We start from the raw sequence: 54148 nt of genomic DNA on the forward strand, positions 1-54148 counted from the left end.
GGTGTGCGAATGTGGTCAAAAAAGCGACCTGCGCCTTCATGGGCGCTCCTGCCGCACGCCGAAGGATTAACTTTCCTACAGGCCGGAGGGCGCCACGCTAGACTCGAGGCACCCGCCCGGGCGACCTGCCCGATTCGAACGGACTCCATCACATGCGTCTTCTCTGGGTCGCGGTACTGCTCCTCGCCTCCACCCCTGCTGCCGTCCGAGCGGGCGAGCGCTTCGACGCCGTCGCGACGAGCGCGGAGCGCCTCGACGCGCTCGAGCCCTTCCTCGCGCGCTACGTCGGCCACTGCACCGACATCTACACGCGCGCGGCCTGCGAGGCGAATGTGCTCGCGGCGCGCCGGTCCGTCGCCGGCAAGACGTTCACCGTTCGTGTCACCGACGCGGCGACGCTGGTCCGCGCCGAGCTGCAGGGCGACGGCTTCGTGCTGCTCGTGACGCCCTTCGTGGACGGCGGCGGGCTCGCCCTCACCCACGGCGCGCCGGCGCGGCAGGACGCCTCCGGCCACCCCCTCGTGAACCTCATCCCCATCCGCGGAAAGCTCCCGCCGGGCGTGATGGACATGGAGTTCCAGGGGCCGTTCCGCACCGGCGCCATCGAGCTCGAGATCGTCTTCAAGCCCGAGCGGACCTGGAAGCTGCCGCGGCGCGGCGAGGGCGGGCAGATGGAGGGCGTCGCCGCCCGCTTCGTGGCCATCCGCGTCATGGACGCGCGCACCGGCAACGAGATCGCCTCGCGCGTGCTGTAGCCGCCGCGCGAAAGCTGCTGCAGAGGGCCGCCCCGCCGACCGGGACGGCCCTCTGCTCTTCTGCGAGGCCCAGGCTACTGCCGTCCGCCGACCGGGACGGCCACGTAGACGAGGTCCTGGCCGCGGCGCACGCGCAGGAGCGCGACCTCGCCGTCCTTCATCCTGGCGATCGCCTGCGCGACGTCCTGGACCGTCTTCACCGGCTTCCGGTTCAGCTCGACGATGATCATGCCGGGTTCGATGCCGGCGCGCGCGGCCGGACCGCTCGCCACCACGTCGCGGACCAGCACGCCGTCGCCCGGCTCGACCCCGACCTGGCGCGCGATCTGCGGCGTCAGATCGCCGAGCGTCACGCCGAGCTTCGGGCTCTTGTCGCCCTTCGGCTCCTCCTCGCCCGTGTCGCCGCGCGCGATCGCCTCCTCGTCGTCCGGACGCTGCGCGACGGCGAAGCTCACCTGCTTCTTCTGCCCGCCGCGGAGCACCGTGAGGTCCACCTTGCTGCCCGGCGCGACCAGGGCGACGGTGCGCGTGAGATCGCTGCCCGAGGCCACCGGCTTCCCGTTCACCGCGACGATGACGTCGCCCGGCTGGACGCCGGCCTTGGCGGCGGGGCCGCGCGGCACGACGGCCTGCACGAGCGCGCCCTTCTGATCGGGCGGCAGCCCGAAGCCCTGCGCGAGGTCGCGGCTCAGGTCCGTGATCGACACGCCCGCGTAGCCGCGCGTCACCTTCCCCTTCTCGCGGAGCTGCGGGAGGATCGACTTCGCGAGGTTGATCGGGACCGCGAAGCCGACGCCCGAGCCGAGCTGCGGCGACACGATGGCCGTGTTGATGCCGACCACCTCGCCCTTGAGGTTGAAGAGCGGGCCGCCCGAGTTGCCGGAGTTGATGGCGGCGTCGGTCTGGAGGAAGTCGTCGTACGTGCCGGTGGGGTTCACCTCGCGGCCGCGGTGCTTCGCCGAGATGATGCCGAGCGTGGCGGTGTTGCGCAGGCCGAAGGGGCTGCCGAGCGCGAGCACGAAGTCGCCCTGCCGGATCGCGTCGGAGTCGCCGAGCACGACCGTGGGGAGGTTCTTCGGCGGGTTCACGAGCTTGATGAGCGCCACGTCGGTGGCCGGGTCCCGCCCGACCGTCTCGGCCTTGAACTCGCCGCCGTCGGTCAGCCGGACGAGGATGTCCGTGGCGTCCTGGACGACGTGGTTGTTCGTGAGGATGAAGCCCTCCGGGCTGATGAGGAAGCCCGAGCCGAGCGACGAGCCGCGGAACTCCTCGGGCATCTGCGGCGCGGGGCGGCCGCCGAAGAACCGGTCGAAGAAGTCCTGGAACTCCTGGTCGTCGCCGCCGCCCTGCCCGGGCGCGCCGCCGCGGCCGCCCGGGGCCTGCCCGCGGCCGTGCGGCGACTGAGGCATCCCGCGGACGGGCGGGTGCTTCATGACGGTGGTGGTCGAGATGTTCACGACCGCGCCCTGCACCTTCTCGATGAGCGGCGCCACCGAGCCCTGAGAAGGAACGGCGATCTGCGCCTGCTGCTGCGCGGACTGCTGTGGGGACTGCTGCGCGGCGTCGACGTACAGCGGCGCCCCCCCACCGGCCGGTGCCGCTGCGGAACGCTGGGGCTCGGTCGCGGCGCGGCCATCCTGCGAGCACGCGAGCAGGGCCGCGATGAACGTGACGCTGAGGCTTCGACGGAAGATGCGGCGCATGCTGCACTCCTGGGAAAGTTGATCCGGCCGAAAGACGCCCGGCGTGGAGATCTATTCCCGCCACGCCGCGGCCGGAGCGGAACCGCGCGAGATGCTACGCCTGCGCGAGACGCCCCACCCGCACCCGCGCGGGGCGAAGGACGCGGTCGCCGATGCGATACCCCGGCCGGATCTCGTGCAGCACGACGCCGTCCTGCGCCGCGTCCGCCACGGGGATGACGTCGATGGCCTCGGCGACGTGGGGATCGAAGGGCTGGCCTTGCACGGGGATCTTCTGCGCGCCGAGCTCGGCGATCCGCTTGTGCAGCGAGACCAGCGAGATGCGCACGCCCTCCGCGAGGTTCCGCAGGGCGTCCCCCTGCACCTCGCCGGCGCTCACCGCCGCCAGCGCTCGCTCGAGATCGTCGGCCGCCTCGAGGAGCGCCTGCACCACGTTGGCGCGCTCGGCCTCCAGGAGGCGCGTGCGCTCGCGCTCGAGGCGCTGCCGGAAGGCCTTGTTGTCCTCGACGAGCGACGCGTACGCGCGCGACAGCTCGTCGATCCGGGTCTGCTGGGCGGCGAGCTGCGCGTCGCGCGGGTCCGCGCCGGCCTCCGCCTCCGGAGCCGCCTGCGCGCCCCCGGTCCCCTCGGACCCGCCCTCCTCCACCGGCGCGCCGTCGCTGCGGAACCGCCGCCTGTCGACGACCTTCACCTGCGGCTCGCCACCCTCCGCGCCGGGCGCACCGCGACGTTCATCGGACATGCCTTGTCGTTACCTCCGGCCGCGAACGTAACCACACGTCCAGGGCTGTCAAACGCGTAGAGCCCCGCCTGCGCGCGGACGCGCCGGGGGCTCATTCGATCGGGACGGCGCGCCGTTCGGCGCGGGCTCAGGGCGGCGGCGGGTCTCCGGGCAGCTCGTCGAGGGCCTCGCCACGCGCGTCGCGGATCTCCACGCCCGCGGCGCGCAGGCTGTAGAACAGCAACCAGCGCTCCGCCGGGGACAGGCTGCCGTGGGGGAGCGCCCGATCGATCTCCTGGAGCGACAGGTGTCCCCGCCGGATGCCGGTCTGGAAGAGGACCTTGCGCGCCTCGTGGCTCTCGGACGCGTGCTTCACTCTCCGTCCCCGGGTGCCGTGCGAGCCACCGCCTGCGGCCCCTGCCAGGAGTCGCGGTGCTCCTCCGCCATCGCCACCGGCCGCGAGGGGTTCTCGGGCGGCGCCTCCGCGTGGCCGGGGCCGTGGATGGTGCCGGGCCGGGAGACCTTCGGGCCCCACAGCCGCGTCATCTCCTCCTCCTCGACCACCTCCGCCGTGAGGAGCCGCGCGGCCATGGCGTCGAGCTTCTCGCGGTGGTGGCGGATCGCCTCCTGCGCGCGCCCGTGCGCCTCCACGACGAGGGACTGCACCTCGCGGTCCACCTCGAGCGCCGTCTGCTCCGAGTACGTACGCGGCTCGAACCCCTTGCCGAGGAAGGACGGCGCGCGCTCCTCGTTGAGCGCGATCGGCCCGAGCGCTGGGCTCATGCCGTAGTCCTTGACCATCATGCGGGCGAGCCCGGTCGCCTGCTGGAGGTCGTTGGAGGCGCCGGTGGACGGCTCGCCGAACACCTCCTCCTCCGCGACGCGGCCGCCCATGAGCCCCGCCATGCGGTCTCGCAGCTCGGATAGCGTGAGGAGGTAGCGATCCTCGATGGGCAGCTGGAGCGTGTACCCGAGCGCGCCGAGGCCGCGCGGGATGATGGAGACCTTCGTCACCCGGTCCGCGTAGGGCAGCATCCAGGAGACGAGCGCGTGCCCGGCCTCGTGGAACGCGACGATCTCCTTCTCGCGCTCGTTGATGCGCCGGCTCTTCTTCTCGAGCCCGGCGACGACGCGCTCGATCGCCTCCTCGAACTCCGAGCGCGTGACCGCGCTCTTGTTGCGCCGCGCGGCGAGGAGCGCCGCCTCGTTCACGACGTTCGCGAGGTCGGCGCCCGCGAAGCCCGGCGTCCGCGCCGCGACCGAGCGGAGGTCCACGTCGGCGCCGAGCTTCACGTTCTTCGCGTGGATCTGGAGGATCTTCTCGCGGCCGCGCTTGTCCGGGCGGTCCACGAGGACCTGCCGGTCGAAGCGGCCCGGCCGCATCAGCGCCGGGTCGAGGATCTCGGGCCGGTTCGTCGCGCCCATGATGATGAGCCCGGCGCGGGCGTCGAACCCGTCCATCTCCGCGAGGAGCTGGTTCAGCGTCTGCTCGCGCTCGTCGTGGCCGCCGACGACGCCCGAGTTGCGCGACTTGCCGAGCGCGTCGAGCTCGTCGATGAACACGATGCAAGGCGCCTTCTGCGTCGCCTGCGCGAAGAGGTCGCGCACGCGGGCGGCGCCGACGCCCACGAACATCTCGACGAACTCGGAGCCCGAGAGCGAGAAGAACGGCACGCCCGCCTCGCCCGCGGTGGCGCGCGCGAGGAGCGTCTTGCCGGTCCCCGGGGGTCCGACGAGCAGCACGCCCTTCGGGATCCGGCCGCCGAGCCGCCGGTACTTCTCCGGCGTCTTCAGGAACTCGACGATCTCCTGGAGCTCCTCGACCGCCTCGTCGATGCCGGCCACGTCCTGGAAGGTGATGCCGGTGTCCGGCTCCATGTGGACGCGCGCGCGCGTCTTGCCGAACGCCATGACGCCCGGCGGCCCCTGGCCCATCTGTCCGGACATGCGCCGCATGATCCACGCCCAGAACAGGAGCCCGAGCGCGATGGGCGCGACCCAGACCCAGAACAGGTCGCCCATGCCGCCGCCGGCGACCGCGTCGTACGGCACGCCGGCCTTCTCGATGGCCGGGACGAGCTCGTCGTCGCCGCCGGGGATGCGCGTCGCGACGTACGGGAGCGCCTGACCACCCTTGTCGCTCTTGTCGCCGTCGGCGGCGCCGCCCTCCACCGGCTTCGGGATGCCGCGCACCCAGTCCGGCCCGATCACGACGCGCTCGAAGCTGCTCTGGCGCACCATGTCCTTGAACTGCGAGTACGGGATGCGCCGCACGCCGACGTCCTGGAACGCGCGGAAGAGGAACACCGCCAGCGCGATGAGCACGAGCCACGCCGCCGGCGAGGCGAGCGGCACGCGTGTCTGCGGTCCCTGGCGCGAGCCTCGCTCGCCCCGCTGTCCGTGTGGCTTCTTGTCGTCCGCTGGCACTGGGCCTCCCGCCCCCTTCGCAGGGAATCTGTGCATGTCGGGGGAGCGGGCAATCCGCCGCCTCACGATGGAGCGCACCGAACCGAGGTCGGGCGAGGGCAGCAGACCGGCAGGGTCTTGCCAGGCGGGCGCGTGGCCGAAAGACGGGCGCTTCCGCGGCGCGGGCTGGCGCGCCGCGCTACGATCCGGTGGACGCCCCTGGCGTCACAGCCCGAGCAGCTTCGCGATGGTCTTCTCGTCCGCCGCGGGGAACTCGTACTGATCGAGCTCGTCGGGGCGCACCCACCGGTGGGCGTGGACGCGCAGGTTCTGGATGGGCCCGCTCACGAGCCGGCAGCGGTAGACGCAGAAGTCGATGTCGTAGCTCTCGTACGCGTGCTCGACGTGGATCACGCGATCGCCGACCTCGACGCCGATCGCCATCTCCTCGCGCAGCTCGCGCGCGAGCGCCGCGGGGTCCGTCTCCCCCGCCTCGACGCGTCCGCCGGGAAACTCCCACAGGAGCGGCAACGACGCGCGGGGCGGGCGCTGGGTGATGAGGTACTTCCCGTCCTGCTCGATCATCGCCCCGACGACCCGGATCTTCCGGCGCATCGCTTGTGTCCCCGTTCGCCTCGAGGCCGTCGGACGGCGCTCGCCTGAACTCGTCGGAACGACGCGGCGGGCGCGACCGCCCGCTCCGGCAGGCGGCGCACCTCGCCGACCCTCATGAATTGTAGAATCGGCACACCATGGCGTCCATCCGGTTCCTCGGCGCGGCGGGTACGGTGACCGGCTCGCGCTTCCTCGTCGAGTCCGGCTCGGCGCGGGTCCTCGTCGACGCGGGCCTGTTCCAGGGGCAGAAGGAGCTGCGGCTCAGGAACCGCGCGCCCTGGCCGGTGCCGCCGGGCTCGATCGACGCGGTGGTCCTCACCCACGCGCACCTCGACCACACCGGGGCCTTGCCGCAGCTCGTCCGCGACGGCTTCCGCGGCCTCGCGCATTGCACGCCCGCGACGCGCGACCTCGCAGGCCTCCTGCTGCCCGACTCGGGCCGGCTGCAGGAGGAGGAGGCGCGCTACGCGAACCGAAAGGGTTACTCGAAGCACGCCCCGAATGCGGCGCCGCTCTACTCGGAGGCCGACGCGCTGGCCGCGCTCCCCGTCCTCTCGCCCCTCCGCTACGGAGAGCTGCGCGAGGTCGTCCCGGGCGTTCGCCTCCGCTTCCGCCGCGCGGGCCACATCCTCGGCAGCGCCCTCGCGGAGCTCGTCCTGGATGGCCCCCGGCCCCTGAGGCTCCTCTTCAGCGGCGATCTCGGCCGCTACGGCGCGCCGATCCTGCCCGACCCGGAGCCGGGCGCCGCCGCCGCCGCGCTCGTCCTCGAGAGCACCTACGGCGGCAAGCGCCACCCGGAGGTCCCCGCCGCGGCGGCCCTGGCGGAGGAGATCCGGCGCTCCGTGCACGCGGGCGGGGCCATCGTGATTCCGGCCTTCGCGATCGGCCGCACCCAGGAGGTGCTGTTCACGCTCCGCGCGCTCGAGAAGCGCGGCGAGATCCCGGCCCTCCCCGTCTTCGTGGACTCGCCGATGGCGCTCGACGCGACGCCGTTCTTCCTCGCGCACCGCGACGAGCACGACGACGAGATGACGAGGCTCATGGCGGCCGGCGAGGAGCCGCTCCGGCCGGCGAAGCTCACCTTCTGCCGGAGCCCCGATCAGTCGAAGGCGCTGAACGACGTGCAGGGCCCGTGCATCATCCTGTCCGCCTCGGGCATGGCGACCGGCGGGCGCGTGCTCCACCACCTCGCGCACCGGCTGCCCGATCCGCGGACCACCGTCCTGCTCGTCGGCTTCCAGGCGGCCGGGACGCGCGGCGCCACGCTCCAGAGCGGCGCGCAGACCGTCCGGATCCACGGCGAGGACGTGCCGGTGAGGGCGCGGGTGGCCACGATCAGCGGCTTCTCGGCGCACGCCGACGAGGCGGAGCTCTCGCGCTGGCTCGCGACGTTCCCCTCGAAGCCGCGGCGGACCTTCCTCGTGCACGGGGAGGCCGCCGCGCTCGCCGCCTCGAAGGCGCGGATGGACGCGCTCGGCTGGCCGGCGCACGTGCCGCGCCACCTCGAGGAGGTCGCGCTGTGATCCCCGTCCCACCCCGGGGGACGCGCTGATGCTCGGCCCGCGGCTGCTCCTCGACGGTGCCCTGGGGACGGCGCTCATCGCGCGCGGGCTCCCTCCGGAGGCGCTCCCGGAGGAGTGGCTCCTCGCGCGTCCCGGGGTCGTCCGCGACGTCCACGCGGAGCACGCCGCGGCCGGGGCCGGTCTCCTCCTCACCTGCACCTTCAACCTGGCGGCGCCGAGGCTCGCCGCGCGCCTCGATCCCGTCCGCGTCGAGGCGCTCGCCGCGGCGGCGGTGCGGGTCGCGCGCGAGGCGGCTCCGCACGCGCGGGTCGCCGGCGCGCTCGGCCCGACGGGCCTCGCCGGCCCGGGACGATCCGCGCCGGTCCGCGCCCTCGCCGCGGGCTACGGGCGCGCAGCCCGGGCGCTCTGCGCCGCGGGCGCGGACCTCCTCTGGCTCGAGACGCAGCACGATCGGGCCGAGGCGCGCCTCGCCCTGGTCGCGGCGCGAGCCACCGGCCTCGAGGCGGTGGTCACCTTCACCCCCTCCGGCGGGCCGCCGTGGACGCTCACGGACGGCACGCCCGTCGAGGAGGCGCTCCTCGCGATGGCGTCGCTCGGCGCGAGCGCCGCGGGCGTGAACTGCGTCGCCCCCGGGGCGGCGCTCGCGGAGCTCGCGGCGTGGGCGCGGGGTGCCCTCCCCGTCCCCTTCGTGGCGAAGCCGAGCGCGGGGCTGCCGGGCGCGGTGCGAGCGCCGGAAGCCTTCGCGGCGGACCTCTCGCCCGCGCTCCGCGCTGGGGCGGCGCTCGCGGGCGGCTGCTGCGGCGCGACGGGCGATCACCTCCGCGCGGTCGCGGCGAGCTGGCGCGCGATCGCGTAGGCGAACGGGCTACGGGGTCCCGCCGCGCGGGTACGACCCGAGGAGCCAGAGCCGGTGCACGCGCGCGCGGACCCCGGCGAGCGCCTCCGCGCCCGCGGCGTCGAGCCGGTGCGCCTCGAAGTCCAGGAAGAAGACGTAGTGCCCGAGGGCCTGCTTCATCGGGCGGCTCTCGACCTTGGAGAGGTTGATCCCGCGGCTCGCGAGCTCGCCGAGGACCTCGTACAGCCCGCCCGGCCGATCCCGGTCGAGCGTGAAGGCGATGCTGGTGCGGTCGGCGCCGGTCGGCGCCTCGTCGGCCTGCGCGAGCAGGACGAACCGGGTGAAGTTCTCGTCCACGTCCTGGATCGACTCGGCGAGCAGCTCGAGCCCGTAGCGAGCGGCGGCCGCGCGCGAGCCGATGGCGGCCGCGCCCGCGCCCGCCTCTCCCGCCCCGACCTTTCGCGCCGCCTCCGCGGTGGAGTGGGTCGGCTCGAGCGTCACGCCCGGGAGCCGCTCGCCGAGGAAGCGGCTGCACTGCCCGAACGGCTGGGGGTGCGAGAGCACGCGGCGGACCTCCTCGAGCCGCGTGCCGGGGCGCGCGAGGAGGTGCTGGCGGACGGGCAGGAGCAGCTCGCGGCGGATGAGCGGCCCGGGCTCGTGCACGAGGAGATCCAGCGTCGCGCCGACGCTCCCCTCGATCGAGTTCTCGATGGGGAGGAGCGCGCCGTCGACCTCGCCCCGGCGGAGCGCGTGGTAGGCGTCGGCGAAGGTGGGCCGAGGGATCGCCTCGCCGCCGCGGACGAGGTCGCAGCGCGAGACGGCCTCCTCGCTGAACGTGCCGGGAGGGCCGAGGTAGGCGATGCGCATCCTCGACTCTTACCACGGCGCAGAGGCCTCGCCGCGCTCTCGCGCGCCGGCTTCGTTCAGACCTCGGAGGTGCAGGCGCGGCACCGGCGCGCGGCGGCGGGGATCGTCTCGAGGCACTGCGGGCAGGCCTTCGTCGGCGACGGCGCGGCGGGCGGTGGCGCGCGGACGAACGCCTTCAGGACGAGGAACACGACGAGCGCGATGACGCCGAACTCGAGCAGCCTGCCGAGCACCTCGCCGTAGCCGATCGCGTTCCCGCGACCGAGCTCGAGCTTCATCTGCCGCCACTCGTTCTGCCCCGGCAGCAGGAGCCCGACGATCGGCATCACCACGAGCTCGACGATCCCGGAGACGACCTTCCCGATCGCCGCGCCGATCACCACGCCCGCGGCCAGGGCGACCACGTTCTGCTTGAGCAGGAACTCCCGGAACTCCTTCGCGAAGCCGGTCCGGCGCGTCGCCTCGGTAGCGTCCACCATCGTGTCCTCCGTCCAGCGGAGCCGCGCGCGCGTTCGTGCCGCGGGACGGCCGCCCCGCGGGAGCGTAGCCCGGCGTGCGCGCGGGTGGGTGAGGAGCTGCTGCGCCCGGTGGGGTGCGAGCCGTCGCTCCCGGCGACGGCTAATGGCCGGCCGCCGCGGCGAGGGCCGGCAGCGGGGCGAGATCCTCGAGCAGCGCCAGGGCACCCGCGGCGAGGAGCCGCGGGCCATCGCACGCACCGTGGAGGACCCCGTAAGCCCTCACCCCCGCGGCGCGCGCCGCGACGATGTCATGTGGCGAGTCCCCGACGAGGATCGCCTGCGTCGGGGACCGCTCGAGCCGCGCGAGCGCGACGTGCACCGGCTCGGGATCCGGCTTGCACCGCGCGCAGGTGTCGGCGCCCACGATCGCCTGCATGTACCGCAGGAGGCCGGTGTGGCGGAGGGTCCTCAGCGCACCCTCCTCGGTCTTGGCCGTCACCACGCCGATCGGGTGCCCGCTCGCCGCGAGCGACTCGACCACCTGGAGCGCCCCGGGGAAGGCACGCGTCATCCGGTCGTGATTCTCGACCCAGAACTCGCGGTAGCGCGCCACCAGGGGGTCCACGTCCTCCGGGCGGCGCACGAACGAGGCGACCTGCGCCCTGAGCGGGGTGCCGATTCCTGCGATCCACTGGGCGTCGGTCGGGCAGAGGCCGTAGCCCTCGAACGCATGCCGGACCGAGGCGAGGATGAAGGGGACGGTGTCGACGAGCGTGCCGTCGAGGTCGAAGAGGATGGCGATGGGGTCGCGTGCCGACAAGGGACGCGGAGCATAGTGCAAATTCTCCCCTTGCGCCGCGCAGCGAGTGCCTAACGTTCCTTCGAGATGACGGGCGCAGCGATCGTTCGATGGCAGGCGGGGGACGCGGTCGTGCTGGCGGTCCACGGCGCGTTCGACGGCGCGTCGGCCTGGGCGCTGCGCCTCGCCATGGAGGAGTCGGAGGCCACGCGCTTCGTGGTCGACCTCACGCACGCCGAGGAGGCGTTCGAGTTCGCCGCGAGCATCCTCGCGACGTTCAGCCGGCAGTGCTGGCGAACGAAGCAGATCGCCTTCCTGCCGGGCAGCTCAGATCACGCCCGCCTGCTCTCCGGCTTCGGGCTCGAGGTGCTCGAGGACGAGGTCGCCGCCGGGCTCCCCCTCGCGCTGGCGTGGTCGGCCGAGGACCTTGAGCCGGGCGCGACCGCCTGACGATTCACCCTCAGTCCAACGCGGCCTCGCGCCGCGGACGGGCCGTCGCAGGGCCAGGGGCGCGAGATCACGAGAAGAACACCGCCCCACACAGCGGCCTACGACCGGGATCGTGGGACTCCCGGGTCGGAGGTTCTGCGCGAATACTCGCAAGCGTTGGTTCCGCGACCCGGTCCGCCGTAACCCGATTCCGGAGGAACCATGGACCGCATCCACTTCGTTGCGAAGAACGCGGCGCTGTGCGGAGCAGTCGAGGCACGCTGGTGCACGATCCTCCAGGAGACGGTCACCTGCGCCGAGTGCCGGCGCCGGCTGCGCGAGCGAGAAAGGTCCCAGGACTCGCGCTGCGAGCTCCCGGCGCTCACGCCGAACACCTGAGCGGGCGGGGAGCGCCAGGCGGCGGGGCCGGTGCGCGGGCCCTGACGCAGCTGCTCCCTCCGCGAGCTCGTGCGGCGCGGGCTTGCGTCCTCGCCCGAGCGTGCGCGTTGTTTCCCCCAGAGCCTGGGAGGTGGTCATGGAGGGAGCGCACGCGGCCGAGCCGCCGCTGACCGGTCGCGGCGAATACGCCGCAGCGGAGGCGCCGCGCCTCGTGACCGTCGAGCCGGCGCGGTACCTCGCCAAGGTCGGGCGGGGCGAGCCCGGAGGCGGCGCCTTCCAGGCGGACGTGGCCGCGTTGTTCGCGGTGGCCGGCGAGCTGGCGCGCCGCGGTGTCCCGACCGAGCCCGGGTTCCTCGAGGCGCTCTGGTGGACCCCCGACGTCACGCGGGGGACGTTCACGTGGGAGCTGCTCCTGCGCCTCGCCGACGCCGCGCCCGGACGCGTCGCGCTGGCCGAGGCCGCTGCCGCCGTCGCCGAGGCGTCGCCGCTCGCGCGCGACGTCCGCATCCAGGAGCTCTCCGAGGGTGAGTGCCTGCAGACGCTCCACCGCGGGCGCTACGACGCCGTGGGCCCGGCCGTCGCGCGCCTCGAGGCCGCGGCGCAGGAGGAGGGGCGCCGCCTCGCCCCTCCGATCCACGAGATCTACCTGAACGGTCCGCCCACGCCGCCGGACGCGCTGCTCACCATCGTGCGCCACCCGCTCGCGCCGTTCGAGCACTGAGGACCGAGGGCGCGCTGCTCGGCACGCCGTGCGCGATCGCGGTGGCGCGCCGACGCGCCCGGCCGCGCGCGAGGCGAGCGGGACTCGAGCCGCGCTACACTCGCGCCATGGACCTCGGCCTCAGCGGGAAGATCGCGATCGTGACCGGCGGTAGCCGCGGGATCGGGCGCGCCATCGCCGTCGAGCTCGCACGCGAGGGAGCGCGCGTCGCGATCGGCGCGCGGGGGGAGGCCGCGCTCGGCGAGACGCTGCGCGCGCTCGAGGCCGAGGGACCCGGGCCGCACCTCGCCCTCCCCTGCGATCTGACCACGGCGGAGGGGGTCGACGCCCTCGTCCGGGCGGCGGCGGAGCGCCTGGGGGGCGTGGATCTGCTCGTGAACAACGTGGGCGGCTCGGGCGCGCGCCGCCTGGCCGAGGCGGACGAGGCGGACTTCCGCGCGGTGCTCGACCGGAACCTCTTCCCCGCGCTGCGCGCGAGCCTGCGGGTCATCCCCGAGCTGCGGCGCCGCGGCGGCGGCGCGATCGTGATGATCGCGTCGATCTGGGGACGCGAGGCCGGGGGCGGGCCTTCCTACAACATCGCGAAGGCCGCGGAGCTGAGCCTCGCGAAGGCCCTCGCCGGAGAGGTCGCCGCGGACGGGATCCGCGTGAACGCGGTCGCGCCCGGCTCGATCGAGTTCCCCGGCGGCGGCTGGGAGCGCCGCCGGCTGGCCGACCCGGAGGGCATCGCCGAGTTCGTGCGCCGCGAGATCCCGGGCGGGCGCTTCGGGCGTCCCGAGGAGGTCGCCGCGGTCGTGGCCTTCCTCTTGTCGCAGCGCGCGAGCTGGGTGAACGGTGCGTGCTGGGTGGTGGACGGCGGTCAGAGCCGGACGTTCTGAGCCGAGGCGGCCGCGATCGAGGACGGCGGTCAGGCCGCGCCGCGCGAGCCGCCCGCCTCGCAGCGGTGCACCTCGACGGTGACGTGCGCGAGATCCGGGAAGCGCGCGAGCCGCTGCTTGTAGGCGGCCGGGGGGCGCGGGTCCTCGGTCACGACCGAGACGATCGCCCCGAGGTGGCGCGGGCCGACGCGCCAGACATGCAGATCCGCGAGCCGATCGCCGCCCTCCTCGAGCGCCGAACGGATCTCCTCGCGACGTCCGGGCGCCACCTCCGCGTCGAGCAGCACGGCGGAGGTGTCCCGCAGGAGCCCCACGGACCAGCGGGCGATGACCAGCGCACCGACGATGCCCATCACCGGATCCATCCAGGTCCAGCCGAGCGTCTTGCCCGCGAGGAGCGCCACGATCGCGAACACGGAGGTGAGCGCGTCGGCGAGCACGTGGAGGTAGGCAGCGCGGAGGTTGTGGTCTCGGTGGCCGTGGCGGGACGCGTGGGCGTGCCCCGCGCCGGGATCCCCGGGGCCGGGGTGGTCGTGCGCGGGGTCCTCCTCGTGATCCTGATCGTGGTCGTGATCGTGGGCATGGCCGTGGTCGTGCCCGTGGTCCTCGCGCAGGAGGAACGCACAGAAGAGGTTCACGGCGAGGCCGATGCAGGCGACCAGGATCGCCTGATCGAAGCGGATCGAGACCGGCGAGGCGAGCCGGACGGAGCTCTCGGCGAGCACGAGGAACGCGATGACCGCGAGCCCCACCGCGCTCGCGAACCCGCCCAGGGCGCCGACCTTGCCGGTGCCGAAGGTGTAACGCGGGTCGGCGGCGTGCCTTCGTGCGTAGGCGTAGGCGAACGCGGCGACCGAGAGGGCCGCCGCGTGCGTTCCCATGTGCCAGCCGTCCGCGAGGAGCGCCATCGACCGGAACAGCATCCCGGCGGCGATCTCCGCGACCATCATCGCGAGCGTGAGCCCGACCACCCAGCGGGTGCGCCGCTCGGCGCGCGCCGGCTCCTGCCCGACGAAGGCGTGCTCGTGCCGCCAGCTCTCGACGCTCTCCGCGTGCATGTCGCCCTCCGCCCGGGCCTGAGCCCCGAGCGGGCGCACCATAACGCAGCCGTGACCCGCGCGCGCGCTCCGCGTGCGAGCGGCTGCTCCCCTGGTGTCAGCCCGGCGTGGCGGCCTCAAGAAAGCAGGCTTGCGGTCACCTCCCCGCCGTGGCCGTGCAGGGGGTCGTCACAGCGGGTGCGACCGGGTTTCACGCACAGTCGTTATCACGGGTTGTGCGGACCATCCCGGAATCTCCGCTGCATTCGACACGTTGCACGCGCCGTAGGGGTCGTCACCTACGGTGGAACCCGTCGCCTGGTCCATGGACGGCGGGATACCGGGCGATGGCTCGCCTGCCTAACTCCCCCCCTGCGCGCCATCAAGGCCGCCTCTTCCAGGACAGGGGAATCAGATGAAGCTCCTCAGCAAGCTGCTCGTGGCGTTCGTCGTGCTCTCCGGAACTGCGTATGCGCAGTCCGCCAAGGTCGACATGGGGATGGGAGTGCTGAAGGCGCTGCCGAAGGCGGCGGCCGCCGGCGCCGGTGAGTGGCAGACCCTCATGACGGGCAGCATCCACACGTCGTCCCAGAAGGACCTCATGTTCGGCGTGTCGCTCGTCACCTCGCTGTTCACCGACACCACGGTGGCGAGCAGCCAGTACCGCAAGAGCGAGGCCGAGGCCGAGGCGAAGATCGAGGTCCGCGTGCTGGTCGACGGCAACGAGGCGGCGCCCAACGAGGTGACGTTCGATCGCCGGCGCCAGTACCTGATGGCGCAGTTCGACGGCTTCAGCTGCCAGATCCTCGCCGACGGCACCGTCGCGCTCGACGGCTGCGCGTATCAGGACGAGATCCTCCAGCTCGTGCTCGACACCGAGGCGGCCCACGCGTTCTTCTTCGGCGCCGCGAACGTGGACGTCGGCTACCACACCATCACGGTCCAGGCCCGCACGACGACCTCCACGACCGGCCTCGCGAACGCCCAGGCGCTCATCGGGAAGGCCGCGTTCACGGTCGAGGAAGTGCGGCTCGTGAACGGCGCCACCATCGAGCTCAAGTAGCCTGCTCGAAAAGCCCCGCGGTGAGGGCGCCTCGCACGAACGGGGGCGCCCTTTGCTCGTCCGTCGCATTCGAATGCCGTCCGAGCGATCCGGGCCGTCCCGCATGGGCCGCGAGGAGCGCGCTATAGTGCACCTCGACCTGCGGTCGGAGGCGCGATGAGCCGCTCGGGCACGACGGGGCCGCGCCTGGTCGCCATCTTCCTGATGGGCGGCGCGCTGCTGAACTACCCGATCCTCTTCCTCTTCGCGCGTCCCGGCGAGCTCGCCGGGATCCCCCTGCTCTACGCCTACGTGTTCGCGGTGTGGATCCTGATCATCCTCCTCATGGCGCTCGTCATCGAGCGGGCGCGGGTCTAGGAGCGGGGCCCATGCTCCAGCGCTGGGTGATCGGCGTCGCCTCGTTCGCCTACCTCGGCGTGCTGTTCGCGATCGCGTACTACGGCGACCGGCGCGCCGCCGCCGGCCGGTCGCTCATCGCGAACCCGTACATCTACGCCCTGTCGCTCGCGGTGTACTGCACCACCTGGACGTTCTACGGCAGCGTGGGCCGCGCGGCGTCGAGCGGCGTCGGCTTCCTCCCCGTCTACCTCGGGCCGACGCTCATGGTGCCGCTGTGGTGGTACGTGATGCGGAAGATCCTCCGCATCAGCAAGGCCTACCGCATCACCTCGATCGCCGACTTCGTCGCCTCGCGCTACGGCAAGAGCCAGCTGCTCGGCGGGCTCGTGACGATCATCGCCGTGCTCGGCGTCATCCCCTACATCTCGCTCCAGCTCAAGGCGATCTCCGGCAGCTTCACGATCCTCCTGCACTATCCGGGCATCGTCATGCCGGGCAAGGCGCAGGCGCAGCCGTTCCTGCAGGACAGCGCCCTCTACATCGCGCTCATGCTGGCCGCCTTCACGATCCTGTTCGGCACCCGCCACCTCGACGCCACCGAGCGCCACGAGGGGCTCGTGGCGGCCATCGCCTTCGAGTCGGTCGTGAAGCTGCTCGCGTTCCTGGTCGTCGGGGCGTTCGTGACGTTCGGCATGTACCGCGGCTTCGGCGAGGTCTTCCGGCTCGCCGAGCGCACGCCGGAGCTGCGCGGGCTCCTCACCGTGCCGAGCACGAGCGGCAGCTACGTGACCTGGGCGTTCCTGACGCTCCTGTCGATGCTGTCGATCATGTTCCTGCCGCGGCAGTTCCAGATCACCGTCGTCGAGAACGTGGACGAGGACCACCTCGGCAAGGCGATCTGGCTCTTCCCGCTGTACCTCCTGCTCATCAACGTCTTCGTCCTGCCGGTCGCCATCGGCGGGCTCTCCCTCCTCGCTGAGGCGGGCGTGGACGCGGACACCTTCGTGCTCACCCTGCCGATCTCCCAGCAGAAGGAGGCGCTGACGCTCTTCGTGTTCATCGGCGGTCTCTCCGCCGGCACCGGGATGGTGATCGTGGAGACGATCGCGCTCTCCACCATGGTCTGCAACGACCTCGTCATGCCGGTGCTGCTGCGGCTGAAGTCCCTGCGCCTCAACGCGTGGCGCGACGTCTCGGGCCTCTTGCTCTCGATCCGCCGGCTGGCGATCGGGGCGATCCTCCTCCTCGGCTACGTCTACTTCCGCGTCGCGGGCGACGCGTACGCCCTCGTCGCGATCGGCCTCATCTCCTTCGCGGCGGTCGCCCAGTTCGCGCCGGCGATCCTCGGCGGCATCTACTGGCGCGGCGGCACCCGCTCCGGCGCGATCGCCGGGCTCTCCGGCGGGTTCGTCGTCTGGGCCTACACCCTGCTCCTCCCGTCCTTCGCCAAGTCGGGGTGGCTGCCCGCGCGCTTCCTCACCGACGGGCTCTTCGGCCTCGCCCTGCTCCGGCCCCAGGAGCTGTTCGGGCTCGTGGGCATGGACGAGATCCCGCACGCCCTGTTCTGGAGCATGCTCGCGAACATCGGCCTCTACGTGGGCGTGTCGGTCGCGAGCCGGCCCGGCGTCGCCGAGACGAGCCAGGCGACCCTGTTCGTCGACGTCTTCGAGCGCACCCACGCCTTCGACCGGTCCCGCTTCTGGCGCGGCAGCGCCTCGGTGCAGGATCTGCTCCCCCTCACCGGGCGGTTCCTCGGACCGGACCGCGCGAGGGAGGCCTTCCTCGCCTACGCGCGGCGACGCGGGTGCGCGTCGCTCGACGCCCTGCCCGCCGACGCCGATCTCGTCCACTTCGCCGAGACCCAGCTCGCCGGCGCGATCGGGGGCGCCTCGGCGCGCGTCCTCGTCGCCTCCGTGGTGCAGGAGGAGCCGGTCTCGATCGACGAGGTGATGGACATCCTCGACGAGGCGTCGCAGGTGCGCGCCTACAGCCGCGAGCTCGAGCAGAAGTCGCGCGAGCTCGAGACCGCGACCGCCGAGCTGCGCGCGGCGAACGCCCAGCTCCAGGAGCTCGACCGGATGAAGGACGAGTTCATGTCCAGCGTCACCCACGAGCTCCGGACGCCGCTCACGTCGATCCGCGCCTTCTCCGAGATCCTCAGGGAGGATCCCCGCACGAACCTCGCCGACCGCTCGCGCTTCCTCGCCATCATCGTCAAGGAGACCGAGCGGCTCACCCGCCTCATCAACCAGCTCCTCGACATGGCGAAGATCGAGTCGGGCAGCGCGGAGTGGCACACCTCCGAGCTCGACGTGCAGGAGGCCATCCAGGACTCGGTCGACGCGACGAGCCAGCTGTTCCGCGACAGCGGCGTCGAGCTCACGGTTTCGTTCGCGCCGGCGCCGCGCGTCCGCGCCGACCGCGACCGCCTCGTGCAGGTGCTCATGAACCTCCTGTCGAACGCGGTGAAGTTCTGCCCGCGCGGCGGCCGCGTGGAGGTCCGGCTCGCGCCGGCGCCGGACGGCGTGCGGGTGGACGTGCAGGACAGCGGCCCCGGGATCGGCGCGGCCGACCAGGAGCTCATCTTCGAGAAGTTCCGGCAGGTGAGCGACACGCTGACCGGCAAGCCCCGCGGGACGGGCCTCGGCCTGCCCATCAGCCGCAGGATCGTCGAGCACTTCGGGGGACGGCTCTGGGTCGAGAGCGAGCCCGGCCACGGCGCGACGTTCTCGTTCGTGCTGCCGCTCGACGCGGGCGCCCGCGCCGCCGGCGAGGCTCCGCGCGTGGCGGAGCGGAAGGAGGTCGGGCGATGAGCAAGCGCGTGCTGATCGTGGACGACGAGCCGAGCATCGTCATCTCGCTCGAGTACCTCCTGCAGCGCGAGGGCTACGAGACGGCGGTCGCCCCGGACGGCGAGGCGGCGCTCGAGGCGATGGCGGCGGCGCCCGACCTGGTGGTGCTCGACGTGATGCTGCCCAAGCTGAACGGCTTCGAGGTGTGCGAGCGCATCCGCGCCGACCCGCGGTGGCGGGGGACGAAGATCCTCATGCTCACCGCCAGGGGCCGCGACACCGAGGTGGCCCGGGGGCTCCGGGCCGGCGCCGACGCGTACGTGACGAAGCCGTTCTCCACGAAGGAGCTCCTGGCGCAGATGAAGGACCTGCTCGGCGTCCGGCGCTGAGCCTCGCGCGAGCGACGGAGGAGCGACCGTGGGGACCGAGGGGCGACGCGCGACGCTGTCGATGTTCAGCCCGCTGGCGGCGATCATCCGCCGCCCCGCGGTGACGGTGCCGCTCGACGCGACCCTCCGGGTGGCGCTCGAGCGCATGGAGCGGACGCGCATCGACTCCATCGTGGTGACGGACCGGACGGGAGACGTCCCACTCGGCATCTTCACCCTGCGCGACCTCCTCCGGCGCGTCACGCTGCCCGGCGGCGACCTGCAGCAGCCGATCGCCGCGGCGATGACGGGCGGCCTCGTCACGCTCCGGCCCCAGGCGACCGCGCACCAGGCCGCGCTGCTGATGGCCCGGAACGCCATGGGACACGTCGTGGTGGTGGACGGCGAGGGGCGGCTCGCCGGCGTCGTGTCGCGGGACGATCTCTTCGGGCTCCAGCGGGTCGGCCTCGGCGAGGTGAGCGGCGAGATCGCCGCGGCGAAGGACCTCGCCGCGCTCCGCGGCGCGGCGGCGGAGATCCGGCACCTGGCGATCGGCCTCGTGGCCCAGGGCGTCGGCGCGGAGCTGCTCACCCACTTCACCTCGACGCTCACCGATCTGCTCACCATCCGGATCATCGACCTGACGATCGACGAGCACGACCTGCCGCCGGTGCCGTTCTGCTGGATCGCCCTCGGGTCGGAGGGCCGCCTCGAGCAGACGTTCAGCACCGACCAGGACAACGGCCTCGTCTTCGAGGCCGAGGAGGCGGACGCCGCGGAGGTCCGCGCGGCGCTCGTCCCGTTCGCGCGGGCGGTGAACGAGAAGCTCGACGCCTGCGGCTTCCCCCTCTGCAAGGGGGGCATCATGGCGGGCAACCCGCAGTGGTGCCTCACCCTCGACGAGTGGCGGCGCGCCTTCGGGCGCTGGATCCACGAGCCGCAGGCGCAGGCGCTCCTCCACGCCTCCGTCTTCTTCGACCTCAGGCCGATCCACGGGGCCGACCGCCTCGCGGAGCAGCTCCGGGAGTGGCTCCTCGCCGAGACTGCGGAGCGGCCGCTCTTCCTGCGCGTCCTGGCCGAGAACGCGCTCACGTGCCAGCCGCCGCTCGGCACGCTCCGCGACTTCGTCTTCGACAACCGGGCGAAGGACTTCCCCCACACGCTCGAGCTCAAGACCTACGGCTCGCGACCGTTCGTGGACGCCGCGCGCATCCTCGCGCTCGCCCACCGCATCCCGCACACGAGCAGCGCCGAGCGCCTCCGTGCGGTCGCGGACGCCGGGCACCTCGGCTCCGGCAGCGTCGCCGCCCTCGTCGACGCCTTCTACTTCATCCACCTGCTCCGCCTGCGAAACCAGGCGACGCACGCGCCGGGCGAGGGCGCGAACCGGGTGGACCCGAGGGAGCTCAACGACCTCGACCGCCACGTCCTCAAGGAGGCGTTCCGGCAGGCGCGCAGGCTGCAAGGCCTCGTCGCCCGCGAGTACGAGCTGTGATCGTGCGCGGGGCGCGACCCGGGGGGCGACGGGCAGGCGCTCTAGCCGACCGAGAAGGGCGAGCTCGGTCGTGATGGCGATGGCGCTCCGGAGCGTGCGGTACAGGGGGCACGCGTCCGCGAAGAAGCCGTGCACGCGCTCGGCGGTCTCCCGCTGCTCGGCGCTCCCTTTCAGCTCCAGGACCACGTGGATGCGCCGGATGACGAGCACGCGCTCCTCGAGCTCGACCTCGCCCGTGACCCGCGCACGGAGCCTGTCGCCGGTGGCCGGGATCTGGCGCGCCTCCAGCGCGCCTCCGAAGGTGCCGAGCAGTCAGCCGCCGGTGGCGCCGATGACGTAGTCGAGCGTCGTCGCATGGGGCTCGAACGTGCCGGGCGCCCTACCGTAGTGCTCCGCGACCGCGCCGTGGGTCCCGAAGAGCACGGGCTCGGGCTCGGCAGGGAGGTGGGCTCTCCGGATCGAGCCCGCGAGCCGCTCGATGACGATCTCCGGGCGATACGCGACGTCCGCCATGGCGGCCTCCTGGCGCGGGGCGGACGCGTCGTGCGCCGCGCGCCGCAACTCACCCTGTAGCAGGGCGCCTCGGTGCGCGCAGCCCCGCGAGCGTCCTGCCGGCGATGGCCCGTCCGGCCCCCGGAGGTCACCCTGGGTGACGCACGGCCACGCTCGGCAGCCGCGGATCGTCGCTGCCGAGAGGACGCGGGGTTTCCCGGCGGGTAGGCGCCCGAGGCGACCCTCCAGAAAAGGGAAAGGGGCTGGCGTCTCCGCCAACCCCTCGATCTTCTTGTGGGCGCTGCAGGTTTCGAACCTGCGACCCCAGCCGTGTGAAGGCTGTGCTCTACCGCTGAGCTAAGCGCCCCGGTGCAACGAGGCGGCGGAGTATGCCGTCGGTCCCGGGTCGTGTCAACGAGCTCAATGCGTCGTGGGACCGTCCGGTCCGTCGCCCGGCCGACCCGGCTCGTCGAGCCGGTGCGAGAGCTCCCGCGCCTTGCGCTTGATGCGGGCGAGCTGCTTCGCGAGCTCCTGGTAATCCTGCCGGCCGGGCACGCCCGCGGCCTTCATGAAGCGGGTCTGCGCCTCCTCGAGCCGCTTGCGACCGCGCTGCGCGGCGCCCACGGCGCGCGCCACGGCCTCCTGGCCGCGCGGGTCCTTGAGGACCGCCTCCGTCGCCTGGGTGACGAGCCGGGTCCCCGTCTCGAGGAGCCGCTCTGCGAAGCCCTTGCGCGCCATCCGTCTCCGCCTCCTCAGGGGAACTCGGTCACGACGGCGCAGAGCGCCGCATCGACCACGTAACGGAATCCGCTCCGCCGCACCAGCGCCTCGAGGTCACCTTCGACCCGGACGCGGCCGGAGATCGCGGCCTTCACGGGGTCGCCCCCGTTGAAGAGCCCCTTCCATGTGCCGTAGGGCGCGCGCACGACGTAGGCGGGCTCGAGCTCGAGGAGATCGTCGGGATCCTCGAGCAGACGCCACTCCACGATCTGCCCGCGCGCGTGGCGCGCGTAGGCCGCCACGTCCGCCTTCCAGGCGGGCCTCTCCGCCTCGACCACGAAGGCGGCGTCGGCGCCGAGCCCGGCGAGCGCCCTCGCGAGGTCCGGCTGCCGGTTGAGCGCGGCGGCGACCGCGTCGATCCACTCGCGAGATCCGAAGCGCATCGCTAGCCCCGCTTCAGCCACCCGAAGATGCCGCCGCGGCGCTCGCCCGCGTCGCCCTCGGCGGCGCGACCGCCCTCCCCCGCCGCCCGCCCGCGCGCGTCCTCGGCGAGCGCGCGCCGGATCGCCTCGGGCGTGTCGCGCGTCGCGAGCTCGAGCTCGGTCATGCCCTTCACCGGATCGTCGAAGCTCACCTTGAGCAGGCACTCCTCGTCGAGCCTGAAGTCGATGCGCCGGCCCGTCGCCGCCGCGGGCAGCCGGATCGAGCCGAGGAACTCGTCGTCCACCACGTGGTCCGAGTCGCCCTGGTAGATGTCGATCTCGATGGGCTTCCCCGGCTCGCGCGGCGGCGGGAGGCGGAAGCTCTTCGAGGCGGGGATGGTGGTGTTCTTCTCGAGCACCCGGCGGAACAGGTTCTGCGGCGTGGCGATGCCGATGGGCATCGACAGCACGTCCACGAGCGTCACCGAGTCGATCTGGCCGAGGGAGTCGCCCAGGATCGCCGCGCCGAGCGCGACGCACTCGTCGGGGTGGACGCCCTTGCGCGCCGGCTTGCCGAAGTGCTGCTGGATCTTCTGCTGGACGAGCGGCATCCGGCTCTGCCCGCCGACGAGGATGATCTCGTCGATGTCCTGCGGGCGGAGCCGCTTGTCGGCGAGCACCTGGTCGCACAGCTCGAAGGTGCGGTCGACGAGGTCCATCGTGAGGTCGTCGAGCTGCTGGCGGGAGAGCGGCACGCGGACGTCGAGCGGGCGCCCCTTCTTCTCCTCGATGTAGGGCAGGTCGATCGTGACGTTCGGGATGAGCGACAGGTCGATCTTCGCCGCCTCGGCGCCCTTCTTGACCCGCTGCATCGCGATGGGCGAGCCGGCGAGGTCGATCTTGTGCTGCCGCCAGAAGTCCTCGAGGACGTAGTCGATGATGCGGTTGTCGAAGTCCACGCCGCCGAGGAACGTGTCGCCGCCGGTCGCCAGCACCTCGAAGACGTTGCCCTGGAGCTGGAGCACCGAGACGTCGAACGTCCCGCCGCCGAGGTCGTAGACCAGGATCTTCTGGTCGAGCGCGCGCCCGAACCCGTACGCGAGCGCGGCCGCGGTCGGCTCGTTCACGATCCGTCTCACCTCGAACCCGGCCAGCCGTCCGGCCTCGCGCACCGCCTGGCGCTGGGCGTCGGAGTAATAGGCCGGCACCGAGATGACCGCCTCGTCGATGTCCTTCTGCAGGAACTGGCCGGCGATCTTCTTGATGTGCGCGAGCACCATCGCGGAGATCTCGGGGAGCGTGAGGATCTTGCCCCCCAGCGTCACCGCCGCGTCGCCGTTCGGCCCCTCGACGATGTCGTACGAATAGTAGTTGCGCAGCTCCTGGACGACCTTGGAGCTCCACTTGCGCCCGATGAGCCGCTTCGCGCCGTAGATGGTGTTCTTCGGGTTCGTGACGAGCTGGTCCTTCGCCACGGCGCCGACGAGGAAGTCGGCATTGTCCGAGAGCGCCACGACCGTGGGCAGGATGAGGTTGCCGCGGTCGGTCGGGACCACCTTGGGGAGCCGGCTGCGGACGTGCGCGACGCAGGCGTTGGTCGTGCCGAGATCGATGCCGAGGACGGGCTTCTCGCGGGCGGCCATGTGCCCGGATCCTTAGCACGAATCTAGAACGGCACGTCGTCCCCGTCCCCGTCCTCGACGCCGTCGTTCGCGGCCGGCAGCTCGCGCGCGGCGCTCCCGCGCGCGCCGAGGCGCGGCGCGTCGCCGGGATCCGGCGCGCCGAAGAGCGCCGGCACGACGCGCGGGTCGCGCGGCGGGAGCTGCCCGGGCGGCGGCGGCGCGGCGCCGAGCGCGGGCGCGCCGCCCCCCGGCTCGTCGAGCTGCCAGCGCTCGAACAGCTCCGGCTCGCCGGGGAGCTCCTCGACGAAGCGCGAGGCCTTCATGACGACGCGCTCGCGGTCGCGCGGCGCGGCGAGGATGGGGTACGTGAGGTACAGCTCGTCCTTGGCGCGGGTGCACGCGACGTAGAACAGGCGCCGCTCCTCCTCCTCCCCGTCGCGATCCTTGAGCGCCTGCGCCGACGGGAACCTCCCGTCGGAGAGCCACACCACGAACACCGCCCGCCACTCGAGCCCCTTCGCCTGGTGCACCGACGAGAGGATCATCTTCTCGTCCGGCTCGCCGCCCTCCGAGACCGTCTCGGCGGTGAGCTCGGTGAGGAGCGAGATCTCGGCGAGGAAGGTCTCGGTGTCCTCGTAGCCGCGCGCGTACTCGGCGAGCTGGCGGAGGTCCTCCACGCGCGAGTCGGCGTTCAGGAACTCGGCGCGGAGGTACTCCTCGTAGCCGCCCTCGATGACCTTCTCGATCGCCTCGCCCGGCAGGTCGGCGGTGGGCTTGCGCGAGAGCGCCCGCAGGAGCTCCGCGAGCTTGCGGTACCCCGTGCGCCCCTTGGGCGGCACGTGGGAGGCGACGTCCGGCGCGAGGAGCTCGTCCACCGTGCCCGCCCCGCGCCGCCGCCGCCCGAGGAACGCGTTCCAGACGGCCTCCGCGGTGGCGGTCCCGACGCCGGGGGTGATCTTGAGGCAGCGCTTGAGGGCGAGCTCGTCGCCGGGGTTGCGGACGAAGCGCAGGTGGGCGAGCACGTCCTTCACGTGCGCGGCCTCGAAGAACCGCACCCCGCTCCGCACGACGAAGGGGATGCCGCGCCGCGCGAGCTCGAACTGGATCTCCATCGCGTGGTGGTGCGCGCGGTAGAGGACCGCGATCTCCGGCAGCGGGATGCCCTCGTCGCGGAGCTCGAGCACCCGCTGCGCGACGAACGCGGCCTGCTGCTGGACCTCGCGGCAGGGCACGACCGCCGGGAGCGTGCCGTCGGCGCGGACGCTCGTGAGCTCCTTCTCGAACTGCCGCACGTTCGCGGCGATGGAGGCGTTCGCGAGGCCCAGGATCTGCGGGGTGGAGCGGTAGTTGACGGTGAGGTCGTAGCGGCGCGCGTCGGGGTAGCGCTTCTCGAACTCGAGGATGTTCGCGAAGTGGGCGCCGCGGAACGCGTAGATGCTCTGCGCGTCGTCGCCGACGACGCAGAGGTTCCGGTGCCCGGCGGCGATGAGGTCGACGACGTCGCCCTGGAGCCGGTTCGTGTCCTGGTACTCGTCCACGAGCACGTGGGCGTAGCGGCCTGCGACGGCGCGCCGGACGGTCTCGCGCTCGGCGAGCAGGATCTTCCAGTTGAGGAGCAGATCGTCGAAGTCCATCGCGTTGAGCTCGTGCTTCCGCTCTGCGTAGCGGCGCGCGACGCGGAGGACGTCGTCGGTCAGCGGGACGAACTGCGGGCGTCGGTCGGCGAGGACGTCGGCGAGCGGCGTCTGGGTGTTCACCGCCATCGAGACGAGGTCGATGAGGACGTCCGCCTTGGGGAAGCGGCGGGCCCCCACCGCGAGCCCGCAGTCGGCGATCGCCGCGGTCATGACGTCGCGCGAGTCCTCGCGGTCGAGGATCGAGTAGCCCTTCTGGTAGCCGAGCTCGCCGCCGTGCTCGCGCAGGATCTGGTGCGCGACGTGGTGGAACGTGCCGCCGGTGATCTGGCGCGTGTCGAGCCGGCAGACCTCGCCGACCCGCCGGAGCATCTCCTGCGCCGCCTTGTTGGTGAAGGTGAGGAGGAGGATCGACTCGGGCGAGACGCCGTCCGCGAGGAGCCGCGCCACGCGCCAGGTGAGCGTGCGCGTCTTGCCGGAGCCGGCTCCCGCCACGACGAGGATCGGCCCCTCGCCCGCCTCGACGACCGCGATCTGCTGGTCGTTGAGCAGGCCCTGGTAGTTGAGCGCGCGGGCCGGGGCGGCCTGGGACTTGAGCTGGTAACGCCGGGACATACGTTCAGGGACGTGCAACGTAGCAGGCGGGTCCGACACGGGGCCAGCCGGCCCCGGCCCCGGAGGCCAGGGGCGCGCTAAGATCGTCGCATGCCGAGCGCGCCCCTCCAGTTCTGGTTCGACTTCGCGAGCACCTACTCGTACGTCGCCGCGCTGCGGATCGAGCCGCTCGCCGCCCGCGCGGGCGTTCCGGTCGAGTGGAGGCCGTTCCTGCTCGGTCCGATCTTCACGGAGCAGCTCGGGATCAAGGACTCCCCGTTCAACGCCTACCCGGTGCGCGGCCGCTACATGTGGCGCGACGTGGAGCGGCTCTGCGCGAAGTACGGTCTCCCGTGGCGGAGGCCCTCGCTCTTCCCCCGGAACGGCCTGCTCGCCGCGCGGATCGGCTGCATCGTCGCGGCCGAGCCGTGGGCGCCCGACTTCTTCCGCTCGGTCTTCCGCGCGAACTTCGCCGAGGACCGGGACATCGCGGACCCCGCGGTCGTCGCGGCGCTCCTCGCGGACGCCGGGCAGGACCCGCAGGCCCTCGTCGCGCGGGCGTCGTCCTCCGAGGTGAAGCAGGCCCTCCGCGACCGGACGGCCGAGGCGTCCCGGCTCGGCCTCTTCGGCGCGCCCGACTTCGTCACGCGCGGCGAGCTCTTCTTCGGCCAGGACCGGCTCGACGACGCGCTCGAGTGGGCCACCGGAACCTGACTCGACGCGCGATCCTTTCCAGGCTTCGGCTTCGCCGGACCCAGAGTGTTCGAGGACGCGGCGGCGTGCCTCGAAGCCGAGTGCCAACCCGAAGAGTTTCGACGCGTTGCGCACGGAGCCCGCCACCCGGCCGCGCGAGTAGCCCGCTGCGGCTGAATACGCGGAGCGCCGCCGGAGTCCCCGGTGTCGTACGAACCACCGCTTGCGGGCGGCCCCGAGCCCCTGCGACCCTGCGCGCCCAACCCGGAGGCCCCGATGCTGCTTCGACCCCGCACCCTCGCCCTTCTCGCCCTCGCCCTCGTGCTGCCCGCCGTCGCTACGGCGCAGGCGCGGTCGATCGATCCCTACGGCCGGCCCAGCGCGAGCCCGGTCTCAGTCGAGCTCGATCGCGGCCTGGTGGCGTCGTACCCGCTCGACGGCGACGCCGTGGACCGCGTCACGCGGAGGCCGGCGCGCGTGGTCGGCGCGCGCCCGCTCGAGGGCCACGATGGGCGGCCCCGGGGCGCGCTCTGGTTCGACGGTGCGCGCGCATGGGTCGTCCTCGGCGACGCGCTGTAGCTCCCGCGCTTCACCATCGCCGCCTGGATCCGGCCCGACGCGACCGACCGTGTGATGGCGATCGTCTCCAAGATCCGGAACCTCCCGGGCCACTACGAGAAGAACCTCGAGCTGCGCCTCGACCCCGGCGGCCGGCTCTTCCTGCACGTCCCGGGCGGTGGCGACTGGGACGCGGCGCAGGGGCAGCGCGCGCTCGAGCCCGGCCGCTGGGTGCACGTGGCCGCGACCTACGACGGCAGACGAGCGCAGCTCTGGGTGGATGGTGTCCGCGACGGCGCTCCGCTCGAGGTGGCGTACGCCCAGACCCGCACCGAGACCTTCATCGGCGCGCGCCCCGAGGGTGGTGGCCGCGACGGTCGCACGCCGGCGGGCCCAACCTTCGCGTTCCAGGGCGGCATCGAGGACGTGAACTTCTGGGATCGCGCGCTCGGCGACGCGGAGCTGCTGGCCGTGGCGGGCCGCGCGCCGCCGCGCTGGTGGCGTGGTACCCGCTCGACGGCGACGCGGCCGACCGGCAGGGCCGCGCCGACGGCAAGATCGTCGGCAAGGCACGCCCGGCGGAGGACCGCGGCGGCGACCCAGAGGGTTCGCTCGCCTTCTCCGGCAGGGACTACGTGGACCTCGGCCAGCGGACCGAGCCCGATCGGTTCACCATCGCGGCCTGGGTCCGGCCCGGCCGCACCGACCGCGAGCAGGTGATCTTCTCGAAGATCTCGTCCGCTGAGGGCCCACGGGATCGCTGGCTCGAGCTGCGGATCGACGCGGGCGGCAAGGTGGCCCTCGCCATCCCCGGCGGTGGGTACGGCTCGCGGGCGCAGGGCGTGCGGACCGCGCGCGCGGTGGCCAAGGGCCAGTGGGTCCACGTCGCCGCCACCTTCGATGGCGAGCGCGCAGCGATCTTCCTCGACGGGTCCGTCGAGGCCGAGGCGTCGCTCCAGCGGCTCGAGGGCTCGAAGGGCCCGGCCTTCCTCGGCGCCCGCCCCGACGCGACCGGGGCCCGCGCGCGGCTCGGGACCGGGCTCGAGGGGCGGCTCGACGACGTCCGTGTCTACCGCGGGGCCATCGCCGACGATGAGGTCGCAGCGCTGGCGCATGAGCGCACCGGCGGCTCGGGCGGAGGCCGGCCCGGGCGCGGGGGCGACGACGAGGAGGTGAGCGCGTTCCTGGTGAAGGTGGACCGGCTGCTCGCCCAGTTCGACACTGCCTGCGTCCGCCGGAGCGCCGACCTCGTCGCGCGGGTGGAAGCGAGGATCCTCGACGAGCTGGAGCGGGCCGAGCAGGCCGCCCGCGCCGAGCGGAGCGGGCGCATCGCCGGGTACCTCCGCCGCGCCGCGCAGGAGTTCCAGGCCGGCCGCGGTCGCACGGACCCGATGAGCCTCGATCGCAAGCGCAGCGCGCTGTCCGGGCTCGCGGAGTCGCTCTGGAACGACCTCGCGCAGGATCTCGACGACCAGGGGCTGCGGCCGGGCGCAGGCGTGCGCCGCGACGATCTCTGGTACTGACGGCTCGCCCGCCGCGGGTCCCCCGGGTCGGCGCCCGGGGGCCGCGCCGTGGCCGCGCAGCGCGGGTGAGCAGGTGGTGCCGTCGGGCCGGCCGCTGAAGCCGCCGCCGCGCGTTGCGTCGCTGCCGGTGAGCGAGGCGCGCCCTGGGATCACTTCCCGGGCTTGACGCGCGCGAGCGGCTCGGCTGCATTCGCGACGCGGCGGGTGCGCCGCCCTGGCCCCGCGAGCGCCCGCGCGAGCGCCGCGTGCCGCGCTCCGACGCCCTCGATCTCCACGTGCCGCACCGACGGCGCCTTCGCGTCGTGCGACAGCGTGAGAGTGAGCCGCTCGGCGGAGAGCGCCGAAGGGATCCGGTCCGCCCACTCCACGAGCAGCGCGCCCTCCCCGCCCACGAGGTCGCCGAAGCCGGTCCCATAGAGCTCGTCCTCGTCGCCGATCCGGTAGAGGTCGGCGTGGTGCACCGGGATCCTGCCGCGGTAGGTCGCGACGATGGCGAAGCTCGGCGACGAGACCTCCTCCGCCGGGACCTCCGCGCCTTCGCAGGCGCCGCGCACGAGCTGGGTCTTGCCCGCGCCGAGCTCGCCCACGAGCGCCACCACGTCGCCGGGCTGGAGGAGCCCGCCGAGCTTCCTCCCGAGCGCGTAGGTCGCGCGCGCCGAGCGCGTCGTCCGCCGCGCGGTGAACCGCTCCGCCGTCATCGTCCCCACTCCGCCCAGACCTCCCCGATCGCCTCGCCCAGGTCGCCGGCCAGGAGCCCGCGCTGCCCGAGTCGCGCCGCCACCCGATCTCCCGCGCGCCCGTGGACCCAGGCGCCTACGCGCGCCGCCGCGCCTGGCGCGAGGCCGCCCGCGAGCAGCGCGCCGACGAGCCCCGCGAGCACGTCGCCCGTCCCGCCCGTGGCCATGCCGGCGTTGCCGGTCGGGATCACCGCCGCCGGACCCTCCGGGTCCGCGACCACCGTGCGCGCGCCCTTCAGCACGATCGTCGCGCGCCACTCGCGCGCCTTCTCGGCGGCGACGCCGAGGCGGTCCGCCTGCACCGCCTCGATCGTCGTCCCGCACAGGCGCGCCATCTCGCCGGGATGCGGCGTGAGCACGAGCGGCACGCCCAGGCCCGCGAGCCGTACGGGATCGTCCGCGAGCGCGTTCAGCGCGTCGGCGTCGAGCACGGCCGGGAGCCGCGCGCGCTCGAGGAGCGCGCGCAGGAGCTCGCCCGTCTCGTCGCCGCGCGGGATGCCTGGGCCGATGGCGAGCGCGTCCACGCCCTTCGCCGCGGCGAGCAGCGCCTGGAGGTCCGCGCGCCCGAGCGGTCCCGTCCCGGGCACCGCCGTGCTCATGGCCTCGGGGCGGCCGAACAGGGCGAGCGCCAGCGCCTCCGCCCGCGCCGCGAGCGTGACGAGGCCGGCGCCGCCGCGGAGCGCGCCCGTGAGCGCGAGGTGCGCCGCGCCGGTCTTGCCGGGCGAGCCGGCGACGACGAGGAGCCGCCCGGCGTCGCCCTTGTGCGCGTCGGGCCTGCGCGGCGGCAGGAGCGCGCGGGCCCCGTCCGCCTCGAGGAGCTCGCACAGGACCGCGACGCGCCCGGCCGCCTCCTGCGGGATGCCGATGTCGGCGACGGTCACCTCGCCCGCGAAGGACGGGCCGGGGTGCAGGACGAGCCCGCGCTTCTGGAACGCGAAGGTGACGGTCCGGTCGGCGCGGACGCAGGCCCCGAGCGGCCGGCCGGTGTCGGCGGAGAGGCCGGAGGGGACGTCGACGGCGAGGACGCGCGCGCCGGCGGCCCGCGCGGCGTCGACGCGCTCGATGGCCCGCGCGAAGGCGCCCTCGGGCGCGCGCGAGAGCCCGGTGCCGAAGATCGCGTCCACCACCACGTCGCCCGGCCCGGCGTCGAGCCCGCCGAGCGCGCCCGCCTCGTCGATGGGCACGCCCGCGCGCTCCGCCTCGTCGCGCGTCGCGCGCGCGTCCCCCGCGAGGCGGGCCGCCGCGACGAGGGAGAGGACCCTGGCGTCGCGCCCCGCCGCGCGGAGGATCCGCGCCGCGACGTAGCCGTCGCCGCCGTTGTTCCCGCCGCCGCAGACCACGACGAACCGGCCGTCCGGCGCCGCGAGCGCGCGCGCCGCCTCCGCCACCGCGCGCCCGGCGCGGTCCATGAGCGCGAGCGAAGGCACCCCGAACGCGTCGATGGCGGCGCGGTCGATGGCCCGCATCTCCGCGGAGCCGACGAGCCTCATCGCGCCTCCCCGTCGAGCACGACGGTCGCCGCGGCGACCCCGCCGTCGTGGGTGAGGGTGACGAGCACGCGCCGCACGCCGAGCCGTTCCGCCGCCTCCCAGGCCACGCCGCGGAGCGCCAGCGCGGGCGCGCCCTGACCCCGGACCACCTCGACGTCGGTGAAGCGGATCCCGGCGGGCGCGCCGAGCGCCTTCGACGCCGCCTCCTTCGCGGCGAAGCGGGCGGCGTAGCGCGTCGCGCGGTCGCGGGCGGCGTCGCAGTAGGCGCGCTCGCCCTGGGTGAAGCAGCGCGCGAGGAAGCGGTCCGCGCGGCCGGGAGGGCCCGCGAGGACGCGCTCGATCCGCGCCACCTCCACGACGTCCATGCCGAGCCCGAGGACCACGTCGCCTCCCCTCGCCCGCGCCGCCCGACAGCTCAGGGCGAGCGGATCGAACCTACGGCCGCGCCTTCGCGATGAGCTCCCGCATCTCGCGGACGGCGCGCTCCATGCCGACCAGCACCGCCCGCCCCACGATCGAGTGGCCGATGTTGAGCTCCTCGATCTCGGGGATGGCCGCGACCGGCAGCACGTTCTGGTAGTTGAGTCCGTGCCCCGCCGCCACCTCGAGCCCCAGCTTCGACGCCGCCTTGCAGGCGTCCACGAGCCGCGAGAGCTCCTTGCGGCGATCCGGGGCGAGCCGCGCGTCGCAGTAGCGCCCGGTGTGGAACTCGACCGTGGACGCCTCGGCGCGGTGCGCCGCCTTCACCTGATCGAGGTCCGGATCGATGAACAGCGAGACCTTGATGTCGGCGTCGCGCAGCGTCTTCACGACCTTGCGCACGTTGTCGCGGCCGCCGACGGCGTCGAGGCCGCCCTCGGTGGTGAGCTCCTCGCGCCGCTCCGGCACGAGCGTCACGACGTCGGGCTTCACCTCGTAGGCGATCTTCACCATCTCCTGGGTGGCGGCCATCTCGAGGTTGAGCCGGGTCGAGACGGTGCGCCGCAGGATCTGGAGGTCCCGCTCCTGGATGTGCCGGCGGTCCTCGCGGAGGTGGATGGTGATCTGGTCCGCCCCGCCCAGCTCGGCGAGCACCACCGCGGCGACGGGGTCCGGGTACGTCGTGCGGCGGGACTGGCGGAGCGTCGCGACGTGGTCGACGTTGACACCGAGACGAGCTGGCATGGCCGGAATCTAACTCATTTCGTGCCGGAGGGACGCACACGGCGCGTCCCCCCCGAACCCCGGGCTCGGCTCCGGCGCAGCCACACCCGGCTGCGCCTGCGCCCGTCGATCCGCTCGGTGGCCGCTACCCCAGCGCCTTGCGCAGCTCCTCGGCGATCTGCTCGGCCTGGGCCCGGATCCGCTTGCCGTCCGTGCCCTCGACGAGGACGCGGACCTTGTTCTCCGTGCCGGAGAAGCGCACGAGGACGCGCCCGTCCTTCCCGAGCGCCTTCTCCACCGCGGCGATGGCGCCCGCGACCCCCGGCAGCTCCGAGAGCGCCCGCTTCTCCTTCACCGCGACGTTCACGAGCGCCTGCGGCACCGGCTCGAAGCAGCGGGCGAGCTCCGAGAGCGGGCGCCCCTCGCGCTGCATCACCGCGAGCACGTTCAGGCCGGCGGCGACGCCGTCGCCGGTCGTGACGTGGTCGAGGAAGATGAGGTGCCCCGACTGCTCGCCGCCGAAGTTGTAGCCGCTGCGGCGCATCTCCTCGACGACGTAGCGATCGCCCACCGCCGTCCGGACCACCCGGCCACCCGCGCCGGCGAGGGCGCGCTCGAGGCCGAGGTTCGACATGACCGTCGCGACCACCGTCTTCTTGGCGAGCGCCTTCTGGTGGATGAGGTCGCGCCCGACGAGGGCCATGACCGCGTCGCCGTCCACGATGCGCCCGTTCTCGTCCGCCAGGATCACGCGGTCGGCGTCCCCGTCGAGCGCCAGGCCGAGGTGCGCCCGGTGCTTCTGGATGGCTTTCGCCATGCTCTCCGGGTGAACGGCGCCGCACCCGTCGTTGATGTTCTTCCCGTCCGGCTTCACGTTGAGCGCAATGACCTTGGCGCCGAGCTCCTCGAACACCGCCGGCGCCACGTGGTAGGCCGCGCCGTGGGCGCAGTCGACCACGATGGTGAGCCCGTCGAGGGTGAGGCTCTTCGGGAAGATCGACTTGAGGAACACCACGTAGCGGCCGATGGCGTCGTCGATCCGCTTCGCCTTCCCGATGCGCGTGGCCGTCGGGCGGAGCGCGTGGAACTCCTCGAGGCCCGACTCGCCGAGCACGAGCTGCTCGATCTGGAGCTCGACGGCGTCGGGGAGCTTGAACCCGTCGCGCGAGAAGAACTTGATCCCGTTGTCCTGGTACGGGTTGTGGCTCGCGCTGATGACCACGCCCGCGTCCGCCCGCATCGACTCGGTGAGGAACGCGATGCCGGGCGTCGGCAGGGGGCCCGAGAGCATCACGTCCACGCCCATCGAGCTGATCCCGGAGGCGATCGCCTGCTCGAGCATGTACCCCGACAGGCGGGTGTCCTTGCCGATGACGATGCGGTGCCGGTGCGAGCCGTTCCGCACCACGTAGGCGAGCGCCCGCCCGAGCTGGAGCGCCATCTCGGCGGTCATCGGGTGGACGTTCGCGACGCCGCGCACGCCGTCGGTGCCGAACAGCCGGCGAGCGACCGGCGCGTGGCTCCGGGCGCCGTTGCCGGAAGGGCCGTCGCGCAGGGTGTTCCGCGCCTCGTTGCGGGGGAGGCGCGCGCGCGCCGCGCCGTTCACGGCTGCGCGGGACGTCGGGGAGGGTTCACGGGTGGGCATCGCAGGCAACCTAGGGTTTGAGGGAGGAGCGTTCAACGGGCGTCCCGCCGGAGATCGATCGTGCCCTGGGCGGGGGTGATGGACTCGAGGCGCAGGCCGTGAGGGAGGCGCAGCGCCTCCGCCCGCGCGCGCCACGCGACCTGGCCGCCGCCGGCGCGCGTGACGTCGACGCGGACGGGGCCGAGGCTCGCCGGGTCGAGGACCCGGAGGCGCGCCCACGGTCCGTTCACCGCGACGGTGACCTCGACCGGGAGCGCGTCGAGGGGCGGAACGCGCGGTGGAAGCACCGCCTCGACCGGCACCGCGTAGACCGCGGTGACGCGCCGCTCGCCGCGCACCACGACGAAGAGCGCGAGCGCGATCGCGACGGCGAGGAGCGCGAGCGCGACGTCAGAGCGCCGCATGCGATCCTCCCTGCCGGCGCCTCGCGGGCGACGCCTCCCCCGGCCGGGCGACGGCGGCGAGACCGCCCGCCCCGCCGTGATCCGCGCCGAGGACGGCGGCGTAGAGCAGCGCGCGCAGGCGCTTCTCGTCGAGCCCGCGGTGCAGCGTCCCCTCGAGCGCGACGGAGATCTCGCCCCGCTCCTCGGAGACGACGACCACCGCGGCGTCCACCTCCTCGGCGAGGCCGAGGGCGGCCCGATGGCGCGTGCCGAGCTCGAGCGCGGCGGGCGCCGCGGAGAGCGGGAGCAGGCACGTCGCGGCGGCGGCCCGGCTCCCCCGCACCACGACCGCGCCGTCGTGGATCGGGCTCGCGGGCTGGAACAGCGCGACGAGGAGCTCGGGCGTGATCGCGGCGTCGAGGCGGAACCCGGAGCCGGCGAGCTCGGCGAGATCGGCGGTCCGCTCGACCACGACGAGGGCGCCCACCCGCCGCCGGGCGAGCTCGAGGGCCGCCTTCACCACCGCGTCGATCGTGCCGATCCGCGCGACCCGCTCGGCGTGCGCGCCGCGCTCGTCGTGGACGATCCTCGCCACCACCCGCGCCAGGCGCGGAGAGCGGCCCAGCTCGGCGAGCGCACGCCGGAGGTCCGCCTGGAACAGCACGATGACGCCGAAGATGAACGAGTAGCTGAGGAAGTGGCCGAGGAGCCAGGAGAGCGTGGCGAGCCCGGCCCCCTCGGCGCCCGCGTACGCGAGGCCGACGAGGGCGAGCCCGACGAGGATCGCGGTCGCGCGGGTGCCCCGGATGAAGCGGAGCACGTGGTAGCAGAGGAACGCCACGACGGCGACGTCGACGAGCGCGAGCAGCGCGTCGCGGACGGTGGCGTCCGGCCCGATGAGGAACGTGAGGACGGATTGCAACGGAGGTCTCCGGGCGCGGCAGTCTACCGTGAGGCCGACTTCAAGCCGAGCACTCGTCAGCGGGGCCGCGCGGCGTCCCGGATGGCCGCCGCCACCCGGGCGGCCTGGCGAGCGGGCGCCACGTCGTGGACCCTCAGCCACTCCACCCCGGCGAGCACCGCCGCCGTCACCGCCGCGAGCGTTCCGGGCAGCCGATCCTCCACGGGGGCGCCCGCGGCCTTGCCGATGAAGCTCTTGCGGGAGGGCCCGACGAGGAGCGGGCGTCCGAGCGCGCGCAGCTCTGCGACCCGGGCGAGGAGCTCGAGGTTGTGCTCCGGCGTCTTCGCGAAGCCGATGCCGGGGTCGAGGATGGTGTGCTCCGGATCCACACCCGCCGCCTCGGCCCGCCGCAGCACCAGGGCGAGCTCGGCGCGGACCTCGGCGGCGACGTCGCCGTAGCGCGCCCGCGACTGCATGTCCGCCGGCGTCCCGCGCGTGTGCATGAGCACGACCGGGACGCCCGCCTCCGCGACGACCCGCGCGAGCGCGGGATCGGCGAGGCCCGACACGTCGTTCACCAGATCCGCGCCGGCCTCGAGCGCGGCGCGCGCGACCGTCGCCTTCGTCGTGTCCACGGAGATCGGGAGCGCGAACCCGCGGGCGCGGAGGGCCGCGACGACCGGGACCACGCGCCTCTGCTCCTCGTTCGCGGGCACCGGCGGCGCGCCGGGCCGGGTCGACTCGCCGCCCAGGTCGACGAGGTCCGCCCCCTCCTCGGCGAGCCGGAACGCGTGCGCGACCGCCAGGTCCGGGTCGAGGAACCGGCCGCCGTCCGAGAACGAGTCGGGGGTCGCGTTCACGATCCCCATGAGATAGGGGCCAGGCCCGTCGAAGAGCCTGGCCCCGATCCGCATGCGCATCGCGCTAGGCCTTGGCCGGCACGGGCGCCGTGGCCGCGTCGAGGAGGCCGCCCTTCTTCTTCTCGGCGGCGGCCGCGGCGAGCGGCTTCGGCGGCGGCGGACGGCTGATCGAGCCGCCCGAGACGAGCAGGTCGATGTCCGACGCGTCGAGCGTCTCGTACTCGATGAGGGCGTCGGCGATCTTGTTGAGGATCGTCTGGTGCTCGAGGAGCACGCGCTTCGCCCGGTCGTACTGCTCGAAGACGATGCGGTGCACCTCGGCGTCGATGTCGCGGGCGGTCTGCTCGGAGAAGGTCTGGACCGTGTTCATCTCGCGGCCGAGGAAGACCTCGCCCTCCTTCTTGCCGAAGGCGAGCGGGCCCATCTTCTCGCTCATGCCCCACTCGCAGACCATGGAGCGGGCGAGGTTGGTCGCGACCTCGATGTCGTTGCCGGCGCCGGTCGTCTTCTGGCTGAAGGTGATCTCCTCGGCGAGCCGGCCGCCCATGAGGATCGCGACCTGGTTGAGCGCGTACTCCTGGGAGATGTTGAGCCGGTCCTCCTGCGGGAGCTGCTGGGTGAGGCCCAGCGCGCGGCCGCGGGGGATGATCGTGACCTTGTGGACGGGGTCCGTGCCCGGGAGGATCTTCGCGACGAGCGCGTGGCCCGCCTCGTGGATCGCCGTGGTGCGCTTCTCCTTCTCGGAGATGATCATGGAGCGCCGCTCGGTGCCCATGATGACCTTGTCCTTCGCGAACTCGAAGTCCTCGATCGCGAGCTTCTCCTTGTTGCGCCGCGCGGCGTAGAGCGCCGCCTCGTTCACCAGGTTCTCGATGTCCGCGCCGGAGAAGCCGGGCGTGCCGCGCGCGATCTGCGTGAGGTCCACCGCCGTGTCGAGCGGCGTCTTCTTGGTGTGGACCTTGAGGATGCCGAGCCGGCCGTTGAGATCCGGGCGGGGCACCACGATGCGCCGGTCGAAGCGGCCGGGCCGGAGCAGTGCGGGATCGAGCACGTCGGGCCGGTTCGTGGCCGCGATGAGGATCACGCCCTCGTTCGACTCGAAGCCGTCCATCTCGACGAGCAGCTGGTTGAGCGTCTGCTCGCGCTCGTCGTGCCCGCCGCCGAGGCCCGCGCCGCGGTGGCGGCCGACCGCGTCGATCTCGTCGATGAAGATGATGCAGGGCGCGTTCTTCTTGCCCTGCTCGAACAGATCGCGGACGCGCGAGGCGCCGACGCCGACGAACATCTCGACGAAGTCCGAGCCGGAGATGGAGAAGAACGGCACGCCCGCCTCGCCCGCGACCGCGCGGGCGAGCAGCGTCTTGCCGGTGCCCGGCGGCCCCATGAGCAGCACGCCCTTCGGGATCCGGCCGCCGAGGCGCGTGAACTTCTTGGGGTCCTTGAGGAAGGAGATGATCTCCTCGAGCTCGTCCTTCGACTCGTCGATCCCTGCGACGTCGGCGAAGGTGATCTTGTTGTGGTGCTCGGTCATGAGCTTCGCCTTCGACTTCCCGAAGCTCATCGCCTTCCCGCCGCCGGACTGCAGCTGGCGCATGAAGAAGAAGAACAGGAGGAACAGGAAGACGAGGGGGAGGTACTGGAGCAGCACCGTCACCCACAGCGAGCTCTGCTCGGGCTTCTCGAACGAGAGGTTCACGCCCTGCTGGCGCAGCTTCTCGGCGATCGTCGCGGACGCGTCGATGGGACCCGTCGTGACGAACTCGGAGCCGTCGCGGAGGTGGCCGATGTAGTCGAGGTCCTTGATGCGGACCTCCTTCACCTCGCCCGCCTCGACCTTCTGCATGAACTGCGACCAGTTGTAGGGCTTCGCCTGAGCGCCGCGCTGCTGGAACAGCTGCCACAGCGCGAGGAACATCACGATCAAGAAGACCCAGAGCAGGGCGGTCTTGTAGGACTGTCGCAAGGCTCTCTTTCCCCTTCGGTGGAGCGTCAGATCGTCGAAACCGACGGGATTCGCCGCGTCTTCCGCGGACCTGCACGTCGAGCCGCGCTCCGGACCAGGCGGACCTTATAGCAGCCCCTCACCCCTTTTGCAGTGCGGCCGGCGGTCCTACGGGTCGCTCACCAGGTGGACGGCGAGCCCTGCGCCCGTGGGGCCGAAGCCCGAGCCCACGGCCGCCAGCTCCGGGATCGCCACCACCTCCGCCCCGCGCGCCAGGAGGACCAGCCCGTCGCGCCGCTCGCGGGGGACCTTTCGATCGATGAGCCAGCGCTTGAGGGTCTTGGAGCCGCGGCCTCCGTCGGGGCGCCAGCGGTCGCCCGGCCGCCGCGTCCGGAGCGCGAGCGGCCAGGGCACGGCGCCCTCCCGGAGGCACTCGATCTCGACGGCGCACCTGTGCTCCGGCAGCGCATACCTTCCGGGGCCCCGGACCTCGATGGGCGCGAGGGTTCCTGCCTCGGGAGCGCGCTCGGACGGGAGGAGCTCGAGCCGACCGTACCGACAGCGGGCGAGGCGTCCACCCGGCAGCGTGACCTTCCCCGGGCGTTCGCGCCGCACGAGCGACAGGATCGCCTCGACGTGTCTCGCCTCCAGCGAGCCGCGCTGCCCGGTCGCCCGCGCCCAGAGCCGGCGGACGACGCGCCGCCGCACCGCGGGCGTCGCGCCGCGGAGCGTCTCGAGCGCGACGCTCGCGCCGTCGCCGGCGAGCGCGCGCGCGAGGCGCGAGAGCGCCCGCTCGTCTTCACGCGCGAGATCGGCGGCGCGCGCGATGGCGCGCTCGGCCGCCGGCGCGAGCGCGGTGAGCGCCGGCCACAGCTCGAGCCGGAGCCTGTTCCGCGCGAAGCGAGGCGTCGCGTTCGTCGGATCGACGCGCCAGGGGATCCCCCGCGCCGCGAGGTACTCGAGGCCCTCCTCGCGTGAGCGGTCGATGAGCGGCCTCACGATCGGGCCTCGGCGAGGCGGGATGCCCGACAGTCCCCGCGCGCCCGCGCCACGCATGAGCCGCAGGAGGACCGTCTCCGCCTGATCGGTCCGGGTGTGGCCGGTGGCGATGCGTGTCGCGCCCGCGCGGGTCGCGGCGGCCCGGAGGGCGGCGTAGCGGGCGCGGCGGGCCTCGGACTGCACGTTGCCTGGGGCGACGGTCACCCGGACCGCCTCGAAGGGAATGCCCAGCCGCTCGCAGATGGCGGAGGCGGCGGCTGCGTCCTCCGCCCCGCCCGGCCGGAGTCCGTGGTCGACGTTCAGCGCGGCGAGTCCCGTGGATGGGAGACAGCCCGTGTCGCGGAGCTCGGCGAGCGCGGCGAGCAGGGCGGTCGAGTCCGGGCCGCCCGACAGGGCGACGAGGACGCGGTCGCCGGGAGAGAGGAGCCGTCGCCGGCGAATCGTGGCCAGCACGGCGGCCGGGTAAGGATGGATTCTCGTGCGCACGGTGCGGCGCCCTCAGGCGCGGGCTTCTATAGTACCCGCGCGAACTCCGGGACGAGGCGCGACGACCGGGAATGAAGGCGGCGGGCACGCGGTTATGGAGGCAAAGCACGCGAGGGAGGCACACCGCGCAGGCCCGCGACAGGATTGCGATTTCTGAGCGGGAATGCGATGTTGGGTGCCAGGCGTTGACGTCGGCAGGGCGTGAGACAACTTACAGGCGCTGGGCCTAGGGGTCCCCCCCCTCCCCCTCTGGGCCCACGGAGAGCCGGCAGCAATGCCGGCTCTCCTCTTTTTCCCGGCAGACTTCGCTCGCACCCGCGCCGCGCACACCCTGCGCGAACCACGCACATGCGTTCCGCTCAGCGTCAAGGCCGTCCATCCGCGGTGACGTGGAGCGCCTCATCCAGCGGTTCCACGCTCCGTCCGCCCTACCTCCCCGGCCGAGGTGGACGAGCGCTTGACCCCAGGCGCGGGCCAGCGTACAAGGTCGCGGTTGTCCCACAGCACGGAGTACCGATGCCCGGCACTGACAAGCGCAAGCAGTCCCTGTACTTCCCCGAGGACATGCTGAACGAGATCCAGGCTGAGGCGAACCGGCAGGACCGTTCGCTGTCGTGGATCGTCCAGCAGGCCTGGCGCATCGCCCGGGGCGAGATCATGCGGTTCCCCTCCGTCAACGACGTGCTGTCTGGCGTTGCGCGCGAGGACGAGCGCGAGGAGAAGGGCGGGTAACCACACCCGTTCCGCTCTCTCGCCGGACAGTTACGACGCGCCCGCGCCGGGATTCCGGCTCGGGCGCGATCCGTTTTTTGGCCCTGGCGGGTCGAGGGCGCTACCCTTCGCGGGTCGCCTGCCCTCCCTGCTCCGATGCCCAGATCTCCGCTCATCGACCCTTCCGAAGCGTCCGACGAACCGCTCTCGAGCGAGAGCTTTCACGAGCTCCCTCCGGAGCTCGATGACGAGGAGTTCGACGCCGTCGACGTGCCGACCGGGGACGAGCCCCTGCGCTCCGCCCGCGTGCCGCGGCGGAAGCTGCTCCTTGCCGGCGCCGTCGTCGCAGTCCTGACGCTCCTCGCGGGCGGGCTCCTCGGCTACCGCACCCACCACCGACGGGCCGTGCTGCAGGACGGGCTCGCGCGCGCCGACACCCTGCTGCGACTCGACACCGCAGCCGGCTACCGGGGCGCCGCGACGCTGCTCGAGCCCCTCGCCCAGCTCGATCCCCTCGACGCCGGCGGGGCGCGGGCGTTCGCGCTCGCGATGCTCGCGACCGATTACCGCGACGCCTCGGCGGGGCGCACGGCGGAGCTCCTGCTCGTGGAGCCCATGCGGGCCGACGAGGTCCCGCCGCGGGCGAGCCTCGCGGCCGCGGCCCTCGCGCTCGGACGGCGGGAGGCGGGGGACGCGATGACGGCGGCGGTCCGCGCCGGCGCGCTGCCCGAGGCGCGCGTGATCTCCGGGCGGATCGCCCTGCTCGCCGGCAACATCGCCGCCGCCGTGGAGCCGGTCCAGTCGGCCGCCGAGGCCGGCGCGCCCGCCGCCCTCGCGCTCCGCGGCGACATCCTTCGCCGCACGCGCCGCGATCTCGGCGCCGCCCGCGCGTCCTACGGGGCGGCGCTCTCCGCGTCCCCGATGCACCCCCGCGCCGCCTTCGGGCTCGCGAAGCTCGCGCTCGCCGGACACGCCACGGACGGCGAGGCCGCGACCGCGCTGCGACGCGTCCTCGAGGATCGTGAGCGGACTCCCGGACCCGAGCGTGGCCGCGCCGCGCTCCACCTCGCGGCGCTGCGCCTGCGGGCCGGGGATCGCGCCGGCGCAGACGCGGCGCTCGACGCCGCCGCGCTCGACGCGAGCTCGCGGAGCTGGGCGGAGCGTGCCGCCGCCGTCGAGGCGGCGCAGCGCGGGCCCTACCGCGCGGTGGAGGGCGCGCCCGCGGGGATCCGCAGCGCCAGCGACGACGACCCGCCCGTGCTCCCCGCCGTGGCGCCCGCCCCGCCTCCCCCGCCCCCCGCCGTGGCTCCCGCTCGCCCCGCGCCGAAGCCTTCCGCCAAGGCCCCCGCGGCGAAGGCGAAGACGGCGACCGCGAAGCGCCCAGCCGTGAAGCCCGCCGCGAAGGCGAAGGCGGCGGCCGCCAAGAAGAAGTCCGGCGCCGCCCCGGCGAAGCGCGCGAAGAGCGCCGCTCCCGTGAAGCGGCCCACGAGCCGCACGGCCTCGACGCGGCGCTGAGGCGAGACCGTCGGGGGAGCTCGCTCCCGCGGCGAGGCGCGCCCCGGGGGCTTCTCCGGCGGCGCCAGCGTCCGACCTCACCCTGAGTGAGTACCGCCCGCGCGTCGCGCCGGCGCGCCGCGGCCGCGCGCCCGCCTGCCTGGGCGGTGTCAGCGTCGCCCGCCCGTGCACGACCGCGCGGCAGGGCGTGCCTCGGGCCCGGGCAGCGCCTGCCCCAGACCCGCGGGAATGCGCGCTTCGCAGGCGTTTCTCCGCCGGCATGTCGGCTGCAGAGCGACCCGTCCGGACTCACTCACCCCTGCCCCCCGCCCACCGGAGGACACCTTGAGAAAGCTGCTGCTGTTCGCCATCGCCGCCACGCTGCCCGCCGCCGCCTTCGCGGCCGACCGGGTCGACACCGGCGACACCGCGCTTGTGCTCGTCAGCGCCGGCCTCGTGATGCTCATGACCCCCGGGCTCGCCTTCTTCTACGGCGGGCTCGTCCGCTCCAAGAACGTCGTCCACACCATGAACCTGTCGATCGTGGTGATGGGCATCGCGGGCGTCATCTGGGCGCTCGTGGGCTACAGCCTCGCCTTCTCCCCGGGAGGCGCGCTCGACAAGGTGGTCGGCGGTCTCGGCTGGCTCGGGCTGCGCGGCGTCGGCGACGCGCCCGAGGCGTCGCTCGCGGCGACCGTCCCGCACTCGGCCTTCATGCTGTTCCAGGCGATGTTCGCGGTGATCACCCCCGCGCTCATCTCCGGCGCGATCGTCGAGCGCGTCCGGATGAAGGCGTACATCCTGTTCGTCGCGCTCTGGAGCCTCGTCGTCTACGCGCCGGTCGCGCACTGGGTCTGGGCGCCGGGCGGCTGGCTGCGCGGCCTCGGCGTGCTCGACTTCGCCGGCGGGACCGTGGTGCACATCAACGCCGCGTCCGCGGCGCTCGTGGGCGCGATCCTCATCGGCAAGCGCCGCGGCCTGCGGATGCCGTCCGTGATGCCGCACAACGTGCCGTTCGCGATCCTCGGCATGGGGCTGCTCTGGTTCGGCTGGCTCGGGTTCAACGGCGGCAGCGCGCTCGCCGCGAACGGCCTCGCCGCCACCGGCTTCGTGAACACGTTCTTCGCCCCGGCGGCCGCGGCGCTGACCTGGGGGCTCCTCGAGCTGTTCCTCTACGGCAAGATGTCCGGCGTCGGGCTCGCCTCCGGCGCGGTCGCGGGCATGGTCGCCATCACGCCCGCCGCGGGGTTCATCCAGCCCGTCTCCAGCCTCCTCATGGGCGGCCTCGCCGCGCTGGCCTCGTTCGGCGCGGTGCGCCTGCGCCCGCGCCTCGGGCTCGACGACTCGCTCGACGTCTTCGCCGTCCACGGGGTCGCCGCGACGCTCGGCGCGCTCCTCACCGGGGCGCTCGCCTCGACCGCCGTGAACTCCGCCGGCGCCGACGGCAGCCTCGCCCTCGTCGGGAAGCAGGCGCTCGGCGTGGCGGTGACGATGATCTACTCGGGAGTCCTCTCGTTCGGGCTCTTCAAGCTCGTCGCGCTCGTCACGCCGCTGCGCGCCGACGAGCAGGACGAGTGGACCGGCCTCGATCAGGCCGAGGCCGGCGAGCGCGGGTACATCTCGACCGATCTCGAGTCGTCGTCGGGCGCCGCCAGCCCTCACCACGCGCCGCCGATCGCGGCTCCCCAGCCCGCGGGCACCACCGCGGCGTAGTCCCGTCGCAGCTCCCACACACCCCGGAGACAGATCCTCGATGAAGACCGTCCTGAAGGCGCTCGTCCTCACCGCGCTCGTCGTCGCCGCCCCCGCTGCCCTGGCCACGCCCTCCACCGTGTTCTGGAGCCCGGCGACGACCTACGTGCAGCCGTACCTCGTGCCGCACCTCACGTACGACACGTACTTCGCCGAGCGCGGCGCCTACCAGATCGACACCGGCCTCACGCTCGGCGTGCTGCCGTTCGAGAAGCTGCAGGGCGAGATCGGGTTCGATCTGTTCTACCCGGGGTTCACGAAGAACGGGTTCCTCCTCAACGCGAAGCTCGCCGTGCCGGAGGGCGCGCTCGGCGCCGTCGCGCCGGGGCTGTCCTTCGGGATCCAGAGCCTCGGGTTCGAGAAGGACGTGAACGACTACGACATCCTGCACGCGACGGCGTCGAAGACGTTCCCCGTCGTCGGGACGCTCGCGGTCGGCGGGTACTACGGCCTCAACGACAAGCTGCTCGTGGACGAGAACGGCGGCAAGGAGAACGCCGGCTTCATGGCGAGCTGGACGGGGCCGGAGCTCAAGATCGGCGCGCCCGGCCTGCAGAAGATCGTCCCCTCGGCCGACGTGATGACCGGGAAGAGCGCGCTCGGCGCGGTGGGCGCGGGCGCCGCGTTCTACTTCACGCCGTCCGTGGCGCTGCTCACCGGGCCGGTGTTCTTCCTCAACTCGAAGGTGCAGCCGGGCGGCAGCGACTGGATGTGGTCGTTCCAGCTCGACGCCGACATCGAGCTCCTGGCGAAGCGCTGAGCCGCAGCGGGTGGGCCGCAGCGGTCCCGCGGGGTGTCTCCGGCGACGGGGGCGCCCCGCGGTCTTTTCTGGGACCAGCGGGCCGTCGAGAGGAGCCGCCCGGCCGCGTCCCGACGTGCGGCCCGGACGGCGCCGCGAAGCGACGGCCAGCTACGGCGCGAGCTGCGCGAGCAGCGTGTCGAACACGAACAGCTCGACGCGCTCGCGCTCCTCGGGCGAGAGCCCGATCATCTGGAACGAGACGCGGACGTTGCCCGCGTTCGGCTTCGCGTCGGTGACGCGCGCGTGGCCGGAGAGCGCCTCGGCGCCGGGCAGCCGCAGCGAGAAGCGGGCCTCGTCGCCGAGCGGCGGCGCCTTCGCGAGGAGGCAGGAGAAGCCCCCGGTCGAGAGGTCGAGCGTGATGGCGCGCTCACGCGAGGTGAGGAGATCGAGATCGAGCTGGAGGGCGCGCGCGACGCGGATCGCCTGGCGCGGCGGCTGCCCCTGGGCGACCGTGAGCCGCTGCGCCGCGAGGAGGGCGCGCGCGAGCTCGTCGCGGCCGGCGTGGTAGTCGTCCCGCTCGATCCCCACGAGCGTGCCCTTGCGGGCCTTCTCGTGCAGGGTCCGGAACGCGGAGAGCCAGGCGGCGAGGGTCGTCACGAGAGGCTCCTCAGAGCGACTTCTTGAGCTCGGGCGCCGGCTTGAAGCCGACGGTCTTGGTGGGGGCGATGCGGATCTCGGCGCCCGTGCGCGGGTTGCGACCGACGCGGCCGGCGCGCTTCTTCACGGCGAAGGTGCCGAAGCCGGGCATCGTGAACCGCTTGTCCTTGCGGATGCCCTTCGCGAGGTGCTCGAAGAGCGTGTCCACGAGCAGGCCCACCTGGCGCCGCGAGAGATCGCCGTGAGCCGCCTGCACCTTCTCGATGAGCTCCGCCTTCGTCATGCGTTTCCCCGGGAGAGGGAGCGGAAGCTAGCCTCGGCCCCGCGGGTCGGTCAAGCGACGCGCCGGCTTGACACGCGACGCCCCGCCCGCGCCGCCGGAGCGAGCGCGGCCCGCGGCCGGGCCCTCCCCGGGCGGCACCTCAGGCGATGCCGAGGATGCGCCGCGCCTCCGCCGGCGTCGCGAGCTCGCGCCCGGCGCGCGCGGCCAGGTCCACCGCGAGCGACACGAGCGCGTCCGAGCCCTTCGCGAGGACGCCCTTCGCGGCGTACAGGTTGTCCTCCAGGCCGACGCGCACGTGGCCGCCCAGCGCGAGCGCGAGCTCGGCCATGGGCAGCTGGAACCGCCCCACGCCGGCGATGCTCCAGTGGGTGGGCTCCGGCAGCCCCTCGAGCAGGAACCGGACGTTGCGCTCGCTCGCGGACATGCCGCCCGGCACGCCGAGCACGAACTGCACGTGATAGGGCGCGGCGAGGTGGCCCTTCTCGAGGAGCCAGCGGAGCGTGTCGAGCATCCCCGCGTCGTAGACCTCGCACTCCGGGACGAGGCGACGCTCGCGCAGCCGCCCGGCGATCCGGACGATGTCGGGCCGCGCGTTCTGGAAGACCTCGTCCCCGAAGTTCATCGTGCCGAGGTTGAGGGTGCCCATCTCGGCGCCGTCCACGAGCGAGCCGAGCCGCTCGTCCACGGACATGCCGACCGCGCCGCCGGTGGAGCACTGGATCACGACGTCGCTGCCCGCCTGACGGATGCGGTTGATGATCTCGCGGAAGTGCTCGGGCCGCTGCGAGGCGCGGCCGTCCGGCCAGCGCGCGTGCAGGTGGACCGCCGCGGCGCCGGCGCGCCAAGCGTCCACGGCGGCCCGCGCGATCTCGGCGGGCGTGTAGGGCACGGCGGGGTTCTGCTCGCGCGTCACCTCTGCGCCGACCACGGCGGCGGTGACGATCACCTTCTCGGCCATCGTGGCTCCTCCTACCGCAACGGGCCGCGCCCTCGCCCGTTCATGACGGATGTCGCCGGATCAACGCACCTCTACCTCGGGAACCGCTGCTTGTCCTTGGGGACGACGCAGGTGCCGGTCGCCCGGCAGACCACCACCGGCGGCGCGAGCACCTCGGCGGCGCTGTCGGACAGGTCCGGGCGAGGCGAGACGACCTTCCGCGCCTCGAACCGCATCGCGCGCGAGGTGTTCCCCGCCTTCACGATCTCGCCCTCGGCCTCGACGTAGTCGCCGGCGTGGACGGGCGCGAGGAACTCGACCGCGTCGTACGCGCGGAACAGCCCCTCGTCGCCGTCGTGGCGGATGAGGAGCTCCGTCGCCACGTCGCCGAAGAGCGCGAGCATCCGCGCGCCGTCGACGAGCGCGCCGCCGTAGTGCGCGTCCGCCTGGGACATGCGCAGCCGGAGGGTCACCTTCTCGTGCAGCGGCATCAGTGCATCTCCTTGCCCATGCGCTTCAGCACCGCGCCGACGATGAAGTTCGCCACCTCCGACGGCCTCGTGCCCGGGCCGAAGCCGGCGTCGTAGCCGAGCTCGACGGCGAGGCGGTGATCGATGCGCGGCCCGCCCAGGATCGCCGTCACCCGGCCGCGGATCCCGAGCCGCTCGAGCTCGCGGAGGAGCTGCCGCGCGTTCTCCTTGTGGACGTCGCGCTGGGTCACCACCTGCGAGACAAGCACCGCGTCCGCCTCCCGCTCCTTGCAGACACGCGCGAGCTGGGCGTTCTCCACCTGCGCGCCGAGGTTCGCCGCCTCGAAGCAGGCGTAGCGCTCGAGCCCGTAGTCGCCGGCGAAGCCCTTCATGTTCATGATCGCGTCGATCCCGACCGCGTGCGCGTCGGAGCCGGTGCACGCGCCGATGACCACCATCCGCCGCCCGACCTCGCGCAGCGCGTACTCGTTCAGCTCGTCGAAGCCCTTCTTCCGGACGACCACCTCGGGGACGGAGAGCGCGGCGTAGTCCACCGAGACCGAGGTCCGGCCGTAGACGACGAAGAAGGTGTACTGCTCCGCCGCCGGCTCCATCGAGGCGACGTGCACCTGGTCCATCCCCATCTTGCGGGCGAGCTCGGCCGCGGCCTCCCGCGCGCGCTCCCCCGGCGGCACGGGCAGGACGAACGAGAGCTGCACGACGCCGTCGTCGCGGCGGTCGCCGTAGGGCCGGACGATCTGCCCGGGCTCCCAGTCGCGCGGCCTCACGCCTGCCCTCCGATCTTCGCGCTCTGCACGAGCGTGCGGTACGCCTCCACCGCCTCGGCGGCCGCGGGCGAGCGCGCGGTGAAGAAGAGCTGGTACTGGGTGCCGCCGTCGCAGGCCGCGTACGCCCAGACGTGCCAGCCGCCGGAGTCGCCCTCGAGCGTGACGGCGCTGACGCCGGCGAGGCGGGTCGGGTGCCGGCGCACGCGCTCGAGCGCCGCTCCGCGCTTCAGGAACTCCTCGGCGCCGGCGAGGCAGGCCTGCTCGTCGGCGTAGCTCGTGCCCGGCGTCGAGATCTCCATCCGCGCGCTGCCGTCCGGCGCCTCGAGGGTGAGGTGCTGCTCGCCGCCGGACGCCCCCCAGGCCGCGGGCGCCTCGAAGCGGAGGGCGTGGACCGAGTAGACGAGCCAGCCGTCCCTCCCGCTCGGCACGCCCCTCGGCGCGGGCGAGAGCGCCTGGCGGACGGTGGCGCACCCGGAGAGCGTCGCGACGGCGACGCAGAGGACGAGGGCGGCGCGGGTGGCGCGCGGAAACGCGGAGTGGCTCATCTCGCCTCCATGATCTCGAGGAACGGGTTGAAGTAGCGGGGGCCGCGCTCGAGGACGCCGGCGAGCCCCTTGCCGCCGTCCTCCTCGCGCGCGACGTCGCCGAAGCGCGCCTTCCCGATGGCCCGGAAGAGCCCGTCGCGGGCGACCTCCTCGAGGAGCGCCAGCGCCTCGCGGAGCGTCTCCTGGGCGCGGCGCTGCACCATGCCGTCGGGGCGGAACGTGATCTCCGCGCCCATCGAGCGCCAGGCCCGGTAGACGTAGTCGGCGCTCTTCAGCGCGACGTAGCGATCCATGAGGAAGGGGTTGTGCATCGCCTCGGTCATCATGCCGAGGAGCTGGATCCCCTGCCCCGTCACGTAGCCCACGACGTCCGCCATGACGTCGTACGCGTGGCTGAAGAAGATGTCGCCCTGCTTGTGCTTCGTGGGCGGCATGTACTTGATGGGCGCCTCCGGGAAGAGGGTGCGGACGAGGAGCGCCTGCGCGAACTCGCGGGCGACGGTGTCCTCGCGCGCCGGATCGATCTCGAAGGAGTGGCCGAGGCCGATGAGCCGGTCGGGGAGGCCGGCGCGGTGGGCGAAGCTCTCGTTCACGAACTGGGAGGCGATGACGGTGTGCGCCGCCTCGTCCGCGTCCGCGGTGGTGATGTAGTTGTCCTCGCCGGTGTTGATGACGACGTCCGCGAGCGCGCAGATGCGGCGCGAGAAGTACTGATCGCAGAGCGTCCGCTTCATGTTGATGTCGCGGAAGAGGATGCCGTACATCGCGTCGTTGAGCAGCATGTCGAGCCGCTCCCACGCCGCGGCGAACGCGATCTCCGGCATGCAGAGCCCGGAGGAGTAGTTCGTGAGGTGCACGTAGCGCCTGAGGCGGCGCGACTCGTCGTCGAGCGCCTCGCGCATGATGCGGAAGTTCTCCTGCGTCGCGTACGTGCCGCCGTACCCCTCGGTCGTGGCGCCGTGCGGCACGTAGTCGAGGAGCGACTGCGCCGTCGAGCGGATCACCGCGATGACGTCGGCGCCGGACTGGGCCGCCGCGAGGGCCTGCTCCACGTCGTCGTGGATGTTGCCGGTCGCGACGATGAGGTACTTGTGGGGCCGCGGGCCGACGCCCAGCTCGTCCCTGAGCGCGTCGCGCCGGCGGACGCGGGCGCGGAGCTCGTCCACGTTCGCGCGCGCCTCGCGGCGCATCTCCTCGAGCATCGCCCGCTCCTCCGCCTCGGGGAGCGGCTCGGGGCTCGAGGGCAGCGCCACGAGCCGCTCGACGACACCCATCGGATCGGTCGCGCCGCGCCGCAGCGCGTAGCCCATCCAGTAGGCCGCGCCGCGCCCGAGGAGCCGCTTCTCGTGGAGCGCGTCCACCGCGAGGTTCACGAGCGGCACGCCGCGCGGGCCGGCGTCGTGCAGGCCGTAGAGGCGCAGCACCGTGCGCTCGATCGAGACGGTCGAGTGGCGGCCCACGAACTCCAGCACCTGGGCGGTGACCTGGTCGGCGAGCGCGCGGCAGCGGTCGACGACGGCGCGATCGAGCGGGAGGTCCGGGACTTGGCGGCCGTCGGGGAGCAGCATGGCGCATGGATTAGGCCGGACGGCCCACGAGGGCAAGGTTCCGGCCGGGCCTCGGCGGGGCGTCACGAAGAGCGCGGAGGTGGGTCCGTCCGGACGCCCCCGCAGACCTCCCCGTCGTCGCCGCGGACCCGGACGCGGACGAGGGCGCCGCGCGCGTCGCCTGCCGCCGGATCGGCCGCCCACCGCACCGTCGCGTACTCGCGCGAGGTGCCCCGCGCGACGCCGTCCTCCACCCGCTCGACCACGACCTCCAGCTCCCGGCCGCGCAGGCCGCCGAGGAAGGCCCGCCACCGGCGGTCGGACAGGGCGATGAGCTCCCGCGCGCGGGCCCGAGCGACCGCCGCGGGCGCTGCGCCGGGGAGCGCCGCGGCGTCCGTGCCGGGCCGCGGCGAGAACGGGAAGACGTGGAGATACGCGAGCGGGAGCGCCTCGACGAGCGCGACGGTGGCGCGGTGGTCCGCGTCGGTCTCGCCGGGGAAGCCGGTGAGGACGTCGGCGCCGAGGCACGCGCCGGGGAGGCGCGCGGCCGCCTCGAGCACGGCGCGGCGGTAGCCGTCTGCGCGGTACGGCCGGCGCATGGCGGCGAGGACGCGATCCGAGCCGCTCTGGAGCGGCAGGTGAAGGTGCGCGCACAGTGAAGGAGTCACCTCGGGGTCGGCGAGGAGCTCCTGCGGGACCTCCAGCGGCTCGATCGAGGAGAGGCGGAGCCGCGCCGCGAGCCCACCGTGGACGGCCGCGCGGACGAGCTCCGCGAGCGAGGAGCGCGGGGAGAGATCGCGGCCGTACGCGCCGAGGTGGACGCCGGTGAGGACGAGCTCGGGGTTGCGCGCGCCGAGCAGCGCCAGCCGGCGGAGCGCCTCGTCGAGCGGGAGGGAGCGCGAGCCGCCGCGCGCGAGCGGCACGACGCAGTAGCTGCAGCGCGCGTCGCAGCCGTCCTGGATCTTGACGAACGGGCGGGTGTGACGGGCGCGGACGAGCGGCGCGTTCCCCCACTCCGCCGCGAGGGCCGCGGCGGCCTCCCCCACCCGCTCGCCGGGCGCCCCCGGCGCGACGGCGCCCGGGCCGCGCGCGACCAGCCGGGCGACCGTGCCCGCGACCTCCGCCTGCGAGCGCGCCCCGATCACCGCCGCGACCCCGGGCAGCGCGGCGAGCACCTCGGGACGGACCTGCGCGTAGCACCCCGCGGCGACGATGGCCGCCCCCGGGTGATCGCGCGCGGCCCGGCGGATCGCCTGACGGGCGGCCGCGTCGGCGTCGGCCGTGATGGTGCAGGTGTTCACCACGACCACGTCGGCGCGCTCGCCGGCGCGCGCGACCGAGAGGCCGTCCCCGAGCGCGCTCGCGAGGGCGTCCGCGTCGGCCCGGCTCACGCGGCAGCCGAGCGCGATGATCGCCACCCGCGGGCGGAGCGGCTCAGACGATGCGTCCACCGCCGAGCACCTCGTCGCCGCCGTAGAAGACCGCCGCCTGGCCCGGCGCGACCCCGCGGACGGGCCGCGCGAGCCGGACCTCCGCCCCGCCGCCCGACGGCGTCACCGTCCCGAGCTCGCCCTCGTGGCGGTGGCGGATCTTCACGCGCGCGGAGAGCGCGCCCGGCGGCGGCGCGCCCGCGACCCAGCGCACCTCCGCGACCTCGAAGCGATCGCGAGACGCCTCCTCGGAGCTGCCCACCACGACCCGCGCGGCCTCCGGCTCGAGGCGCACGACGTAGCGCGGCGCGGGGCCGGCGATCCCGAGCCCGCGCCGCTGGCCGACCGTGAAGCGGTGCACGCCGTCGTGCCGCCCGAGCACCTCGCCCGCGGTGGAGACGATCTCCCCCGCCCGCACCTCCCCAGGCGCGCGGAGCGCGACGAAGTCGCCGGCGTCGCCCTGCGTCACGAAGCAGATCTCCTGCGACTCCGCCTTCCCGGCGTTGGGGAGCCCCGCCCGCGCCGCGGCGGCGCGGACGTCGCGCTTCGCGAGGTCGCCGACCGGGAAGAGCACGTCGCGCAGCGCGTCCTGGCCGAGGCCGTAGAGGAAGTAGGTCTGGTCCTTCGCCGGATCGCCCGCGGTGCAGAGCGCGAGGCGGCCGCCGCGCCGCTCGACGCGCGCGTAGTGGCCGGTGGCGAGCTTCGCGCCGAGGGCGCGCGCGCGGGCGAGCAGCCAGTCGAACTTCACGTCCGAGTTGCACGCCACGCACGGGTTCGGGGTGCGGCCCTCGACGTAGTCGCGCACGAAGGGATCGATGACCCGCTCGCGGAAGCGCGCCTCCACGTTGGCGACGTAGAACGGGATGCCGAGCCGGCGGGCCGCGGCCCGCGCGTCCTCCAGATCGTCGGGGGCGCAGCAGGACCGGCCGCGCCGGGCGTCCGAGTAGTCGGCGACGCGCATGGACACGCCGATGACCTCGTGCCCCTCGGCGACGAGGAGCGCGGCGGCGGTGGAGGAGTCGACTCCCCCGGAGAGGGCGACGAGGACGCGCATCGGTCGAGAGGCCTCGGCGGGCGGTGTACCCGCCTCCGGCCGCCGGATCAAGCGAGGGTGGCGGCGGGCGTGGTGCTGCCGGTCGCGGGCCGATCGGCCGGCCGCACCGGGATCTCGAGCACGAACTTCGAGCCGGTGAACTGCCGCGTGAGGGAGCCGGGCTGGGTGCGCGGCGGACTCTCCACCCAGACGCGCCCGCCGTGCGCCTCGGCGATGCGGCGGGCCACCGGCAGGCCGAGGCCCGAGCCCGGCGCGCGCGCGTCGTCCCGCCCGCGCGCGTGCGCGTGGTGGAGCGGCTCGAAGATCCGCTCCTGCTCGCCGCCGCGGATGCCCGGCCCCTGGTCGTACACGGTGTAGCGAACCTTGCCTGGGGGGCGCGTGACCTCTACCAGCACCTCGCCGCCGTGGGGCGAGAACTTCACCGCGTTCGACACGAGGTTCGCCACGGCCTGGCGGAGCTTGCGCGGATCGGCGATCACCACCCCGCCTCCGCCGTGCGCGACCACGACGTGCAGCCGCGCGTCGCGGATCATCGAGCGCTGCTCCGCGACGGCGTCGTCGGCGAGCTGGTCCGGATCCACCGGTCCCTCGAGGACGGGTGCCTGGCCGGCCTCCAGGCTCGCGAAGTCGGAGAGGTTGTCGACGATGCGGGTGAGGCGGGTCACCGACTGGATCATCGAGTCGACGATCCGGCGCTGCTGCGGCGACATGGGCCCGAGCTTCTCGGACGAGAGGATGCGCAGGTAGCCGGCGAGCGGCGTGAGGGGGGTCGAGAGCTCGTGGGCGAGGTTGTGCATGAACGCGCTCTTCAGCGCGTCCGCCTCGACGAGCCGGGCGTTCGCCCGCCGGGAGCCGCTGACGGCGGACTCGAGGTGCGAGGCCATGAGGCCGGACAGCGCGCGCAGCCGCTCTCGCTCGCCCTCCGCGGGGAGCCGCTCGCGCTTGCCCGCGAGGAACTCGCGGACCTCCTCGGAGAGCGTCCCGTCGAGGCGGTCGCGCTCGAGGAAGCCGTCCGCGCCCGCCGCGAGCGCGACGTCGTGATCGTCGCGCGACTCGCCCACCGCGACGATGGGGACCTCCTCGAGCGCCTTCTCGCGCTTGAGGCGCGCGGCGAGCTCGAACCCCTCGAGGTCCGGCAGGTGGACGTCGGCGAGGATGAGGTCGGGCCGGGACGTGAGGGCGCGCTCGATGCCCTCGAGCCCGGAGGCGCTCGTGTCGACGGCGTAACCGTCCTGCTCCAGGCGGGACTTCACCCGCGCCCGGACGTCGGCGTCTCCCTCGATGCACAGCACGCGGCGCGGCATGTCGTTCGCCCCGCCTGCATTATAAGCTTCGGCCTTCCGCGTCCCACCATCGACGGAGCGCGACGGTGAGCCGCTCCTCGTCGTTCTCCTCGGGGTGCTCGAGCACCCTTTCGAGCAGGTGACGGAGCGCCTCGCCGACGTGCGGTCCCGGAGCGGCGCCCAGGATCCGCATCACCGCGCGCCCGTCGAGCGCGAGCTCCTGCGGCGTGAGCGGATCCCCGGCGCGCCGGATGTGGGCGATCGTCTCGGTGAGCGCCTCGAGCTCCCGCTGCGCAGGCTCCGCCTCGTCGGGGGCGAGCGCTGCGGCCTCGGCGCGGGCGAGGTCGAGGAGGGGCGCGGCGCGCGCGGGCCCTGCCGCGGCGAGCCAGCGCCTGACCTCCGCGGCCGCCGCCGGGAGCGCGTGCCCCCGCCCTGCGAGCCGGCAAGCGTGCGCGCGCACGAGCGCCGCCGTGTCGTCTGAGATCCGCCGCGACAGGCGCAGGTGCAGGAGCGTGCGTCCGACGTCGCCGGCCGGCAGCGTGTGCAGGAGCGCGGCGAGCCGGAGCGCCGGCTCGGCGGGCGTCGCGGCGAGGACCGCGACCGCGTGGCTCACCTCCGGGGCCGGGCGGGCGGCGAGCGCCGGGAGGACCGTCTCGAGGAGGCCGGTGGTGCGCATGAGCTCGACCGCCCGGGCCGCGTCGGGCGCGACGACGAGCCGCGTGAGCTCGTCGGCGATGCGCTCCAGGGAGACCTTGCGGACGACGGGCAGCGCGCCGGGGATGGCGGCCTGGGTCGCGGGGTCGAGCTCGTAGCCGAGCTGGGCGGCGAAGCGGACCGCCCGCATCGGGCGCAGGCCGTCCTCGCCGAAGCGGGCGACCGGATCCCCGACCGCGCGGACGAGCCGCCGCCGGAGGTCGGCCTCGCCGCCGAACGGATCGCGCAGCTCGCCGGCGAGCGGGTCGAAGGCGAGGGCGTTCATGGTGAAGTCGCGGCGCGCGAGGTCGGCCTCGAGGTCCTCGTGGAAGGTCACCGACTCGGGCCGGCGGCCGTCCGTGTACGCGCCCTCGCCGCGGAAGGTCGTCACCTCGATCGGCTCGCCGCCCACGAGCACGGTCACCGTGCCGTGCTCGATGCCGGTCGGGATGACCTTGGGGAAGAGCGCCGCGACCTCGTCCGGCCGCGCGGGGGTCGCGACGTCGAAGTCGTTCGCGTCGCGGCCGTGATGGAGGAGGAGATCCCTGACCGCGCCGCCGACGAGCCACGACCGGTGTCCCGCCGCGCCGAGCCGGCGGAGGACGTGGAGGACGGGCTCCGGGAACGTCGCGCGCGCGAGGGCGTCCGGGAGCGGCATCGTCAGTGCGTCAGGCCGCGCTCCTGCTCCGCGCGGTCCAGGAGCCGGAAGTAGAGC

Annotated in this window: 55 protein-coding genes, 1 tRNA gene and 1 pseudogene (1 of these 57 running past the window's edge); 20 read left to right on the forward strand and 37 right to left on the reverse strand. The window is 73.8% G+C overall.

Features of this window, described 5'->3' with window-relative positions; genetic code table 11:
- The first annotated feature begins 152 nt into the window (after positions 1–152).
- The gene (locus MLV88_RS03880) at positions 153–755 is read left to right on the forward strand and encodes a DUF6066 family protein (protein WP_242339987.1); all 603 of its coding nucleotides are present in this window, start codon (positions 153–155) and stop codon (positions 753–755) included.
- Between the two features lie 74 nt (positions 756–829).
- On the opposite strand, the gene MLV88_RS03885 is transcribed toward MLV88_RS03880, so the two are convergent.
- The 5 genes from MLV88_RS03885 to MLV88_RS03905 form a co-directional block, all read right to left on the reverse strand.
- Positions 830–2458, reverse strand: coding sequence for a Do family serine endopeptidase (locus MLV88_RS03885; protein ID WP_242356793.1), 1629 nt, complete (start codon positions 2456–2458; stop codon positions 830–832).
- A gap of 94 nt (positions 2459–2552) precedes the next feature.
- Entirely contained in the window at positions 2553–3200 is a 648-nt protein-coding gene (locus MLV88_RS03890) for a nucleotide exchange factor GrpE (protein WP_242339984.1), read from the reverse strand.
- Positions 3201–3327: 127 nt separating this feature from the next.
- Positions 3328–3555 (reverse strand): hypothetical protein, encoded by a 228-nt coding sequence (locus MLV88_RS03895; protein WP_242339982.1) that lies wholly within the window; start codon positions 3553–3555, stop codon positions 3328–3330.
- A complete protein-coding gene (gene ftsH, locus MLV88_RS03900) occupies positions 3552–5606 on the reverse strand; it encodes an ATP-dependent zinc metalloprotease FtsH (RefSeq protein WP_242356795.1) in 2055 nt (684 codons plus the stop codon). Before ftsH (MLV88_RS03900) ends, MLV88_RS03895 begins: the two co-directional genes overlap by 4 nt.
- Positions 5607–5810: 204 nt before the next feature.
- On the reverse strand, positions 5811–6200 hold the full coding sequence (locus MLV88_RS03905) for a (deoxy)nucleoside triphosphate pyrophosphohydrolase (protein WP_242339980.1): 390 nt from the start codon (positions 6198–6200) through the stop codon (positions 5811–5813).
- Between the two features lie 137 nt (positions 6201–6337).
- Between MLV88_RS03905 and MLV88_RS03910 the strand changes: the two genes are divergently transcribed.
- Both MLV88_RS03910 and MLV88_RS03915 read left to right on the forward strand, forming a co-directional pair.
- The gene (locus MLV88_RS03910; RefSeq protein ID WP_242356797.1) at positions 6338–7723 is read left to right on the forward strand and encodes an MBL fold metallo-hydrolase RNA specificity domain-containing protein; all 1386 of its coding nucleotides are present in this window, start codon (positions 6338–6340) and stop codon (positions 7721–7723) included.
- A 28-nt stretch (positions 7724–7751) separates the two neighbouring features.
- Positions 7752–8579 (forward strand): homocysteine S-methyltransferase family protein, encoded by an 828-nt coding sequence (locus MLV88_RS03915; RefSeq protein WP_242371582.1) that lies wholly within the window; start codon positions 7752–7754, stop codon positions 8577–8579.
- 9 nt (positions 8580–8588) lie between these two features.
- Here MLV88_RS03915 and pheA read toward each other — a convergent pair whose 3' ends face one another.
- From pheA to MLV88_RS03930, 3 genes are all read right to left on the reverse strand, one after another.
- Positions 8589–9425: a prephenate dehydratase gene (pheA, locus tag MLV88_RS03920; protein ID WP_242355530.1), complete on the reverse strand. Its 837-nt coding sequence runs from the start codon at positions 9423–9425 to the stop codon at positions 8589–8591.
- A 56-nt stretch (positions 9426–9481) separates the two neighbouring features.
- Positions 9482–9904 (reverse strand): large conductance mechanosensitive channel protein MscL, encoded by a 423-nt coding sequence (gene mscL, locus MLV88_RS03925; RefSeq protein ID WP_242339976.1) that lies wholly within the window; start codon positions 9902–9904, stop codon positions 9482–9484.
- Positions 9905–10043: 139 nt separating this feature from the next.
- Positions 10044–10703 (reverse strand): HAD family hydrolase, encoded by a 660-nt coding sequence (locus MLV88_RS03930; RefSeq protein WP_242360117.1) that lies wholly within the window; start codon positions 10701–10703, stop codon positions 10044–10046.
- 66 nt (positions 10704–10769) lie between these two features.
- Here MLV88_RS03930 and MLV88_RS03935 point away from each other — a divergent pair, with 66 nt between their 5' ends.
- The 4 genes from MLV88_RS03935 to MLV88_RS03950 all read left to right on the forward strand — a co-directional run bounded on the left by MLV88_RS03935 (position 10770) and on the right by MLV88_RS03950 (position 13109).
- Complete coding sequence (locus MLV88_RS03935) at positions 10770–11132, forward strand: hypothetical protein (RefSeq protein ID WP_242339974.1); 363 nt, start codon at positions 10770–10772, stop codon at positions 11130–11132.
- Between the two features lie 201 nt (positions 11133–11333).
- Positions 11334–11510 (forward strand): hypothetical protein, encoded by a 177-nt coding sequence (locus tag MLV88_RS03940; RefSeq protein ID WP_242339973.1) that lies wholly within the window; start codon positions 11334–11336, stop codon positions 11508–11510.
- A gap of 136 nt (positions 11511–11646) precedes the next feature.
- Entirely contained in the window at positions 11647–12231 is a 585-nt protein-coding gene (locus MLV88_RS03945; protein ID WP_242355523.1) for a GyrI-like domain-containing protein, read from the forward strand.
- A 107-nt stretch (positions 12232–12338) separates the two neighbouring features.
- Complete coding sequence (locus MLV88_RS03950) at positions 12339–13109, forward strand: SDR family NAD(P)-dependent oxidoreductase (RefSeq protein ID WP_242355520.1); 771 nt, start codon at positions 12339–12341, stop codon at positions 13107–13109.
- Positions 13110–13138: 29 nt separating this feature from the next.
- Here MLV88_RS03950 and dmeF read toward each other — a convergent pair whose 3' ends face one another.
- A complete protein-coding gene (dmeF, locus tag MLV88_RS03955) occupies positions 13139–14167 on the reverse strand; it encodes a CDF family Co(II)/Ni(II) efflux transporter DmeF (RefSeq protein ID WP_242339970.1) in 1029 nt (342 codons plus the stop codon).
- 394 nt (positions 14168–14561) lie between these two features.
- Between dmeF and MLV88_RS03960 the strand changes: the two genes are divergently transcribed.
- The 5 genes from MLV88_RS03960 (at position 14562) to MLV88_RS03980 (ending at position 20203) form a co-directional block, all read left to right on the forward strand.
- A complete protein-coding gene (locus MLV88_RS03960; protein WP_242355518.1) occupies positions 14562–15209 on the forward strand; it encodes a hypothetical protein in 648 nt (215 codons plus the stop codon).
- A 156-nt stretch (positions 15210–15365) separates the two neighbouring features.
- Complete coding sequence (locus MLV88_RS03965; RefSeq protein WP_242339967.1) at positions 15366–15566, forward strand: hypothetical protein; 201 nt, start codon at positions 15366–15368, stop codon at positions 15564–15566.
- Between the two features lie 11 nt (positions 15567–15577).
- The gene (locus tag MLV88_RS03970; RefSeq protein WP_242339966.1) at positions 15578–18361 is read left to right on the forward strand and encodes a sensor histidine kinase; all 2784 of its coding nucleotides are present in this window, start codon (positions 15578–15580) and stop codon (positions 18359–18361) included.
- Positions 18358–18729, forward strand: coding sequence for a response regulator transcription factor (locus MLV88_RS03975; protein ID WP_242339965.1), 372 nt, complete (start codon positions 18358–18360; stop codon positions 18727–18729). Before MLV88_RS03970 ends, MLV88_RS03975 begins: the two co-directional genes overlap by 4 nt.
- Positions 18730–18757: 28 nt before the next feature.
- Positions 18758–20203 (forward strand): DUF294 nucleotidyltransferase-like domain-containing protein, encoded by a 1446-nt coding sequence (locus tag MLV88_RS03980; protein ID WP_242360118.1) that lies wholly within the window; start codon positions 18758–18760, stop codon positions 20201–20203.
- Between the two features lie 312 nt (positions 20204–20515).
- Here the strand turns inward: MLV88_RS03980 and MLV88_RS03985 are convergent, their stop codons facing one another.
- The 6 genes from MLV88_RS03985 to MLV88_RS04010 form a co-directional block, all read right to left on the reverse strand.
- Positions 20516–20716, reverse strand: a complete 201-nt coding sequence (locus MLV88_RS03985) for a hypothetical protein (protein WP_242339963.1) — start codon at positions 20714–20716, stop codon at positions 20516–20518.
- 274 nt (positions 20717–20990) lie between these two features.
- Positions 20991–21062 (reverse strand) — tRNA-Val (locus MLV88_RS03990).
- A 53-nt stretch (positions 21063–21115) separates the two neighbouring features.
- Positions 21116–21433 carry a hypothetical protein gene (locus MLV88_RS03995; RefSeq protein ID WP_242339962.1) on the reverse strand — a complete coding sequence of 106 codons (318 nt, stop codon included), beginning with the start codon at positions 21431–21433 and terminating at the stop codon, positions 21116–21118.
- 14 nt (positions 21434–21447) lie between these two features.
- On the reverse strand, positions 21448–21858 hold the full coding sequence (locus tag MLV88_RS04000) for an SCP2 sterol-binding domain-containing protein (protein ID WP_242339961.1): 411 nt from the start codon (positions 21856–21858) through the stop codon (positions 21448–21450).
- A gap of 2 nt (positions 21859–21860) precedes the next feature.
- On the reverse strand, positions 21861–23480 hold the full coding sequence (locus MLV88_RS04005) for an Hsp70 family protein (protein ID WP_243336931.1): 1620 nt from the start codon (positions 23478–23480) through the stop codon (positions 21861–21863).
- 23 nt (positions 23481–23503) lie between these two features.
- Positions 23504–25708, reverse strand: coding sequence for an ATP-dependent helicase (locus MLV88_RS04010; protein ID WP_243336932.1), 2205 nt, complete (start codon positions 25706–25708; stop codon positions 23504–23506).
- A gap of 90 nt (positions 25709–25798) precedes the next feature.
- On the opposite strand from MLV88_RS04010, the gene MLV88_RS04015 reads away from it, so the two are divergent.
- From MLV88_RS04015 to MLV88_RS04025, 4 genes and pseudogenes are all read left to right on the forward strand, one after another.
- Entirely contained in the window at positions 25799–26401 is a 603-nt protein-coding gene (locus MLV88_RS04015; RefSeq protein WP_242338025.1) for a 2-hydroxychromene-2-carboxylate isomerase, read from the forward strand.
- Between the two features lie 255 nt (positions 26402–26656).
- Positions 26657–26959 carry a hypothetical protein gene (locus MLV88_RS04020; protein ID WP_243336933.1) on the forward strand — a complete coding sequence of 101 codons (303 nt, stop codon included), beginning with the start codon at positions 26657–26659 and terminating at the stop codon, positions 26957–26959.
- A 15-nt stretch (positions 26960–26974) separates the two neighbouring features.
- Positions 26975–27388: pseudogene (locus tag MLV88_RS24785) on the forward strand (LamG domain-containing protein); the annotation flags it as partial.
- 47 nt (positions 27389–27435) lie between these two features.
- Complete coding sequence (locus MLV88_RS04025) at positions 27436–28461, forward strand: LamG domain-containing protein (RefSeq protein ID WP_243336934.1); 1026 nt, start codon at positions 27436–27438, stop codon at positions 28459–28461.
- Positions 28462–28610: 149 nt separating this feature from the next.
- Here MLV88_RS04025 and tsaE read toward each other — a convergent pair whose 3' ends face one another.
- The 10 genes from tsaE to tilS all read right to left on the reverse strand — a co-directional run bounded on the left by tsaE (position 28611) and on the right by tilS (position 39047).
- Positions 28611–29159 (reverse strand): tRNA (adenosine(37)-N6)-threonylcarbamoyltransferase complex ATPase subunit type 1 TsaE, encoded by a 549-nt coding sequence (tsaE, locus tag MLV88_RS04030; RefSeq protein WP_242355536.1) that lies wholly within the window; start codon positions 29157–29159, stop codon positions 28611–28613.
- On the reverse strand, positions 29156–30688 hold the full coding sequence (locus MLV88_RS04035; protein WP_243336935.1) for an NAD(P)H-hydrate dehydratase: 1533 nt from the start codon (positions 30686–30688) through the stop codon (positions 29156–29158). The genes tsaE and MLV88_RS04035 overlap by 4 nt, the downstream gene beginning before the upstream one ends.
- Positions 30685–31071 (reverse strand): holo-ACP synthase, encoded by a 387-nt coding sequence (acpS, locus tag MLV88_RS04040; protein ID WP_242338032.1) that lies wholly within the window; start codon positions 31069–31071, stop codon positions 30685–30687. The genes MLV88_RS04035 and acpS overlap by 4 nt, the downstream gene beginning before the upstream one ends.
- A gap of 52 nt (positions 31072–31123) precedes the next feature.
- Positions 31124–31852 carry a pyridoxine 5'-phosphate synthase gene (locus MLV88_RS04045; RefSeq protein WP_242338035.1) on the reverse strand — a complete coding sequence of 243 codons (729 nt, stop codon included), beginning with the start codon at positions 31850–31852 and terminating at the stop codon, positions 31124–31126.
- A gap of 124 nt (positions 31853–31976) precedes the next feature.
- Positions 31977–33386 (reverse strand): phosphoglucosamine mutase, encoded by a 1410-nt coding sequence (gene glmM, locus MLV88_RS04050; RefSeq protein ID WP_243336950.1) that lies wholly within the window; start codon positions 33384–33386, stop codon positions 31977–31979.
- Between the two features lie 122 nt (positions 33387–33508).
- A complete protein-coding gene (locus MLV88_RS04055) occupies positions 33509–33880 on the reverse strand; it encodes a hypothetical protein (protein WP_242338037.1) in 372 nt (123 codons plus the stop codon).
- Positions 33867–34781: a diadenylate cyclase CdaA gene (gene cdaA, locus MLV88_RS04060; RefSeq protein WP_243336936.1), complete on the reverse strand. Its 915-nt coding sequence runs from the start codon at positions 34779–34781 to the stop codon at positions 33867–33869. The genes MLV88_RS04055 and cdaA overlap by 14 nt, the downstream gene beginning before the upstream one ends.
- A gap of 56 nt (positions 34782–34837) precedes the next feature.
- Positions 34838–35680 (reverse strand): dihydropteroate synthase, encoded by an 843-nt coding sequence (folP, locus tag MLV88_RS04065; protein ID WP_243336937.1) that lies wholly within the window; start codon positions 35678–35680, stop codon positions 34838–34840.
- A 4-nt stretch (positions 35681–35684) separates the two neighbouring features.
- Positions 35685–37583 (reverse strand): ATP-dependent zinc metalloprotease FtsH, encoded by a 1899-nt coding sequence (gene ftsH / locus MLV88_RS04070; protein WP_242338043.1) that lies wholly within the window; start codon positions 37581–37583, stop codon positions 35685–35687.
- A gap of 147 nt (positions 37584–37730) precedes the next feature.
- A complete protein-coding gene (tilS, locus tag MLV88_RS04075; protein WP_242355505.1) occupies positions 37731–39047 on the reverse strand; it encodes a tRNA lysidine(34) synthetase TilS in 1317 nt (438 codons plus the stop codon).
- Between the two features lie 516 nt (positions 39048–39563).
- On the opposite strand from tilS, the gene MLV88_RS04080 reads away from it, so the two are divergent.
- The 4 genes from MLV88_RS04080 to MLV88_RS04095 all read left to right on the forward strand — a co-directional run bounded on the left by MLV88_RS04080 (position 39564) and on the right by MLV88_RS04095 (position 43764).
- The gene (locus MLV88_RS04080; protein ID WP_012097128.1) at positions 39564–39779 is read left to right on the forward strand and encodes a TIGR04563 family protein; all 216 of its coding nucleotides are present in this window, start codon (positions 39564–39566) and stop codon (positions 39777–39779) included.
- 135 nt (positions 39780–39914) lie between these two features.
- Positions 39915–41273, forward strand: a complete 1359-nt coding sequence (locus MLV88_RS04085; RefSeq protein ID WP_242355503.1) for a hypothetical protein — start codon at positions 39915–39917, stop codon at positions 41271–41273.
- Positions 41274–41597: 324 nt separating this feature from the next.
- The gene (locus tag MLV88_RS04090; protein WP_255821266.1) at positions 41598–42965 is read left to right on the forward strand and encodes an ammonium transporter; all 1368 of its coding nucleotides are present in this window, start codon (positions 41598–41600) and stop codon (positions 42963–42965) included.
- 40 nt (positions 42966–43005) lie between these two features.
- The gene (locus tag MLV88_RS04095) at positions 43006–43764 is read left to right on the forward strand and encodes a hypothetical protein (RefSeq protein WP_242338049.1); all 759 of its coding nucleotides are present in this window, start codon (positions 43006–43008) and stop codon (positions 43762–43764) included.
- A gap of 150 nt (positions 43765–43914) precedes the next feature.
- Here MLV88_RS04095 and MLV88_RS04100 read toward each other — a convergent pair whose 3' ends face one another.
- The 12 genes from MLV88_RS04100 to MLV88_RS04155 all read right to left on the reverse strand — a co-directional run.
- Entirely contained in the window at positions 43915–44403 is a 489-nt protein-coding gene (locus MLV88_RS04100) for a PilZ domain-containing protein (protein ID WP_242338051.1), read from the reverse strand.
- A gap of 10 nt (positions 44404–44413) precedes the next feature.
- Complete coding sequence (locus tag MLV88_RS04105) at positions 44414–44686, reverse strand: HU family DNA-binding protein (protein ID WP_242338053.1); 273 nt, start codon at positions 44684–44686, stop codon at positions 44414–44416.
- Positions 44687–44825: 139 nt separating this feature from the next.
- Positions 44826–45644, reverse strand: a complete 819-nt coding sequence (locus MLV88_RS04110; protein WP_242338055.1) for a BKACE family enzyme — start codon at positions 45642–45644, stop codon at positions 44826–44828.
- Positions 45645–45715: 71 nt separating this feature from the next.
- Positions 45716–46114, reverse strand: coding sequence for a 3-aminobutyryl-CoA ammonia lyase (kal, locus tag MLV88_RS04115; protein WP_242338057.1), 399 nt, complete (start codon positions 46112–46114; stop codon positions 45716–45718).
- Entirely contained in the window at positions 46114–46881 is a 768-nt protein-coding gene (gene kamE / locus MLV88_RS04120; protein WP_242338058.1) for a lysine 5,6-aminomutase subunit beta, read from the reverse strand. The genes kal and kamE overlap by 1 nt, the downstream gene beginning before the upstream one ends.
- Positions 46878–47426 carry a hypothetical protein gene (locus tag MLV88_RS04125; RefSeq protein ID WP_242338060.1) on the reverse strand — a complete coding sequence of 183 codons (549 nt, stop codon included), beginning with the start codon at positions 47424–47426 and terminating at the stop codon, positions 46878–46880. Before MLV88_RS04125 ends, kamE begins: the two co-directional genes overlap by 4 nt.
- On the reverse strand, positions 47423–48994 hold the full coding sequence (gene kamD / locus MLV88_RS04130) for a lysine 5,6-aminomutase subunit alpha (RefSeq protein ID WP_242338062.1): 1572 nt from the start codon (positions 48992–48994) through the stop codon (positions 47423–47425). The genes MLV88_RS04125 and kamD overlap by 4 nt, the downstream gene beginning before the upstream one ends.
- Before the next feature lie 62 nt (positions 48995–49056).
- Positions 49057–50424 (reverse strand): MiaB/RimO family radical SAM methylthiotransferase, encoded by a 1368-nt coding sequence (locus tag MLV88_RS04135; RefSeq protein WP_242360122.1) that lies wholly within the window; start codon positions 50422–50424, stop codon positions 49057–49059.
- Entirely contained in the window at positions 50408–51457 is a 1050-nt protein-coding gene (gene mnmA, locus MLV88_RS04140; protein WP_242338066.1) for a tRNA 2-thiouridine(34) synthase MnmA, read from the reverse strand. The genes MLV88_RS04135 and mnmA overlap by 17 nt, the downstream gene beginning before the upstream one ends.
- Before the next feature lie 47 nt (positions 51458–51504).
- The gene (locus MLV88_RS04145) at positions 51505–52761 is read right to left on the reverse strand and encodes a hybrid sensor histidine kinase/response regulator (RefSeq protein ID WP_242338068.1); all 1257 of its coding nucleotides are present in this window, start codon (positions 52759–52761) and stop codon (positions 51505–51507) included.
- Between the two features lie 19 nt (positions 52762–52780).
- A complete protein-coding gene (locus MLV88_RS04150; RefSeq protein WP_242338070.1) occupies positions 52781–54091 on the reverse strand; it encodes a CCA tRNA nucleotidyltransferase in 1311 nt (436 codons plus the stop codon).
- 2 nt (positions 54092–54093) lie between these two features.
- Positions 54094–54148: the end of a hypothetical protein gene (locus MLV88_RS04155; RefSeq protein ID WP_242338072.1), read on the reverse strand. 242 nt of this gene lie beyond the right edge of the window; the window shows 55 of its 297 coding nt (coding positions 243–297); the start codon falls outside the window, past its right edge; its stop codon occupies positions 54094–54096.

Origin of the sequence: Anaeromyxobacter soli (genome assembly GCF_022808855.1) — a bacterium.
In the GTDB taxonomy this organism is placed as follows: Bacteria; Myxococcota; Myxococcia; order Myxococcales; family Anaeromyxobacteraceae; genus Anaeromyxobacter; species Anaeromyxobacter soli.

What these genes read in the sequence shown, in the direction of transcription:
- MLV88_RS03880 (WP_242339987.1), top strand. Translation starts at nt 153, where the DNA reads ATGCGTCTTCTCTGGGTCGCGGTACTGCTCCTCGCCTCCACCCCTGCT.
- MLV88_RS03885 (WP_242356793.1), bottom strand. Translation starts at nt 2,458, where the DNA reads ATGCGCCGCATCTTCCGTCGAAGCCTCAGCGTCACGTTCATCGCGGCC.
- MLV88_RS03890 (WP_242339984.1), bottom strand. Translation starts at nt 3,200, where the DNA reads ATGTCCGATGAACGTCGCGGTGCGCCCGGCGCGGAGGGTGGCGAGCCG.
- MLV88_RS03905 (WP_242339980.1), bottom strand. Translation starts at nt 6,200, where the DNA reads ATGCGCCGGAAGATCCGGGTCGTCGGGGCGATGATCGAGCAGGACGGG.
- MLV88_RS03910 (WP_242356797.1), top strand. Translation starts at nt 6,338, where the DNA reads ATGGCGTCCATCCGGTTCCTCGGCGCGGCGGGTACGGTGACCGGCTCG.
- MLV88_RS03915 (WP_242371582.1), top strand. Translation starts at nt 7,752, where the DNA reads ATGCTCGGCCCGCGGCTGCTCCTCGACGGTGCCCTGGGGACGGCGCTC.
- pheA (WP_242355530.1), bottom strand. Translation starts at nt 9,425, where the DNA reads ATGCGCATCGCCTACCTCGGCCCTCCCGGCACGTTCAGCGAGGAGGCC.
- mscL (WP_242339976.1), bottom strand. Translation starts at nt 9,904, where the DNA reads ATGGTGGACGCTACCGAGGCGACGCGCCGGACCGGCTTCGCGAAGGAG.
- MLV88_RS03935 (WP_242339974.1), top strand. Translation starts at nt 10,770, where the DNA reads ATGACGGGCGCAGCGATCGTTCGATGGCAGGCGGGGGACGCGGTCGTG.
- MLV88_RS03940 (WP_242339973.1), top strand. Translation starts at nt 11,334, where the DNA reads ATGGACCGCATCCACTTCGTTGCGAAGAACGCGGCGCTGTGCGGAGCA.
- MLV88_RS03945 (WP_242355523.1), top strand. Translation starts at nt 11,647, where the DNA reads ATGGAGGGAGCGCACGCGGCCGAGCCGCCGCTGACCGGTCGCGGCGAA.
- MLV88_RS03950 (WP_242355520.1), top strand. Translation starts at nt 12,339, where the DNA reads ATGGACCTCGGCCTCAGCGGGAAGATCGCGATCGTGACCGGCGGTAGC.
- dmeF (WP_242339970.1), bottom strand. Translation starts at nt 14,167, where the DNA reads ATGCACGCGGAGAGCGTCGAGAGCTGGCGGCACGAGCACGCCTTCGTC.
- MLV88_RS03960 (WP_242355518.1), top strand. Translation starts at nt 14,562, where the DNA reads ATGAAGCTCCTCAGCAAGCTGCTCGTGGCGTTCGTCGTGCTCTCCGGA.
- MLV88_RS03965 (WP_242339967.1), top strand. Translation starts at nt 15,366, where the DNA reads ATGAGCCGCTCGGGCACGACGGGGCCGCGCCTGGTCGCCATCTTCCTG.
- MLV88_RS03970 (WP_242339966.1), top strand. Translation starts at nt 15,578, where the DNA reads ATGCTCCAGCGCTGGGTGATCGGCGTCGCCTCGTTCGCCTACCTCGGC.
- MLV88_RS03975 (WP_242339965.1), top strand. Translation starts at nt 18,358, where the DNA reads ATGAGCAAGCGCGTGCTGATCGTGGACGACGAGCCGAGCATCGTCATC.
- MLV88_RS03985 (WP_242339963.1), bottom strand. Translation starts at nt 20,716, where the DNA reads ATGGCGGACGTCGCGTATCGCCCGGAGATCGTCATCGAGCGGCTCGCG.
- MLV88_RS03995 (WP_242339962.1), bottom strand. Translation starts at nt 21,433, where the DNA reads ATGGCGCGCAAGGGCTTCGCAGAGCGGCTCCTCGAGACGGGGACCCGG.
- MLV88_RS04000 (WP_242339961.1), bottom strand. Translation starts at nt 21,858, where the DNA reads ATGCGCTTCGGATCTCGCGAGTGGATCGACGCGGTCGCCGCCGCGCTC.
- MLV88_RS04005 (WP_243336931.1), bottom strand. Translation starts at nt 23,480, where the DNA reads ATGGCCGCCCGCGAGAAGCCCGTCCTCGGCATCGATCTCGGCACGACC.
- MLV88_RS04010 (WP_243336932.1), bottom strand. Translation starts at nt 25,708, where the DNA reads ATGTCCCGGCGTTACCAGCTCAAGTCCCAGGCCGCCCCGGCCCGCGCG.
- MLV88_RS04015 (WP_242338025.1), top strand. Translation starts at nt 25,799, where the DNA reads ATGCCGAGCGCGCCCCTCCAGTTCTGGTTCGACTTCGCGAGCACCTAC.
- MLV88_RS04020 (WP_243336933.1), top strand. Translation starts at nt 26,657, where the DNA reads ATGCTGCTTCGACCCCGCACCCTCGCCCTTCTCGCCCTCGCCCTCGTG.
- tsaE (WP_242355536.1), bottom strand. Translation starts at nt 29,159, where the DNA reads ATGACGGCGGAGCGGTTCACCGCGCGGCGGACGACGCGCTCGGCGCGC.
- MLV88_RS04035 (WP_243336935.1), bottom strand. Translation starts at nt 30,688, where the DNA reads ATGAGGCTCGTCGGCTCCGCGGAGATGCGGGCCATCGACCGCGCCGCC.
- MLV88_RS04045 (WP_242338035.1), bottom strand. Translation starts at nt 31,852, where the DNA reads ATGCCAGCTCGTCTCGGTGTCAACGTCGACCACGTCGCGACGCTCCGC.
- MLV88_RS04055 (WP_242338037.1), bottom strand. Translation starts at nt 33,880, where the DNA reads ATGCGGCGCTCTGACGTCGCGCTCGCGCTCCTCGCCGTCGCGATCGCG.
- folP (WP_243336937.1), bottom strand. Translation starts at nt 35,680, where the DNA reads ATGCGCATGCGGATCGGGGCCAGGCTCTTCGACGGGCCTGGCCCCTAT.
- MLV88_RS04080 (WP_012097128.1), top strand. Translation starts at nt 39,564, where the DNA reads ATGCCCGGCACTGACAAGCGCAAGCAGTCCCTGTACTTCCCCGAGGAC.
- MLV88_RS04085 (WP_242355503.1), top strand. Translation starts at nt 39,915, where the DNA reads ATGCCCAGATCTCCGCTCATCGACCCTTCCGAAGCGTCCGACGAACCG.
- MLV88_RS04095 (WP_242338049.1), top strand. Translation starts at nt 43,006, where the DNA reads ATGAAGACCGTCCTGAAGGCGCTCGTCCTCACCGCGCTCGTCGTCGCC.
- MLV88_RS04105 (WP_242338053.1), bottom strand. Translation starts at nt 44,686, where the DNA reads ATGACGAAGGCGGAGCTCATCGAGAAGGTGCAGGCGGCTCACGGCGAT.
- MLV88_RS04110 (WP_242338055.1), bottom strand. Translation starts at nt 45,644, where the DNA reads ATGGCCGAGAAGGTGATCGTCACCGCCGCCGTGGTCGGCGCAGAGGTG.
- kal (WP_242338057.1), bottom strand. Translation starts at nt 46,114, where the DNA reads ATGCCGCTGCACGAGAAGGTGACCCTCCGGCTGCGCATGTCCCAGGCG.
- MLV88_RS04125 (WP_242338060.1), bottom strand. Translation starts at nt 47,426, where the DNA reads ATGAGCCACTCCGCGTTTCCGCGCGCCACCCGCGCCGCCCTCGTCCTC.
- kamD (WP_242338062.1), bottom strand. Translation starts at nt 48,994, where the DNA reads ATGCTGCTCCCCGACGGCCGCCAAGTCCCGGACCTCCCGCTCGATCGC.
- mnmA (WP_242338066.1), bottom strand. Translation starts at nt 51,457, where the DNA reads ATGCGCGTCCTCGTCGCCCTCTCCGGGGGAGTCGACTCCTCCACCGCC.
- MLV88_RS04145 (WP_242338068.1), bottom strand. Translation starts at nt 52,761, where the DNA reads ATGCCGCGCCGCGTGCTGTGCATCGAGGGAGACGCCGACGTCCGGGCG.
- MLV88_RS04150 (WP_242338070.1), bottom strand. Translation starts at nt 54,091, where the DNA reads ATGCCGCTCCCGGACGCCCTCGCGCGCGCGACGTTCCCGGAGCCCGTC.